Source organism: Nitrospirota bacterium (assembly GCA_040752355.1).
In the GTDB taxonomy this organism is placed as follows: Bacteria; Nitrospirota; Thermodesulfovibrionia; order Thermodesulfovibrionales; family Dissulfurispiraceae; genus JBFMCP01.
On the sequence record JBFMHE010000003.1, the window covers coordinates 57,672 to 115,342 of the forward strand.

Sequence of the window (57,671 nt, forward strand, 5' to 3'; positions counted from 1 at the left end):
AAGGGCGCTTCTCCTGACGAAGGGGCTTGAACCGAAGAGCCACGAGGGAGCCTTGAGGACCTTCGGGCTTCATTTTGTGAAGGAAGGAATCTTTGCCGCAAAAGACTCCCATGTGTTTTCAAAAATGATGAAACTCAGAGAGGAAGCCGATTATAATCCTGCTTATGTTTTTACAAAAGAGGATTTTGCGGAGTTTAAGGATGAGTCACTGGTATTGTCGGATAAAATAAGGGTGTATCTGAGAGAAAGAGGGTACCTTGCATGACAGGGGCTTGCCGGCCTGTCAGCAGGAACATCCCGGCGTCCCAAACGCATAAAGAGCAAACCTGATCCGTTGTCTCATCAATCACCAGCATCCATGAGCCTCTCCTGCTTCAAGGCCTATGACATTCGCGGGCATGTCCCGGACGAACTTAGTGAGGAGCTCGCCTGCCGCATCGGTTTGGCCTATGCCGCAGAGATCGATCCGAGGATTGTTATCGTCGGGCGGGACGTACGCCTGGAAAGCCCCCTGCTGGCAAATGCTCTCGTCAAAGGCCTCAACGATGCCGGCGTGGAGGTAATCGATATCGGTCTGTGCGGTACTGAAGAGGTGTATTTTCAGACCTTCCACCGGCAAGCGGAGGGGGTCGGCGGCGGCATCATGGTCACGGCGAGCCACAACCCTAAAGGGCATAATGGCATGAAGCTGGTGCGCGAAGGCTCACGGCCCATCAGCGGAGACAGCGGCCTGTTTGCGATCCGCGATCGAATCGAGCAAGGACAGCTCCCTGTCTCTGCCGGCCGCGGCGTGACCATCGCGGAAGGCGACAAAACCGCCTATATCGACCACCTGCTCACCTATGTCGACCGCACCGCCCTCACGCCGCTGAAAATCGTCGTTAACCCGGGCAATGGCAGTGCAGGTCCGGTGATGAGGCTCTTGGAGCGCCGGCTCCCCTTCGAGGTCATCTATCTCCACGAAAGGCCTGACGGCAACTTCCCGCACGGCGTGCCCAATCCGCTGCTGCCCGAAAACCGTGAGGTGACCTCCAGGGCGGTGCTTGAGCACGGCGCCGACCTCGGCACCGCCTGGGATGGCGATTTCGACCGATGCTTTCTCTTCGACGGCCAGGGCCGCTTCATCGAGGGCTACTACCTGGTAGGATTGCTTGCGGAGGTCATGCTGGCCAAGCATCCGGGGGCCAGGATCATCCACGACCCGCGCCTCACCTGGAATACCATTGATCAGGTGCGCGCAGCGGGAGGGACGCCGGTCCAATCCAAGACAGGGCATGCCTTCATCAAGGAACGCATGCGCCTCGAAGACGCGGTCTACGGCGGGGAGATGAGCGCGCACCATTACTTCCGCGACTTTGCCTACTGCGACAGCGGCATGGTACCGTGGCTCCTGATCGCCGGACTGATGTCGCGCACAGGCCGCTCCCTGGCCGATCTGGTCGAGGCGCGCATGACGGCCTACCCATGCAGCGGAGAGATAAACCGGAGAATCACCGATCCGTCTGCTGTTCTCGGAGAGGTAGAAAGCAGGTATGGGAAAAGAGCGGTATCCGTGGATCATACAGACGGGCTCAGCATGGAGTTCGGTGAATGGCGGTTTAATCTGAGGCGTTCGAATACCGAGCCGGTGGTCCGGCTCAATGTCGAAGCGCGGGGAGATGCGTCGTTAATGAGAAGGATGACCGATGAGGTGCTTGGGCTCATCGATATGAGGAGCTGACCATGAAGGCGATAATCCTTGCGGGAGGGTCAGGCACAAGACTCTGGCCGCTCTCCAGGAAGAACTATCCGAAGCAGTTTTTGAAATTGAGCGGTGATACATCGCTTCTGCAGCAGACCATAGAGAGACTGAAAGGAGCGGTCCTGCCTGAAGGTATCGTCGTCATGACAAACAGCACCTATAAGTTCCATGTGCTGTCAGACCTCCAGGCCCTCACCCCGGAATTCCCGATTCCGGGTGCTAATATCGTCCTCGAGCCTGCAAGCAGGAATACGGCCCCGGCCATTGTCCTGGGGGTCAAACACTGCATGGAGCGACTCGGATGCCGTGAGGACGAGGTTGTATTTGTTTGCCCGTCGGACCACATAATCAAATCAGTCGATACATTCAGGGAGCATATCAGCCAGGCCGAAAAAATAGCTGCAGAAGGAAAGATTGTCACCTTCGGGATAAAGCCGGAGAGGCCGGAGACAGGATACGGGTATATTAAAACCGTCAATCAGCAATCGGCAATCGGCAATCAGCATTTTCTAAAAGTAGAGAGATTCATAGAGAAGCCGGATATCGAAACAGCAACAAAATACCTTAATGAGGGCGGCTACTACTGGAATTCGGGGATGTTCGCATTCAGTATCGGCGCGATCATAGAGGAGCTCAAAAAGCATGCTCCTTCGGTAATGGAAACGTTCGAGATGCCCCTTGATGCAATGGTTTCGACCTTTGACCAGATGCCCGCTATATCCATAGATTATGCGGTCATGGAAAAATCGGACAGGGTCGTTACACTGCCTCTTGATGTGTACTGGAACGACATCGGCTCATGGGATTCGCTCTATGATGTCCTGGATAAGGATGAAATGGGAAATGTGAAGAAAGGCGATGTCCTGTCGATAGAGACAAGGAACAGCCTGATAATCGGCAACAAGAGAATCGTCTCGACAATAGGACTTGATGATTTCCTCGTAATCGAGACAGACGATGCGCTGCTTGTTGCCAAAAAAGGCGATTCTCAGAAGGTGAAGGATATAGCGAGCAGCTTAAAGGAGCAGGGCAGAATCGAAGCGGAGGAGCATGTCACCACGTACAGGCCATGGGGCAACTACACCGTGCTCGAAGAGGGGCCGAGATACAAGATAAAGAGGATAGTAGTAAAGCCAAAAGAGAAGTTAAGCCTTCAGATGCACTATCACAGGTCCGAACACTGGGTGGTTGTAAAAGGAACAGCCAAAGTGATGATAGGCGGCAAGGAAATAATCATTCATGAAAACGAATCAGCGTATGTCCCCAAGTCGACGCTCCACCGGCTCGAGAACCCGGGCAAAGTGCCCCTGGAGATCATCGAGGTGCAGAATGGCGAGTATGTGGGGGAGGATGATATTGTGAGGATGGAAGATAGCTACGGAAGGGATAAGGAGCAAGGATGAAACGTGCACTTATAACGGGTGTTACGGGACAGGATGGAGCGTACCTCGCGGAGTTCCTTTTAAGTAAAGGATACGAAGTACATGGAATAAAGAGACGGAGCTCTCTTTTCAATACTGATAGAATTGACCATCTCTACAAGGACCCCCATGAAAAAGATGTGCGGTTCAAACTCCATTATGGAGATATGACCGATTCCACCAATCTGATAAGGATTATTCAGGAGGTCCAGCCGGATGAAATATATAATCTTGCTGCCCAGAGTCATGTCAAGGTCTCTTTCGAAACCCCTGAATACACGGCAAATGCCGATGCCCTCGGAGCGCTTCGCTTGCTTGAGGCGATACGCATACTGAACCTCGAGAATAAGACAAGATTCTATCAGGCATCCACCTCCGAACTGTACGGTAAGGTCCAGGAGATGCCCCAAACGGAGCAGACCCCTTTCTATCCACGAAGCCCCTACGCTGTAGCTAAGCTTTACGCTTATTGGATTACGGTTAACTATCGTGAGGCTTATAATATGTATGCCTGCAACGGTATTTTGTTTAATCATGAGTCACCGATACGCGGTGAGACTTTTGTTACTCGTAAAGTTACCCGTGCGCTGGCGCGTATACGTCTCGACCTGCAGGACTGCCTCTATCTGGGCAACCTCGATGCGAAGCGCGACTGGGGACATGCCAGGGACTTTGTGGAGGCGCAGTGGTTGATGCTGCAGCAGGATATGCCTGAAGATTGCGTCATTGCTACCGGTGAGCAGCATTCCGTTCGTGACTTTGTTAATGCAGCAGCAAACGAGCTGGGTATTACTCTTGAGTGGCGTGGCAGCGGTATTGATGAAAATGCCATTATTGTTTCGGTACAACATAATGAGCATTCCTCTCTAAAGCCGGGCAAGACTATTGTTAAGATAGACCCGCGCTACTTCAGGCCCACGGAGGTGGAGACGCTGCTGGGTGATTCGAGTAAAGCAAGAGAAAAGCTCGGCTGGAGACCAAAAGTGACTTTCAATGAGTTGGTTGCTGAAATGGTTCGAGAGGACCTCAGGGCGGCAGAGCGGGATGAGCTTATAAAGCGCCATGGATTCATTTCGTGTGATTATCACGAATAGGAAGTGCTATTAGTGGAACCTGATTCAAAAATATACGTTGCCGGACATCGGGGACTCGTCGGTTTTTCTCTTATGCACCGACTAAGTGGTGCCGGTCACAGCAATATTGTCACGCGGACGCATGCGGAACTGGACCTCAGGGATCAACGTGCGGTGCAGCAGTTCTTCGAGAGAGAAAAGCCCGAATACGTTTTCCTCGCAGCAGCCAAGGTGGGGGGAATCCTCGCAAACAGTACCTATAAAGCAGAATTTATTTATGATAACCTCATGATAGCCTCAAATATCATACATTCAGCTTATGAGTGTGGAGTTAAAAAACTTTTGAATCTAGGCTCCTCGTGCATCTATCCGAAGCTTGCTCCCCAACCGATGAAAGAGGAGCATCTCTTGACAGGGAGCCTAGAACAGACTAACGAACCGTATGCCATTGCAAAAATTGCAGCTATAAAACTCTGCCGGTACTACAACGAACAGTATGGAACAAGTTTCATTTCTGTAATGCCGACAAACTTGTATGGACCAAATGATAACTTTAATCTAGAAACAGCGCATGTGCTTCCTGCGCTTATAAGAAAGTTCCACCTTGCGAAGCTTTTAGCGGAGAAGAGATATGATGAGATCAAAAGAGACCTTCAGAGATTTCCTGTCGGCTTTCAGTCTGCTATCAGCCATGATTTTGAGCTTGTTCTAAATAAGCTAGGCATTTTTGCAGACCGTGTTGTCCTCTGGGGCAGCGGAGAGCCTTATAGGGAATTTTTGTATATAGATGATCTTGCTGATGCCTGTGTGCATTTAATGAAAAAATTCGATTATAAGGATATTGGAGAGTTTGTAAACGTTGGTTCAGGAGAGGATATAAAGATAAAAGAGCTCGTCGGTTTAGCTAAAAGCTTAGTAGGCTTTGAGGGAAGAGTAGAGTTTGATACAACAAAACCGGATGGCACCCCTAGGAAACTGTTAGATGTAAGCAGGATAGAAATGCTGGGATGGAAGCCGAAAGTAAGCTTGTCCACAGGAATACAAACTACCTATAAGTGGTATTTAGAGTCTCTAAAAAAATGAATTTGTTGTTCGGGCTCGAAAGATTTATTAACCCGGCGACAAAACAGTGAGCTTAGGAAGTATGACAGAATATAAGTATGGAGAAGTTAGATGCACGAAGGTTCAATCAAGAGACGCAGTACCAGCTACGGAGGCAAGTAGTACGGCTCCGCGAGCGGGGGATGAAATACAAGGAAATAGCTGAGATAGTCGGCATAACATACAACCATGCTCGAACGATTTACAAGCGATATGAACGTGGAGGACTACAGGCAATCGCCAAGCGTAAACGGGGGCGGCGGTTGGGTGAACATCGGACCTTATCGGCAGGGCAGGAGGCTGCGATACAAGGGATGATACAAGATAAGACACCCGACTCCTATGGTATGCCGTATGCGTTATGGAACAGAGAGGCAATCCAGCAGTTGATAAAGAGGCAGTATGGGATAAAGATGCCGATCCGAACCGTGGGAGATTATTTAAGGCGGTGGGGATTTACTCCTCAGAAGCCGTTAAAGAGGGCCTATGAGCAGGACCCTGGGGCGGTGCAGCGGTGGTTAGATCATGATTATCCGAAGATAGCTGCACGAGCCAAAGCAGAGGGAGCGTCCATGCACTGGTGTGACGAGACGGGTCTCAGAAGTGATGAGAATCGGCGCAGAGGGTATGCGCCCAGAGGGAAGACTCCGGTCGTCCACATAAACGTTAACCGAAAGAGTGTCAGTATGATTTCGGCAATTACCAATCAGGGCAAGGTACGGTTTATGGTGCTTGAGAGCGGCATCACGGTGCCTCTTCTGATTACGTTTTTAGAGCAATTGCTCAAGGATGTAGAGCAGAAGGTATTTGTAATTCTGGATAATCTCAGGGCGCACCATAGCAAAGAAGTAAGGGAATGGGCAGAAAAACATAACAAGAGAATAGCATTGTTCTATCTGCCGCCGTATTCACCGGAGCTGAATCCTGACGAATATCTTAATGGAGATATGAAGGCAGCGGTTCTGTCAGGGACACCTGCACGGAGCAAACGCGAGTTGAAAAGAAAGGTTCTGTCTCATATGCGGAAGCTCCAGAAGCTCCCCGGACGGGTACAGAAATATTTCGATCACCCATGTATAAAATATGCGGCGTAATGCCGACTATTAAATCGCCGGGTTAATAGAAGCACTGATTTCGATGAGAACGCTAAGCGGCTCAAGAGGAAAATCATTTCACTGCCCTGCCACAAACTCAGGACGTAGCCATCAGAGCTTTACAGTATAAACAGTTAAAATTCAAATTTTATTAGACGGGGGCTATTTATGAGAACTGCAGGAGCAGAGAGTGGGAATTCTAATAATGAAATAAGTTTATTTGATTATTGGGGGATGTTGGTAAAAGGAAGAGGCATTATTATCGGGATTGTTCTGATTTCGGTGGTTATAACCGCTTCTCTTGCCTTTTTGGCCCCGACAGTTTATCAAGGAGAAGGCGTATTAAAGGTTTCAACGGATGGTGTTATAACAGCAAAAGCAGTGGGTGATATCATCAACGGGGAAAGAGCGGACGTAATTTTTCCTAAGAATGCAGATTCCGTAGAAAGTCATAGAGCAGGTGAGGGGAAGGGATCTGCCGATAAGTTAATTATTACGATTGAGGGGAAAAAAGCCGACCTCCTCCAGCATTCATTTGTGGAACTTCTTGAATTCGTGAATAATCTTCCTGAAATACAACGATCGATTGAAAGCGAGAAGGAAAAACTTGCTCTGCAATTGAAAGAATTGACAATTTTAGTAAAAGATTCTGAAGGAGCTAACAAGCATTTAGAAAGAGCGAATAAAGAGGGGAGAGCGGTTTTCATAGGGATTACTCCCGTACAACTGAACAAAGCAATTCTCGATGCAAAGGTCGAACGGCTCGTTGTAGAGCACAAGCTCAAAAAGCTCACTGGCATTGAACCGATCGGTAAGCTGATAATTACAAAAAAGCCGAATAAACTGAAAAGAAAAGTAGTACTCGCAGGCATGTCAGGGCTCTTTGTAGGAATATTCATCGTGTCTATTATGCAATATCGAAGAAGACAATCAGGTATTCTAGCGTGACCTCACGTGCCGTCTGGAACGCCAGGTGAGGGTCCGTATAGCGGCTTCTACAAGAAGCGCTACCGTGCATGAAAAAAGCCATTCTCATCCAATCAAGACTGTCGTCAAAGCGGTTTCCGAAAAAAATGTTGCAATTGATCAATGGGGTACCATTAGTCGAGTTTGTCTATCGACGGTGTTGCAGGTCATCGGGCGCCGATGTTGTTTCCGTTATTACATCGGCAGACCCAACCGATGATGAGCTTTCTGAGTACTGCAGCGGGAGGGGAATCGATGTTTTTCGGGGTTCGCTTCATAATGTCCTCAAAAGGTATATTGATGCAGCTGCGTTCTATGAGGCGCCTCTCCTGTCAAGAGTATGCGGGGACTCGCCTTTCGTTGACGTGACGCTTATTGATGCCATGTTCCAAATGATCGAGAATGAGTGCCTCGACTATGTAGCGCCTAATAAGGAAACGTGCATTGCCGGGCTGGATTCCGAGGTCGTTACATTAAGCTCTTTGAAAAGAGTTTTGGAAGGCGATGTTGCTTCTGATGAATTAGAACATGTGACCCTGCACATTAAGAATAATCGCGAGATGTTCAAAGCAAGGTTGTTGGAAGTGAATTTGAGACCGACTTCTTTGTCTAACGTCTCTCTTACAGTAGATTACCCTGAAGATATGACCTTTTGCTGTGCGATTGCCGAAATGCTGGGTGGGCGCTTTGACTTCTCGTCGTCAGAGATACTACAGATAGTGCATAGCAATGGTTTTAGAAATCATTACGGAGGAGGATATGGATTATAAGGCACCGTCTTTTCCAAGGCGAATAGAGATAGAACTGGTAAGTGATTGCAACCTCAGGTGTGTATATTGCCCCCGTCATTATGTAAACGACCTCAAAGGTTATATTAATGTCGAGCCTTTTAAAAAAATTGTCGATGAAGCGAGCGCTTATCCGGAAACGATAATTGTGCTTCACCGAAGAGGGGAAAGTATGCTACATCCCCATTTCACTGATATGCTCGGGTATATTGCGGGAAAGTTTAAGGAAGTGCAGCTGGCAACAAATGCAACAGTTTTGAATGAAGATAAATTTGATGCTTTAACTAATGCCCTTACCTTCATTTCTTTTAGCCTGGACGCTCCTGAGACATATGATAAAATAAGAATCCCTGCAAAATATCATGCTGTCGAAAAGAAGATCTTAAATTTTCTGCGGTTTAATGGGGGTAAAGTAAAAACACAAGCCTCTATGGTTAGGACCGAAACAACTGCTCCTGAGGATGTACAGACTTTCAAAAGAATCTGGGAGGGAAAAGTTGATAGGGTAAGGATTTATGAGGAGCATTCAAAAGGTGGAGTTTTCGGCGCGCTAAAAGCTCCGAGAGAAGGAAGAAAACCGTGTTTTATGCCTATCTATGAGTTATTAATCTATGATGACGGTAAAGTTGGCAGATGCAATCACGACTGGAATGGGCATCCTCTTGGTGATGTTACCGCAAATACAATAGAGGAGGTGTGGAATAGCGAGCCATATGAGAGGCTGAGAAATCAGCATCGGCATCTAACCTTTACCGATCCTGTTTGCGCTGGCTGCGACTCCTGGTACCCTGAGATGGGTTTGCAGGGAACCGGCGAGGTGATAGAGAAATGATACGAAAAGATTTCTTGCCTCTTGCTAGACCATCCATTGCCGAAGACGATATCACGGCTGCTATTGAAGTGCTGCAGTCCGGGTGGTGGACAACGGGCCCGAAGGTTACCGAGTTCGAAAACGCTGTGGCTGAGTACCTTTGCAATGAAGAAAAGCTCTATACGGCTGCACTTAACTCTTGCACCTCCGGGCTCCATCTCTCACTTAACGCCCTCCAGGTCGGGAAAGGAGACGAGGTTATTGTTCCCACATGGACTTTTGCGGCAACGGCGCAAGTTGTCGAATGGGTCGGAGCAAAGCTCGTTTTGTGCGACATCGAAGAAAGCACGCTGAGCATCGACCTTACTAAAGCTGAGCGCCTCATTTCTCCGCGAACAAAGGCTATAATACCCGTACATATTGCTGGATATCCTTGTAATATGCACGCCTTAAAGGAGTTTGCAGATAAACACAAACTCTCCGTCATAGAAGACGCGGCGCATGCCTTCGGCACGCGATATAAGGGGAGGAAAATCGGAGACTTTTCTGATGTGACGGTGTTTAGCTTTTATGCAACAAAGAATCTTGCGATGGGCGAGGGAGGGGTTGTTGTCGCGAAGAACGAAGAGCTTATTGAGAAAATAAGAAAATTAGGGTACTTCGGTATCAACAAAAAAGCATTTCAGCGGTATGATAAATGCGGGAATTGGTTTTACGATATAGAAGAACTGGGATTTAAATATAACCTGGACAGCGTGCATGCGGCAATTGGTATTTCACAGCTTAAACGATTGGATAAGATGAACGAGCGTCGCAGAGAAATTGCTGCACAATACAAAGCACGATTGACGAAGAGGCTATCGTTTTTTGAGGATAGGGACGAACATTATCATACCTACCATCTCTTTATGATAAAGCTCCCTGCAGAGATAGAGCGGAACAGCTTTATTGAAGCTCTCAAGGAGAACAACATTGGCGCCAGCGTCCATTTCATTCCCTTGCATCTGCACAGCTATTACAGAGGCGCATTCAGCGGAAACGATTTTCCTGTTGCAAATGCTGTGTTTAATCGGATAGTATCCATTCCTATGTTTCCCTCCATGACCGATGCTGATGTGGATTACGTGATCGGCCATATAAATGATATCGTAGGAGAATGATTATGAGAGAGAGGAGAAGAGGAGCTTTTGAGTTTATCGAGCAGGTATTAGCGCAGAAAACAGTATCCGTATGGGGAATCGGCTATCTCGGGTTTACTACAATATTGAAGCTGCAATCGAAGGGCTTCAGAGCTAATAACTATAATTTCGATAAGATAACAAGGCGTGATATAAAAGACGGCATTTATCCTTCAGAAATGTTGGAAAGCAGATGGTCGGTAAGGTCGGATGTCCCCCCTCTCGATATCGAAAAGACTAACATCCTGACTGAGCCTGATGAAATGTTTTCCTCAAATGTTCAAATTATCTCTCTTCCTCTTGAAGCAAACAGTGAGGACAGGGCGTTCCAGTCTATTCTAAAGGAATTTATCAAGAACAAGAAGAGATTGGCGGATTCTCTAGTCATTTTTCAATCTGCGTGCATCCCTGGAGAAATAGAGAGCCACTTCATCGAGGAATTATCTAAAGAGTCTGTCGATTGCGCTTTTGCTTCAGCGTTCAGGAGCGATTGGACTGTTGAGGAGTTCTTCAGTGATACAAGCCCTAGGATTCTGGCAGGATATGATGACCGCTCAACAGAGTGGGCGGAGGCTTTCTTCACTCTTTTTGATATCCCCTATGAAGTACTCCCTTCCATAAAGGAAGCTGAAATCTTCGAAAATACAAAGAACTCACTTCGCTACGCACTCTCGGCTTTTTTAAATCAGGTGGCCCTTGCTTATCCAGGCACAAATATCAGGAAGATGGTTGAATTGCTGAGACACAACATAGAGTTGGAAGCCTCGCCCATCAATGTGGGGTCGAGCAATTTTAGGATGTTTAATGCTATCGGTAATATGCTCAAAGGGGCTGAGCGTCCTGAATACTTATCGCTGCTGAAGGAAGCACAAACAGTGAACCTCTCCAATTTATTATATTACGCAGACATCTTAACCCGTAGCGAGATCACATCGGTCACTATCCTCGGCCTATCTGCACAGGGAGACTTAAAGGATATACGGTTTTCTCCTTCATTAATACTGGCGCAGTACTTGCACCAGAGCAATATAAAAGTATTTATAAATGATCCCCATTTTTCTGAAGAAGAACTGAAGCAAATACTGCCTTATGCTGACACGATTTCCATAGCACGAGATCCCATCACGACTGATGTGGTTATTGTCATGGTGGATCATAAAGAGTACAGATACCTTACTCAAAAAGACCTTGATGGGCTGAACATTCCTAAAAGCAAGATAGTTATTGATAACGTGGGCCTGTTCAAGAAATATTCTTTTCCCGAAGGTACCCTTTACCACACCCCCGGTGATGGCAGCCTCAAGGCGCTAGAGAGTTAATCATGTGCGGGATTGCCGGCATAGTAACCTACTCGCGCAGTCATGAGGGGGGAGCAATGGTTAAGGGCATGCTCAGTAAGATGCCCTATCGGGGACCCGATCAGTCGGGAGTGGAAACCCGCGATAATGTCACCTTGGGAATGGCTCGTCTGAGCATTATTGACAGAGAACACCACAAAATTCCCTATGCGGATGCCTTCGGAAAGTACATGATTGTGTATAACGGCGAAATCTATAACCATGACACGCTGAAACACTCCTTGAGATCAAGGTGCCATTTTCAAACAGCTTCAGATGCAGAAACCGTGCTCTACAACTTTATGGAGAAAGGCATCGACTCGCTGCATGATTATAACGGGATGTACGCATTTGCCCTCTATGATTCCGTCAATAAAGAACTATATATCGCAAGAGATAAAACGGGAGAGAAACCCTTATATTACGCTTATACTAAAGACTACTTCGTCTTCGCTAGTGAAATGAAGTGTTTGCTTCAGGTTGTTCCTGCCGAGCTTAACAACGATGCGGTGTCCTATCGCGCCTACGAGTTTACTGTGGGCGCTGAAACACTTTTTAAGAACATTTATTCACTGGGGCCGGGGGAGTATATACGAGTGAAGGATGGCAGGGTTTCAGTCCAAAGCTATTGGAAAGTTTGGGATAAACTGGTAGACGTCAAGACCGATGAGAAGGGAATACTGGATGATCTGGCAGAGCTTCTAGAGGACGCGATTCTTTTAAGGACAAAAAACTGCGCGCATAAGTATTGTGCATTTATCAGCGGCGGCGTGGACAGCTCCCTTGTGGCAAGTATTGCAAAACCTGACTATATCTTTACTGCACATTATGATTACGACGATTTTGACGAACTCGACTATGCGAAGCTATTGGCACGGCACATTCAAAGGGATCTCGTTGTCATTACCCCCACAAAGGAAGATTTTATGAGGACCCGCAACGATATTATCTATCACCTCGACACTCCCTGTACGTGGACCAGTTTTACTCTTTGGATGCTGTTTTCTCGCACAAAGGAAGAAGGGCTGAAGGTGGTAATGACAGGTGACGGTGCTGATGAGATATTCGGGGGGTACCATAGATATCATCTCCTGCATCACGATGAGCAGATTCATAAACTGGAGGCGATGCAGCAATACAGCTATTTAATCAATAGGTATTACGGCAGTCCAGTGGATAGATACTTACGACTGGTCAATAGACACGAGAATCAATATGACGAGAGGATAAACGGGTATCTTCGGGAGTCCTTGAAGTTCTACTACGAAAAAGCAAAGGGGGATGTCATCCATTTCATGGGACTCAATGACTTTTATTCCACGATGCAGGTTTTATTGCAGATGGCCGATCGGTTGAGCATGGCATTCAGCATTGAAAACCGATCGCCCTTTTTGGACTACCGCCTCGTCCAGTATGCGTTTTCTATGCCTTCAAAATACAAGATAAGGAACGGTATAACAAAATGGGCGCTCAAGGAAGTATCTAAAAAGTTCATCCCTAAAGAAATCGCCAGCAGAATCGACAAGCGGGGATTTTCCGCACCTGTTAATAAGTGGTTTGGCTGGGATAAAAATGGAAAATACGATAGGAGAGGTTATAAAGATATCGTATTTGATGATTGGATAAAAAGATTCGGGGTGTCTAAAAATGAGATGTCTATTATGTAATTCTCGCAAAAGTGAGTTTGTTTGCATATACAAGGGGGAGGATATTTATCTCAGGAAACTGAACATCGCCAATTTCGCCCTGAAGTGGTTTAGATGCGCAAAGTGCGGCGTTTACTTTAGTCAGCAATATAAGAATATCGAGAAGGTATATGATAATGAGCTTCTCTACGACGCTCAGTTTGATAAAGAGAGTATAAGGATCAGATACGAGAAGATAATGAGTCTTGATGAGAGAAAATCGGATAATGCGTTGCGAGTAAAGCGCGTAAAGAGCTTTCATTCCGCATACGTGGAGAGCGGCGTGAGGGGGAGAAAACCCTTCAATGTTCTTGATATCGGAGCGGGCATGGGAGTTTTTTTGGCAAAGTTTCTCGATAGCGACTATAAAGGGTATGCATTGGAAGTCAACAGGGTAGCTGCACAGCATATACGTGAGGAGCTGCGGATTCCGGTTTATAGGGATTACGTCCAGAATTTGAAGACGGGCCAAAAGTTTGATTTGATCACCATGAACAAGGTTCTTGAGCATATAAAGCGGCCTATTGATGTTCTGAGGTCGATTCAAACGGTGTTGCATAGGAACGGCATTATTTATCTTGAGCTTCCTGATACGAGAGGTTATGAACTGGACGGCGCAGCGTGCGATGGATTTTCGTCCGGCCACTATATGGTATATAATCCGCAATCGGTGCTGTATCTTCTGGATCAAGCCGGATTCGACATTTTACATTTAAATCGGGTATGTGAGCCAAGTGGTAAAAAGACCATCTATTCGTTTGCAAGGAGAAAACTCTCATGAAATACTGCAAGAGTTGCATTTTGCCTGATACGAGACCTGGTATTGAGCTGAACAGTGAGGGGATCTGCACCGCCTGCATCGGTGCGCGGGAAAAGAAAGAGATTATTGATTGGAAGAAAAGAGAAGCTGATCTGAAGGAAGTTCTTGAGGCATATAAGAGTAAAGGCGGAGGATACGACTGTATTATTCCGGTGAGCGGAGGAAAAGACAGCACATGGCAGGTTTATACGCTCAAGGAAAAATATGGGTTAAAGCCCCTCTGCTTGACATACCGTTGCAAATATCGCACGAAGCTGGGACAGGAAAACCTTGAGAATATGATCGATATCGGGGTTGACCATATGGATTTTACCATCAATCCCTCAGTCGAAAAGAAGTTCATGCTGAAGAGCTTGGAACAGAACGGCTCGGTCTCTCTAGTCGAGCATATGGCGATCTGGGCAATAACGCTCAGGATGGCAGTAAAGCTCGGCATAAAGCTTGTTATATGGGGTGAGAACCCGGGGCTTGAGTACGGCGGAGGAAAAGAAGACAGAGAGAACCCCTATTTGAACTATGATTGGATAAGGAAGTATGGCGTCACGAATGGAACCTTTGCACATGATTGGGCAGACGAGGATCTTACCCTTGAGGAACTCTATCCTTTCACTCTTCCCTCGGAGGAAGAGCTTGCAGCATCGAAAATACAGTCTATTTTTCTCGGATGGTATCTGAAATGGGACCCGCTTGAGGTTGCAAACTTTTCCAGATCCATCGGATTTAAGTGGGCAGAAAAACCAGTATTGGGCTATTATCCCTTTGCGGATTTGGATTGTGACTTCATAGTGACCCATCATTTCTTTAAATGGTATAAATTCGGTATTACGCGATTATGGGATAATCTGGCTATAGAAATAAGAAACAAACGGCTCACCAGAGAGGACGCAATCAAGTATATCAGAGAGAACCAGGAAGCTATTCCTACACGCCAGATCAGGAATCTCTGCACGTTTTTAGAGATACCGGAAGAGAGGTTTTGGGGAATCGTTGAGAGTCACAGAAATCATACAATATGGAAGCAGGATGCATATCGGCAGTGGTACATACCAGAATTTAAAAATGAATTTGGATTTTGGCTGGACAACTATACGCAGAGAGGAGATTGTGATGAGTGAGCTGGCAAATAAGGAGTATTACGATAGAGCATACGAAAAAGGGTATGGCATCATGTTCCCTGAGAGCCCTGTCATCCGCTGGTATGAGCGGGTGCTGAAATATGAATTGGGAATTGATGGCAGTGATGGAAAGGTGATGCTTGACTTTGGCTGTGGCAATGGTACCCACTCATTGTTTTTTAGAAGCAAGGGGTTTGCGGTCTATGGTTCCGATATCGATGAAAGGGCAGTTGAACTGGCGAAGACCAGGATGAGGGATATAGAAAATCACTTTTATACGATGAGGGTGCTTGAGGATATAAGAGATGTCTTCAAAACTAAATTTGATGTAATTTTAGCAAATCAGGTTTTGTATTACCTCGATAGCAGAAATCTCGAAACGACACTGCAGATGTTTGATAGTATGTTAAACAAAAATGGAATAGTTTTCTTTTCCATGGTGAGCACAAAGCATTACCTCAATAATCATGTGGTGGAGACACGGGAGGACGGCTTCAGCCTGGTCAGACTTAAAGGCAGACTGGAAGGCGAGCTGCTTGTAAATTTCACGAAAGACTTGGATCACTTGAAGCAGAAATTCGCCGTTTTTGAGCCGCTTTATCTGGGGCATTATGATTATTGCATGTTGGAGGGCGATTCTCGCCATCATTTTGCATTTACCGGGCGGAAGAGATGAAATTGGACCTGAAAGAGACTCCTCGATGTTTTGAAGTGAAAGGATTCAAAGTAAAGGATTACGGAAAGCTCTATCTCGAAGACGGGGAAATGGTCTCCTTTGTTACAAAAGGCAACAGGGAGTGTGACTTTACTGCGAAAGACTGGGGGTTCTATCTTGGCCCCTCATTAAACAGTCGATTGAAAAGAGAGGGATTTAAAGTGGCTCTCGTCATAAATGAAAGTAATCAACTCTATGTGCATGCTGTAGAGAAAGATAAGATTCCTGAGTACAGGAGTTACTTAAAAACAAATCAGGACTTAAGAATTCTCTGTTGGCTCGATGAATGGATGATTGATTAATGTGTGGGATTTGCGGATTTATAGCAGAGGGCAACCTTTCCTTCGACCATATCCTGCAGGATATGTCAGAATCCATGAAGCATAGAGGCCCCGACGATCAGGGTATTTTTATTGATACCCTCAGGAATAAAACCATAGGACTGGCACACCAGAGGCTAAGCATAATAGATCTGAGCAGAAAATCCCGACAGCCAATGCTGGACGATGCGGGAGAGGTTGCTCTGATTTTTAACGGAGAGATCTATAACTATATCGAGTTGCGTACAGAGCTTCAACGAAAGGGCTACGACTTCATTTCCACCGGTGACAGCGAAGTCATTCTTTGCGCATACAAGGAATGGGGAGTAGGGGCCTTTAAGCGATTCAATGGTATGTGGGCGATTGCCCTGCTTGACAGGAAAAGGCAAAAGCTCATTCTCTCGAGGGATAGATTCGGGAAGAAGCCGCTCTACTACTACAAGAACGGCACGGATTTTATATTTGCGTCAGAGATCAAGGCTCTCTTCCGTTACCCGAAGGTTCCCCGAGAGCCTAATTATGAAAAGGTATACCGATATATAACCAAGAGCTATCGCTATGTGGACATTGACGATTACTCTTTTTTCAAGGGGATAACACAGGTCCCCAAGGGCTCTCTGATGACAGTAGATATGAATCAGAGAAGCTCCATCAGGAAATACTGGAGCCTCAACACAGCGGTAAACGAGAATATTACCGAGGATGATGCTGTGGAAGGATTTCGGGAGCTTTTCATTGATGCGGTTAAAATCAGATTGCGCAGTGATGTAAAGGTCGGCGTCATGTTGAGCGGAGGAATGGATTCCACATCAATAGCTTCTACGGCGGCAAAGTTGTTAAACGGGAATGTGGAGGCTTTTTCGGGAATATCAAAGGAAACTATCTCCAAGTTTGATGAAAGCGAATATATAAATGCGGTTGTGGAAGATACAAAGATTCATCATCATTATGTAAGACCTGATATCCCTAGCTTTTTTGAGACACTGGACGAGATGCTGTCATTTCACGACGAACCGATCTGCACTGATACCTGGTATATGATGTATCTGATAAACAAGAAAATAAAGGAAAGCGGCTTCAAGGTGATTTTAAATGGACATGGAGGCGATGAAATACTCGCTGGATATTATCCCGGATTTTATCAAAATTTCTACGATTTATTCGAAGCGGGTCGAATTCAAGATCTTCTGGATGAAATACAGGCCTTCTCAAGCATTCACGGGAAAAACACTGATGAGATAGGAAAGTACATAGCTTTTATCGCACAGACGAAGCAGGACAAGAGCCTTGAAATGAAGCGTTTTAAGGATTATAGGAATGTTGTCAACGAAGACATAAGAGAGAGATATGAGAAAAAGATCGTATTCCGCTCTCCGTACGCGGATAATCTGAGCAACCGGCTTTATATCGAGCTTTTTTACGATGCCGTTCCCCCTCTGCTGAGGGCCGAGGATCGGACAACTATGACCCATTCAATTGAGTCGCGCCTCCCTTTTCTTGATTACCGGCTGGCGGAGTTCTGCTTCTCCCTCCCCAATTCATTTAAAATTAGAAACGGAACGAATAAATGGATTCTTAGAGAATCTATGAAAGGGATATTGACAGAAAAGGTAAGAGAGCGCAAGGATAAGCTTGGCTTTATTACTCCAGCTGACGAATGGTTCAGAGCAATGAGTAGCGATATCCGTGCTTTATTCAATTCCAACGCTTTCAAAGGTAGGGGACTGTTTGATATCAAGGAGATAAATAAAATGTTCGATGAGCATCTTGGAAATACGGAAAATCATCAGATGCTTATTTGGCAGCTGCTTAATCTTGAACTTTGGTTTAAAAAATATTTTGAGTGAAGGAGAACACTCATGAGGGCGGATTTTAGAGAGCAGCCGAGGGAATTCGTACCGCTCGAGGGGATTAACCTTAAGGATATGGGGAGCATCTTTCTGGAGCATAATGAACAGGTGACGTTTACTACTGCATCAAATAAAAACAATGATATCGTAAGGACAGAATGGGGTTTTTATCTCGGCAATTCGATTAATTGGAGGTTGAGAGAACAGGGATTCAAAACTGCTCTTGTCGTCAGTAGGGCAGGTAATGAGCCACGACTTTATATTAATTTGGTAGAGCAAGAGCGAATGAATGACTTTTTTGATTATTTGAAGCACTATCATTCTGAACTCGTTTGCTGGCTTGACGAATGGTTTTTAACGCACCAATAGCAGATATATTTTTTTGCATTTCAAAAGAGGAAGTGCCCACTCAGGGCGATGTAATAGTCCGGCGGGAGAGGGGACGATATCTTTATTTGAAAGGAAATCATTTTGAAGACAAACAGTACATAGTGCTTCTCAATGGTGATCTTTATGCCAGTGAGTTCAACGGAGCAACCGACATCGAAACACTCATACGGGGATACAAGAAGTGCGGTGACGACTTCCCGCACAAAATTGAAGGTGATTTTTCCTTTATCCTGTATGATAAGGCGAATGATGAGGTAATTGCAGGAAGAGATAAGTTTGGCGTCAAATCTCTTTTCTATTATAAAGATGAAATGATGCTCGCGCTATCGAGCACGACGGCATCACTTTTTGAATGCCTCCCCATCAAAAAAGAGCCTAACCTGAGCAAGAACATACTTTATGTGGGGAGTCATTATAGACATTTTGATGCGATTAGAGAAGACACCTTTTTTGAAAACATAAAGGCGATACGACAGGCCCATATAATTAAATGTAAAAACGGCAACCTGGCTGAACACCCCTATTGGACAATAGAGCTGCTTAATCTGGAGGGGAAAACCCAGCACGAGTTGGGAGAAGAATACCTTTCCCTTCTGACAGAAAGCATTGAGAAGAGATTGTCGAAGAGCAATAACCCTGCCTTCATGGTGAGCTCCGGAATGGACTCCTCCAGCATTGCTGCATTATCATCCCGACTGAGAGGGGAGCGCGTACCCATATTCACGACAGTTTTTCAAGAGACAACTGAATACAATGAGGCGGATGAAGTGGTGCCTGTCGTTACAAAGTTTGGCAAAGAATGGCATAGGGTCAGTGTCGAGCCTGAACGGCTTATACAGGATCTCAATGAGATTCTGAAGCTCGCCAATGAGCCTTTTTATACGGTTACCCAAATGATGCATTACTATTTAACTCGGGAGGTGAAAGCGAGGGGCTTCGATACGTTATTTGGAGGAATCGGAGGGGATGAGGCGAATTGCGGAGAAATTGAGGAGTACCTGTTCTTTTTTGCGGACCTTAAATATGGAAATAATGAGGAACGCTTAAGAAAAGAGATTAACGGCTGGATAAAAAATCACTCCCATCCTCTCTATCCGAAGAGCTATGAAATAGCCCATGATTATTTTGTTAAACACATTAATTTTAATCAGCCCGGCGTGAATTATTTAGATAAGGAGCGATTCGGCAAATATTTGGGAGTTTTTAGGAGAGACTTCTTAGAGGCGCATTTATGTGCGCCAATTCTTGACCATCCTTTTCCAAGCTACTTGCTGAATAAATTATATCAAGATCTTTATTATGAAATAATCCCTTGTGTGCTGAAGGCAGAGGAGTTCAATCTCAAGCGGTTTAAGGTACAGGGGAGAATGCCTTATCTGGACGGAATGGTTATGCAGTACGGCTTCTCCATACCGGTGGAGATGAAATATAGCGCTGGCGCCAATAAGGCAGTTTTACGTGCTGCCATGAAAGGGATACTACCGGATGAGACAATAGAGAATCTTCAGAAGAAGGGATGGAATGCCCCTTTTAATGAGTGGCTCAAAATTCATTTGAAAGAGTCAATAATGAAACTATTGGAGAATCCTTCAAAGCGGCAGCAGGCCATATATAATATTGAAGATATCCGAGCCCTCTTTAGTGAGCATTTAAGAGGAACGGCTAACCATATGATGTTTTTCTGGCAATTCCTGAATTATGAGACATGGTATGGCATCCATTTTGGCGAGGATATCTGATACCTTGCGGGTAAGGACTTAAAAATGAACATGAAAGAGAGCTCGATGCATCCCGGAGCTGTACAGGCAGCGGATCGTGTAACCTACGTCATTGCTGAAATAGGCATTAATTATAACGGATTGCTGGAGAACTGCTACAAAATGATTGATGCTGCCGCTGAGGCCGGCTGCAACGCAGTAAAGTTTCAGTTTTTCAGAGCAAAGGATTTATATCCAAGAAGTGCTGGCGTGCTTGATTGGAAAGATCAGGAGAAAGAGTATTCGTACGATATTTATAAGGCAGTAGAAAGTTTTGAGCTGCCAGAAGAGTGGGTTGCCACGCTGATAACCTATTGCAGGGTCAGAACATTGGACGTCTTGTCGTCAGTATTTGATGCCGAGGGGCTCGACTTCCTGATGCAAAAAGGATTAAAGGGGATTAAGCTCGCCTCATATGTAGTGACGAATCTGCCACTCATAGAGCATTGCGCAAGGACAGGCATGCCTATTATTATGTCGACAGGGGGTGCCACTCTCGCTGAAATATCAGAAGCGGTTGACGTCGTGAGGAAATATCATGGAAATCTGTCACTGCTCCACTGCTCTATACAATATCCAACGCCTCTTGATTGCTGCAATCTGGGAATCCTGAAGACATTGCAGTGCGCATTTCCTGGAATCCCGATTGGGTATTCTGATCATACTGCAGAAGTCTCCCGTGCTCCGGTGCAGGCCGTGTATCTCGGGGCTCAAATCATAGAGAAGCATATAACAATGAGTAAATCCATGGACGGTCCTGATCATTTTTTTGCGCTTGAGCCTCAAGAATTAAAGCGAATGGTAGCTGATATCAGGCAGGCGGAAGCGGACTATCGGAGAGGAAACGTTACTATCGATGAAACCCTTTACGGAAGCAGCGCGAGGATCGTATATCCTCACGAACGGTATCTGAGAGAGTTTGCTTTTATGCGGCTTTTCGCGCGAAGGAATATCAAGAAGGGTGAGATAATAGCTGCTAACGATATAGCTATTCTCAGGCCGGGTAAGAAAAGACTTGGACTGGAACCGAAGTATTTTTACCTCTTTGAGGAGCACAGGGTAACGGCTAAAAAAGATATATCTTTTGAGGATCCTATTACCTGGGATGCTATTCTGGAGTGAGCAAAATTCTCTTCAGAGCAGATGCCAACCCGTCCATTGGGACTGGTGATTTAGTATCTCTGATACATCTTTCGCAGTATTTCGAAAAAAAAGGATGGGAGACGCATTTTATCATCCGGGAGTACAAATCTGGACTTTTGCTTGCAGAGAAATACCGGTTAGGAAATGTCAAGGTCCTTCCGCATTCCATAGCAGCCAGTCAGGAAGTCGAAGCAATAAACCAGTACATCGAACTGAACAATATAAAAGTAATCGTTATGGAGATAACAGAGCGACCTCTTTCTGAATACGAGGGGATAACCGATCAGGCGGTGAGGGCATGTGTGTGTTTCGACGCTCTCATCCCTCGTCATCTGGATCTGGTCGTCAATTGGGATGTCACTGCTCCTACATTATATGAAAAGTCACCCTTCTCTAAAACAAAATTCCTGTTAGGTTCGGAGTACGTGATTCTGCCTATGGAGTTTGATTATGGCAGGATCGAGCAGAGGGTCTATAGAGAGACACGGGACAAACTCTTGATAGCTATGGGGGGAGCTGATGAGCTCAATTTTACCCAGAAGGTCGTCGATGTGCTGATACAAAATGCAATAGCTATGGAGCTTAAGATAATCATTGGATCAGGATATGAATACCGATATGAGCTCGAAAAGAGTCTGGACGCCTCACCATTGCGGTATGAAATTAAACAAAACGTAACCCATATGTTTGATGAATACATGCAGTGCGACATTGCGATTGGTGCGGGAGGATTGACTTCATATGAGCTGGTTGCAACGAGAACGCCAGCTATTCTCATCGCTACGTATGAGCATCAGATTGCGCGATGCATTTATTTCGAAAAGGCTGGATGGGCACTATACCATGGGTTCAGGAAGGTAAGTCCATCGGCCCTGCTGGAAGGATTGCAACAACCTATCTTAAGAGAAAGAGGACCGTATTTCAATGGATGCGAGAAAATTTATGAAGCTGTCGCTTCTTGTAGATAATCCGGACAGCTGGTTCTGGAAATATGTTCCGCACGTCGAAGCCATTCTGAAGAGATTTGCTTCTTCTGTTGCGATTTACAGAAAGGCTTCAGAAATACGCACGGGAGATATTTTGTTTATTTTAAGCTGCGACAGAATCCTTATGAACGACACGTTATCAAAGAATCGACAGAATATTGTCATTCATGCGAGTGATTTGCCTGAGGGAAAAGGATGGTCGCCGCTGACGTGGCAGATAGAAGAAGGGAGAAATATAATACCTTTGACGTTATTTGAGGCAACGGAGCAACTCGACAGCGGTGCTTGGTATATCAAGGATACGGTATGCCTCTCGGGTTATGATCTTATTGATGAGACAAGAGAAAAATTGGCACTAAAGCTGATGGAGATGATAGAAGCATTTTTGCTCGGGTATCCTCTGGAACCTCGGCCACAGCAGGGAGAAGAGACGTTCTTTCCACGACGCACAAAAAAGGATAATGAGCTGGATATAAATCTGCCGTTGGCAGCGCAGTTTAACAAATTGCGTGTTATGGATAATGAGCGTTACCCTGCCTATTTTGTTATCGACGGACATAGATTTATTATCAAAATATATAAGGACAGCGAGCATAAAAATGATTGAACGGGGATGTAGTTAAGTGGAAACGCTTGCCCTTTTAGGAGGAGAGCCAGTCCTTCGTCCTCTCTTGCCGCACTATAATTCCATAGGGCAGGATGAACTGGAAGGGGTTCTGGATATTATAAAGTCCGGAACGCTCTCCGGCTTTTACGGGAGCTGGGGAGATCAGTTTTTGGGCGGACCAGCCGTACGTGCATTTGAGGGAGCATGGTGCGAGCGGTTTGGCGTCAACCATGCAATATCAATGAATTCGGCTACTTCGGGGCTATTTGCCGCTATGGGGGCCATCGGAGTCGCCCCCGGAGATGAGGTTATCGTTCCGCCGTATACGATGTCTGCAACCGCCATGGCGCCTCTGATCTATGGCGGCATCCCTATATTTGTTGATATTGAGCCTGATACGTTTTGTCTTGATCCCCGGAAAGTTCGTGAGGCGATCACTTCAAAAACGAAAGCTATCCTCGCGGTGAATTTGTTCGGACACCCCGCGCCGCTCCATGAACTGATGGAGATTGCCCGAGAGTACGGGCTCATGCTGATAGAGGACAATGCTCAGGGTCCGACGGCAAGAGAGCATGGCCGATATGCCGGCACGATTGGCCATATGGGGATCTTCAGCCTCAATTACCATAAACACATTCATACTGGCGAAGGGGGAATGTGTGTGACAAATGATGATCAACTGGCGCTGAAACTACAGATGATCCGGAATCACGCTGAAAATATAGTCGAGCATGTCCCTGTTGAGAATATCTCAAATCTTATAGGGTTTAATTATCGCATGACGGAATTGAGTGCTGCCGTTGGTATTGCTCAGCTCAAAAATATGGATCTTCATGTTGAGAGGAGAAAGATTATAGCTCAGCGGCTTACTGAAGGCATAGAGGGGATGACCGGCCTGACCCCTCCTAAGGTGAGAATGGGCTGTCATCATGTTTATTACTTGTGGGCCTTGCGTGTTGACGAGGACGTCTTAGGGATTTCGCGACGCATGTTCAGTCGCGCGCTTGCTGCAGAGGGGTTCCCGCATTTTACCGGGTATGTCAGGCCGCTGTATATGTTACCCCTCTTCCAGCAACGTATCGCTTTCGGGTCGCAGGGGTATCCCTTCTCTCTGTCAAATGTTCATTATCGCAAGGGGCTTTGTCCTGTTACCGAGCTGATGCATGAGAAGGAATTGCTCTGTTTTGAAACCTGTTTATATGATATTGATGAGCAAAAGATCGAGCTCCTCGTAAAAGCTCTTCGCAAAGTATACGGCAACCGTACTAAGCTTGCTAACCTGTCAGAGGAGTAGAGGAGGAACTATATGCCGCGCATTATCGCCAGCATTGAAGCACGCATGGGATCATCACGACTTCCGGGTAAAGTACTCTCGGATATATGCGGGCAGCCGGCGCTTACACGACTGGTCCGCCGCCTGAGGAGGTGCCGCACCCTCGATGGAATTGTATTGGCCACTTCAACGAAACCGTGTGACGATGCTCTGGAGACATGGGCCAAGGCGGAAGGAGTGGCCTATCACCGCGGTAGTGAGGATGATGTTCTACAGAGAGTTGTTGAAGCACAGCGTAAAATGAAATCGGATATTGTTGTGGAAGTCACAGGGGATTGCGTGCTCCTTGACCCGGAGCTTATCGATTGGGGCGTTGCCACATTACTGGAAAATGACTGTGATGTCGTTACCAACGTACGCAAGCAATCCTTTCCGATGGGACAGGATATCCAGGTTTATCGCTTGCACGATCTTGAACAGGTTGAACATGATATAACAGATCCGGCAGTACGTGAGCATGTCTCCTTGTATTTTTACGAACATCCTGAAAAGTACAAAGTTATACATTTACTGGCCCCTGCCCGATGGCATGCGCCTCATTTACGATTTCAATTGGATTATCCCGAGGACTATCGCTTCATTAATGACATCTATCGAAGAATGGAGCCTTTGCATGGTGATGCTTTTGGGATCGAGGAAGTTATGATGTTGCTCAAGCAGGAGCCGGAGCTTGCTCTCATCAATGCCCGTTGCGAGGAGAAGTCTGTTCGGTGAGCAACAAGCCGTTACGGACGGTCATTATAGGATTTGGAAAGATCGGTGCAGGATATGCGGACGACCCTGTAATGTCTCGCCATTATCCTATTGCCTCTCACGCCCAGGCATTGGCTGCTCATCCGGCATTCGCCTGGGAGGCAGTAGTTGATCCGTCAAATAGCGCGCTTGACAATGCCCGGAAAAGATGGAGTATCCAGTATGCGGAAAAAGACATTGATAGCCTGGCGCAGCGCTATGCACCTGAAGTAGCGGTTATTGCTACCCCCCCACAGTTTCGGGCAGGGCTTATTGAGAAGCTCCCAACACTTCGAGCGGTTCTCGTTGAAAAGCCGCTTGGGCTCACTACTCAAGAGGGTTCTACGTTTCTGCAGGAGTGTTGCCGTCGCCAGGTCATGGTGCAGGTCAATTTGTGGCGCAGAGCCGACACCGTGTTCCGAATGCTTGCATCAGGAGGGCTGGTCGAACGCATTGGTCGTGCACAGGCCGTTTTTGGCACCTATGGAAACGGTCTTTTGAATAATGGCACTCACATGATCGATTTCATTACCATGCTCTTGGGGGAGGTCAGCTCCGTTCAGGCAGTAAGCGTGAATACCCCACCATACTGTGCAGGGCCGCTCGACGGTGACCCCCAAATCCCCTTTGTTTTATATCTCAAGAACGGGGTTGTCGCAATGCTGCAGCCTCTTCAATTCGAGCACTATCGTGAGAACTCTCTCGACATGTGGGGTGAGCGGGGGAGGCTGCAGATTGCTCAGGAGGGACTGGGAGTTTTTCTCTTCCCCCACTGTACCAATAGGGCGATCCAGGGTGAATTCGAGGTTGCCTGCGATCGGCCACAATTACTGGAAACAACTGTTGGTGCGGCGCTGTACGAAATATACGATAACTTGGCAAATGCTATTTATAACGAAGTTCCGTTGTGGAGCCCAGGAGAATCGGCCTTGAAAGCAGAACGTGCTGTTGAGGCCATCAAAGAGTCGGCATGTCGCAAAGGGGCATTGATTGCACTCGAAAGTGAATGATGAAATCTGATATCCTCATTTTTGTTGAAGACCCTGGAGCGGCAAATTACATCGTCCCGCTGCCGGAAGCGCTTTCAGGAGCGGGCTACACGGTCACCCTTGTCGCAGAGGGCGCAGCAAAAGATTATTTATTGCAGAGAGGTCTTCGCCCCTTTCCTGCCACTTCACCTCTGGGTGCTGAGCATCTGCTGAAAGAGTTTGATCCTCTTCTGGTGATAACCGGTACATCAGAGAACCTCGATTCGGTGGGCCTGCATCTCATCGATTGTGCATGGAAAAATAATATCCAGAGCATCGGTATTGTCGATTCCTACAGCAATGCTGCATATCGCTTTAGGGGAAGGGGCGACACGGCTTTCACCCATGCTCCGGGGTGGCTTTTTGTTCCCGATGGATGGACCAAGGATGCTTTTGTGGCATTGGGGTATCATTCTGATCACATTATGGTGTGCGGACATCCGCACTACGATCATGTCTTGGCCGTCAAGAAGAGACTACGGCAAGAGGGAAAGCAGGCTGTGAAACGACGTGTGTTCCCCCGTAGTCCTGAAGCGCGTCCAGTGGTTGTCTTCTTGGCAGAACTCTCCTCCGGGCTTAATCCGCAGCAGTACCAGCGGTCATCGGATTTTACATTAAGCGGAAGAGGCATGAGTTCCGGCCGTACAGAGATCGTCATGGAAGAGTTTCTTGATGCGGCAAAGATGTTAAATCCTGTCCCCTACAAGGTGCTGCGCCTCCATCCGAAAAATACACTGCAGGATTTTTCAGCGTATCATGGTGAATTTGATCTGGTAAGTAAAGATGAATTGCCGCTTGAAATCGTCTTCGCGGCTGATCTTGTTGTCGGTATGACATCCATGCTCCTGTTTGAAGCCGCTCTGATGGGAATCAAGACGCTTTCTATTGTCCCCCGAGCGGAGGAGATAGAATGGCTGGCGAGTATTCGCGCTGGCATTACCGAATACGTCTCCACACGTGATCGGCTCGGTTCCGTGTTGAATAGATGCTTTGCAAATTGCCATGGGAAGGCTCCTGCTGACGATGAAGGGAAAGTAATTACCAACGCCGTGGGCAATATTATCGGAGCCGTTGAGAAAATTCTGTTGAACGGACGGCAAGCGGATAGGTGCAGGCGATAGGAGTATTTAAACGTGCGTCATCTAAAGCCTGGTGAACAGTAAAAAAGAAAACCACTACAGGAGGGGGCAATGCGGTCGAAGCAAGATTTCGATAACGAAAAGGTAGTAAAAATTTCGAATAAAATTTATAGCGAAACGGCGCTCAAATACGGGCCGGACAGTAATGCGGTGAGGTATGGTGATCAGCAATCGCAATACCTCAGGTTTGCAGAAATCGTCAGGTATATAGATATGGAGGGAAATGGCAAACACGTATTGGATGTCGGCTGCGGCAACGCTGAATTATACAAGTTCCTTAATTTTATGGGCTTTCGCGGGCGGTATACCGGCTACGATATCAATAAGCATCTGCTGAATATCGCAAAAAAGAGATTTAAGAATATAGATGTCTCCTTGGTTGATCTCATGGAGCAAAGGCCGAAAAAACATTTCAATTACGTTGTGGCAAGCGGGCTGTTCGGTTTAAATATCGGACAAAATATGGAGTGGACATTTTCGCTTATCAAGAGAATGTATGACTTATGCACAGAAAAAACAGTTTTTAACATGATTTCCAGTCATGTAAATTTTAAAGAGCACGATATGTTTTATGTCGATCCCGGAGAAGTCTTGAAATTCTGCATAGAGAAGTTATCCAGAAGAGTAGCCTTGGTACACCATAATATTCCCTATAATTTTACTGTAGTCATTTCAAAGGGCGCTGAATGGAAATCAATAGCCTAAATGGCGTAACGACAGCTTACGGAAGGCGATGCAGCTATGTATAGTGTACGTGGCCCTTTGAATGAGGTATTGTGGGATCACTATGTGGACCGGTCACCGCAAGGAACGGTATTTTTGAAGACAGATTTTATCAAATCGCTGAGTATCGGCTATAAGATGCATGTCGTATACAAAGGCGATAAGCCGGTGGCCGGCTGTGTGGTTCTGCTCGATGAGAAGGGCTCTGCGGCGCGCTCTCCCTATTCATTTGTACCCTACCAGGGATTCTTTTTTATTGCCGATGACAATGAGGAGGCAGTGCTAAATCATAAGGCAATCTTCAATCAGTTTAAGATCACGGAATACTTTATTGAATACCTGCTCGATACCTACGGGAGGCTGTCCCAAACTCATTTCGGGCTTGAGGATTACAGGCCTTTCTTATGGTATAATTACCATTCTCCCGAAAAGGGACTTTTTATGCTGAACCTGAGTTATACAACCGTGCTGGATATTCAAAAATATGCGACATTGGAGGAATACTTGCGTTCAACAAGCACGCTGAGGCGACGTGAGCATAACAAGGCACAGAAAGGCGGGGTCGAACTGCGAGAATTAAAGCACGATGACCTTAACGTGCTCTTTGATCTGCATATACAGACATTTAAACGGCAAGGGCTCGACGTGTCGTCTGGTGAGCAATTACTGGTGCGCTCAATCGCCAGTTCGGCACTGAAGAAAGGCTATGGTCGTCTTACCGCAGCGTTCATGAACGGAGTTCCCGTGTCAGCTATATTGTACCTGCTGGACAAAAAAAGGGGCTATTATCTGATCGGGGCCAATGATCCCGCCTTCAGAGATACGTCTGCATCAACGTTGCTGTTTGTTGAAAATATATGGAGATGTAAAATTGATGGCCTGAAGGAAGTAGATTTTGTGGGGTGTAATTCTCCTCAGCGAGGAGATTACAAGCTGAGTTTTAACGGCCGACTGGTGCCCTGCTTTGAAACACACTTCAATATATCGTAGGACTGTCAGTTGCATATAGTACTACCTGATTTTACAGGTGAATGGAAATGATGAGAAAACTGCTTAAAAAACTAGTGTCGCCGTGTAAGCGATATTTGATGCACGATGTCGAGCTTCAAACTGATAGGCTCTTGATGATAGCCGGTAAGAATGCCGCGTCTCAGTTAAGGCAGATCCATGAGGTTAATTCACTAAGCGATGCGGGGTTCAGTGTGTATTCCCAATTTGACGAGGATGGCATCGTGGAATGGTTGCTTCAGCGGGTGCCTATTGCATCAACACGGTTTGTCGAATTTGGCGTAAGTAATTATAAGGAGTCAAATACCCGCTTTCTGCTTAAAAATAGAAACTGGAGAGGGCTTGTTCTCGATTGCGGCAGTGAGAATATAGGGATCATTCATAATGATGAGATTTCATGGAAGCATGAGCTGCTGGCGTACCACGCCTTTGTAACGCCCGAGAATATCAACGATATACTCAAAAAGTCTGACTTTACGGGTGAAATAGGGTTGTTAAGCGTGGATGCCGGAGGCATGGATTACTGGATTTGGAAAGCAATTGAGGTCATTGCTCCCTGTATTGTCATTTGTGAATACAACGCCATTTTCGGTGATTTGCATCCGGTGTCGATTCCCTACGCACATGACTTTGATAGAGCAAAGGCTCACTATTCGGACCTCTATTGGGGAGCGGGGATCGTTGCGTTTGAGAACGTCGCGCGATTGAAAGGCTATACCTTGATCGGCTCAAATGCAGGTGGACACAATGCCTTTTTTATCCGTGATGACCTTTTCGAGCATCTTAACCTGGCTATCGCTGACAAAAGCGCAAAACCCTCTCTCTTCAGGGAGTCCCGCTCACTCACGGGAAATTTTACCTATGTCAGCGGAATCAAGCGCTTTGATATGATCAAGCATTTGACGGTGGTTCGAGTCGATACCGGTGAGAAAGTGGCGCTTGAGACGTTGAGCCCTGTTTATAGTAAAGCGTGGATGAATATATTGGGGGACGTAGCATAAAATGTCGCATGCAATCAGAAAAATATGGTCAATTATTGAGTTGCTGGTCAGTAGTTTGCACAATGCATCTTTAACAGCATTGAAGCAATTCTTCAAAGCCCGCACGCTGACAGAGAATGAAAAGCGTTTCAGTAAGATGAATGCCGTATTCTGGCGGCAATATTCAGGGACAGCACCGCACGCTGGCGATTCGAGGTATATTCTAATATTGCCGGAGGGACAGATTATCAACACACTCAAGAATGCGACGCTTGCCAGAGTCGGCATTGCCGCAGCCCGGGGCATGCGAATGCTTTTCCTGCTGCCTACCAGCAACTTCTCCTTGAAGAGCATATTGAAATCATTTTCACAAAGCGAATTCGTATTCTATTACAGTTGGCGATATTTCCCCTATATGCTGCTGAGCCTTTTCCAGGCACTCAAGGCATATCGCCGGCTGGCCTCACCCGACGACGTTCTGTCCTTTGAGACAGATGGCATTAATTTCGGAGATCTGATTTATGATTCAGTCCTGGCCGGCCAGTGGGCAACCCTTGATACTGTAGATCATCGGGTTTTCAAGCAATGCTGGCAATTTTATTTCTACAGAAGCGTTATAAAAGACATATTAAAGCGATATAACATTGAATGCGCTGTTCTCTCGCATCCATGCGGCGTTAGAGGGGGGACGAATTTCCGATATTTAGTAAGAAATAATATTGAGGTAATCAGGAGTGCCGGGTCGGGTGTGCTGATGTTTCATAAGCTTCGGACGCTTGAGGACGGCTACAGTGAAGTCTTTATCCCGGAGCAGGAACATTTCGATTATATGCTGGAAAACTATGAACGCTTTGCTTTGGGAGCGGAGCAGTTTTTACGAGTGCGATTTAATGATCAAAAAAGAGAGCTGGGAGATATTGAGGAAAACTTGGCGTTCAAAAAGGATAAGCATGTTTATACCGCGCGAGAAGAGTTTTGCAATAAATATAACCTGGACACTACAAAGAAGAACATTTTTGTCATGCTGCATGGTTTTAATGATTTCCCCCATGGGTTTGGCTGGATTATCTATCGAGATTTTTACGAGTGGTTTATGGTAACTCTTGAAATTGCGCGGAAAACCTCATCGGTGAACTGGGTTTTTAAGGAACACCCTTATTCTGCCTATTATCCTACCAGGGACCTGGATCTGAATCTTCTCTTTAAAACCATAAATGACCCGCATATTTGCTTTTTGAACAGAGATGAGGACTTTAATGCGAAAAGCCTGCTTTTTGTAGCTGATACCGTCATTACCTGCATAGGTACCGCGGGAATGGAATATTCTGCAATGGGAAAACCCTGCATACTTGGGGGAAGAACGACCTACAGCGGTTTCGGGTTTACCGTTGAGCCGAAAACCGATCACGAGTATAGACAACTCCTCAGGGCGATAAATGATCTTCCCGGTCTCACTGAGGAACAAATCAAGAAAGCTAAGATGCTTATCTACTACGAGCTGAAAATGGCCTTTGATTATGTTGATCCCTTTTTCCCCGCCTTTAATATTGAGCAGCAGAATGAGTTCACCATCGATAGCATTTTTGAAGAGTCTGTTGCTTATTGGAATAAGGTGAGCCATGATGCGAGGCGTCGGGCGGTCGCAGATATCGTGGAATTCCTGAATAACCCAGAGGCCATTCGCTATATCAATCTGAATAAACATATCTATTTTAAAGGAAAAACTCCTCGCTTTTCGCCGAACCCTTCGTTTTCCAAGCTGTGAATAAATGAGTTGGGAGAAATACTTTTCTTTTAACGCATCGCTGCGCTCCTTTATTAAAAACGGGGGCACATATATGTTCTTTTCTGTCGTTAATCGGGCAATTCCATTCGTATTGCTCCCCGTTTTAACAAAATATCTCAGACCAGACGAGTTCGGTGTTATAGCTGTTTTTACGGTGATCATGTCGGTCGCGACCCCGATTATAGGGCTTTGCAGCAATTCTGTCCTATGGCAAAAATACTTTAAACTCAACAATGAGGAACGAGTGTATTTCATCAATGATTCATATAAAATCATGGCGGGAATGTTTGTGATCGTAACGCTGATCGCAGTGACTGCTTATCCGTGGATCGAGGCATGGATAAGGATACCGCTCTTCTGGGTAGAAGTAGCACTTGTGTGCGGATTAATGAGCATGTCGGCTACCTTGACGAGCACAATCTTCCAGTTGAGAAAACAAGCGGTCAAATTCGGAGTCCTTCAGTCATCGAGTGTCGTGACGAATCTCCTGCTTTCCATTCTTTTTGTGGTGTATTTTAAACTGTCCTGGCAAGGGAGGTTACTGGCGATACTCCTGTCAAGCTTTATTATCTTTGTATATGCCGTCCACGTCAACTATAAAAATAATGACATATCATTGCAAAAAATGAGGCGTTCTCCTCAGCTATTTACTATAATGAGCCTGGGGGGAGCGCTCATTCCAACAACTGTGTCCGGTTGGGCTCTTTCGATGAGCGATAGAATTTTCCTAACGCGGCTTACCTCTCTCGATGCTGTGGGAATATATTCAATTGGCATCATGATCGGCCAGATCGTGGATGTCATTCTGAATTCATTTCATCAATCATATCAGCCCGTATTTTTTGAGGCCGTATCCCAAAATACATTTGAAAAAAGAATCCGCATTGTGCAGGTAATTTACTTGTTCATAATCTTTTCTTTGCTTGTTGCTCTCATCATCTCTTTGCTCTCTCCGTTAATTCTTCGCGTTATGGTTGACAAGAGGTATGCGGAGGCGCAGAGTATCGTGGCCTGGATAGCATTTTCAAACGCCTTTTGGTCTATCGGTGCGCTCTTTTACAATCTCATCCTGTCCGCGGAGAAGAACGGTGTTGCCTCACTTGTGAGCTACGCGACCATTATCATCAATCTGGCTGCTAATTACCTCTTTATAACAGCCTACGGAATGAGAGGTGCGGCAATCGGCAGTATGGTCTCATCAGCATCGTTTATGCTGCTGTTTGCATTTGCCTCATTAAGGTATCATCGTATGCCGTGGCTTGATACAAAAGTACTGAAGTGGAGCCTGTAAGCACGATTATGATTAAGGACATTTTAAAGAAGCTGTTGCCGGTCAAAGTAATTGCTGAGCTAAGAACGGTGCGATCAATTTTATCGGTGTTGCATAATTACTGGTATGATGCTTCACGATGCATTAAGTATTCGCTGCCCCCGCACCTCCCCGAGACCTGCGAGCAGCTGGAGGCGAGAATAATAGCCCATTATCACGTCATCGAGAAAGGCCTGTCATTAAAAGAGCCTCGACTTATGTTCGGGAAAGATATAATCGAATCGTTATTTCTCCTGCTCCGCTGCTATAAAAACAAAGGATATGATCAAAATAGATTCGCCTTCCAGACCGCCGTTTCAGTCCTGTGGGAGTATATACGTTTTCATGAGAAGCATAACTGTGAACTTAAGGAGATGAGGGAGCGATTGCAGGAAGCCTCAGCGAATCTTTGTCAAGGGAGCGGCGGAGCTCTTGCAATGGTGCGAAAGGAAGTGTTGCATAACTGCAGCGTAGACTTTGATAGCTTTGCGAGAAGCAGGTACAGTATCAGAAATTTCAGCGACGAGGATGTTCCCGTTGAATTGATATATCGTGCTGTAGCAATTGCCCAAAAAGCGCCGTCATCATGCAACAGACAGCCAGTAAAGGTATATATTATTAGAGATGAGCGCGTTAAAGCCGAAGTGCTCAATTTGCAGACCGGAAACAGAGGATTCGGATATTTGGCAAAAAATCTCCTCATAGTAACTGCCGATCTGCATGCATTCAACGGGGTTCACGAAAGGAATCAATCCTTTATAGACGGCGGCATGTTTGCCATGTCGCTTCTTTATGCGCTCCATCATGTCGGACTCGCATCATGTGCGCTCAACTGGGGGGTGACCAAAGAGAAGGATGTAATCATAAGGAGAATAGTGGGAATTAGTTCCTCAGAAAACATCGTTTTAATAATTGCAGTAGGTCATTATCCAGAACTGTTCTCTGTTGCCGTATCATCCCGGAAAAACCTGGAAGAAATTGTAATTGTTAGGTGATAGGTGTCTGCTAGGGCCAGCCTGATATGGGGAGAAGAGCGTGCAGGATAATATGATGTGTGGAATAGTGACGTTTCACGACGGAATTAACTTTGGAGCATATTTGCAGACGTATGCACTACACAAGTACCTCTTAACATTGGGGATTGGAAACGAGGTCTTAAATTATAAGGGGCTGCGACATTGGTTTAATGAATATTACATTACACTCCACACAAAAAACCCAATTTTATTTGCTGCTATTTTAAAGAAAATCTCAAAATTCAAAGAAGCTGAAAAAAGAATTAACAAAACGACCTTTCATGTGAGCACAAAGCCATTCACCGAAAGAAGGTATAAGGCCCTCTTCTTCGGGAGTGATGAGATTTGGAATTTCAGACAGCGGCAGGTTGGCTTTAATCCCTTCTATTTCGGTGAGGGATTACATGCAGATAGGTTGATATCTTATGCAGCGAGTTGCGGTAATTTGACAGAAGAGACTGTCGTGCCGGATAAGATTAAGAAGCTATTGTCAAGATTTCATTATGCCTCGGTGCGCGATGAAAGCTCAAAAAAAATAATCGAGCAGTGCATCGGCAAGCAGGTAGAGATTGTAGTAGACCCCACCTTGCTCTATGATTTCGAGAGTGAGGCAATTGATTGCCCTTATAAAGACTATATTCTCATTTACTCGACCCTCTTCGATCGGGAGATGAAGAGTAAATTAAAACAATATGCAAGGGCGAAAGGGAAAAAGCTGATATCGATCGGATACTATAATGATTTTTGCGATATGAATGAGATTTCAATAGGTCCGTTTGAGTTTCTTGGTCTAATTAAGAAGGCGGATATGGTAGTCACCAGCATGTTTCATGGCGTACTTCTTTCAGTCAAATACAACAAAAACGTGAGTATTATTGTTGACCCCTATAGAGTAAATAAACTTTCCACAATACTCAAAATACTTAGTCTTGAGGGAAAGGTTTACCGGCCTGAGCAATGCACGCTTGAACGCTTATTGGAAGAGGAAATTGATTACGCTCATATTAATGCAGTATTGAACGAGGAAAGGGCAAAGTCTGCGGACTTTATAAGAAATGCTCTTGGAATGCAATGAGAGTGATCTATACCTATGACATTTTTTCTTCACAGACTTATGGAGGAATCTCCCGGTATTTTATTGAGCTTATAAAGGGAGTTCGATCACTCGAGAAAGAGGTCGCTGTTTTCGCCGGACTCTACATTAATGAGTACATTTCGTCGTTATCGAATAAATGGGGCATTCGTGTTCCCAATCTGAAGCACACCGGTAGCTTGCGAATGAAAGTAAATGCGCTGCTGCAAGAGTGTATACTGAGCAGAGTCAGCGGCTCTCATACTGTTGTTCACCAGACATATTATTATCCTTTGAATCTAAGAAGAAATACAAAATATGTCGTGACAGTGTATGATATGATACATGAGCTTTATCCTCAATATTTATTAGACGAAGATATTTCAGCACGAAAAAAAGAGTGCTGTGAGAGGGCAGATAAGATCATTGCAATTTCAAATTCTACTAAGGACGATCTGGTAAAACTATTCAAAATCAAACCTGAAAAGATCAGTGTTATTCATCTTGCAAATTCTCTTGCATTAGATGCAACACCTTCAGACGGGTTGAAGCCTCCCTACCCTGGACCTTATCTTTTGTACGTTGGACAGCGCAGTGGATATAAAAATTATGATGGTTTATTGCAGGCCTATGCACAGTCGAAAAAGCTTATTGAAAATTATCATGTGATTTGCTTCGGAGGAGGGGCTTTCAATGACGATGAAATTGAAAAATTCAAAAAACTAAGGGTCAGCGGACGGATGCATCATGTTGGTGGCGATGATACCTGCCTTGCGCACTACTATAAACACGCCTCAGCATTTATTTATCCCTCATTATATGAAGGATTTGGAATTCCTTTGCTGGAAGCAATGGGACAATCATGTCCTGTTATCTGCTCAAACACAGGCTCCATTCCCGAGGTTGTAGGCGACGCAGGTGCTTACTTTGACCCCACCGATATCCCTTCTATTCAGCAGGCCCTGGAGGTCACACTTTTTGATGAGACTACGCTTGCCCGTCTTAAAGAGAAAGGAGCAAAGAGAAAAGCAATGTTCAGCTGGGATACGTGTGCTCGCGAAACACTTTCCTTGTACTATTCGCTGATAGGGTAGAGGATGATGGAGATGAAAATATCGTTGATGAGCGAAGAGAAGCTCTCCTCGATCTTCAGGGGGGAACCCGTACTCATAACAGGCGCCAATGGATTTACCGCTGGTTATCTTGTCCGACGACTGACTGCGTTGGGCGCGATCATTTATGGATTGGACATCCATGCACATCAAGTATCTCAAGACTATATTTATTATAATTGCGACCTTACCTCACTCGATAAGGTTATTTCCTTTGTTGACCGGAGCCGCCCTAAATTTGTATTCCATTTAGCATCTAAATCGTCAGTGGGAAGCTCCTGGGTTGATGAATGGGACACTATTGAGAACAATGTTAAGTCGACGTATAACCTGCTAAAAGCGCTTGAGATAGCTAAAATATCAACAAAGCTTATCCTTATTTCATCGGGAGAGGTGTATGGATATCTGGGCAATAAAAAGGCTGCGGTGACCGACCAGCTCAGGCCCATGAACCCTTATGCTACCTCCAAAGCAATGATGGAGATGGCGGTCCGCAGATTTCAGAACACGGAAATCGCCTGTGTCATTGCCCGCGCATATAACCACACGGGCCCCAAAAGGCCTGAAGTTTTTTTCGAAGCAGGAGTGGCGGCGCAATTTGCCAGAGCAAAAAAGGAAGGAAGAGATTCAGTGCATCTAAAGGTGGGTAACGTAGAAAATATACGCGACTTCTCAGACGTGCGCGATGTGGTTGAAAAGTATCTGTATCTGGCGTGTCAGGGGAGCGCCGGTGAAGTCTACAATGTGTGTAGCGGTGTCGGGAGATCACTGAGAGAAATAATTTCGATGCTGGAAAAGATTTCTCAGATCAAGGCATATATAGATATTGACCCGGCGAGGTTGCGCAAGAACGATATTCCATTCCTTGTCGGAGAGAATAGCATAATGATTGCCGACCGACCCATGGAGGATACTCTCAGAGATCTGTACCAGTATGTACTCGAGAACTACAGGGATGCCGGAGAATAAAGAAATGCGCATCTCGATAATAACACCAACATTAAACAACGGAAACTTTATTAGAGAGTGCATTGAAAGCGTTAGAAGCCAGACAATACCGGTCGAACATATCGTTGTTGACGGAGGCTCAAAAGACTCCACCATAGAGATATTGAAGGAGTACCGTAATATTAAATGGATCAGTGAACCTGATAAAGGTATGTACGATGCCATCAACAAGGGTTTGAAAATGGCAACAGGAGAAATCGTTGGATATTTAAACTCAGATGACAGATATTATTCTGATACCACTTACAAAGTACTGACGGCGTTTAAAAGAAAGCCTACTACGGATTTTTTATATGGAGCCTGTACCTATGTGGATAATGCCGGAAAAAAAAAGTATATCTATACGCCGTTGCCCTATTCAAACGTTTTATTAAGAAACATGAAAGGAATTCCCTGGGCTCAATCGAGCTGCTTCTGGAAAGCGGAGGTCCACCGTCAAATAGGCTGCTTTAATCCTGCTCTGCGATACTGCGGCGACTATGACTTCTTCTCTCGACTTATTTCAAATAAGTTGAGCGGGTACAGGGTCAAGAGCCCGTTGAGCTACTTTATGTTGCATGAAAATGCATTAAGCGTGAAAGCTCGAGCGGAGATGCAAGAGGAGTTCGAGAATATCTGCTCACGGTATGGGCTCAAAAGGAATCCTTTCCTTGGCTTTATCGGGCAAAGGTACTTTAACCTGATCAACCTAGATGTATATTGTGTAAGAATTCGTGAGCATTTCAGGTCGTAGGTAAAATAAAGAACATATGGTGAGTACCGTCGCTACTGAGAACAAGCCCCTTTTCGGAGTTGATTACAAATATGTGCTCTTCCACCCCATCACTGCATATATTGTAGGTTTTCTGGCGTTTCACTTGATTCCTCCCTTTTTTTCTGATGGGGGACATAATTGGTTTATCATTTTTCTCGATCTTGCCGGGGTGCTGTTTTTCAGTGTCGGCGTTGTGAATGGTGTTATGTTCAAGAGAATGTCGTTGGGCGCGACTTTTAAGATAAAGGCAATGAGAGAGGAGTTTACATTGCTGCTTCTTGCTTTTGCAGTAATTCTTTATCCTTTCAGAATTTATCGAGTCTTCCAGGAAGGCATCTATGCTTTGTTGCATTCCTATTCATGGAAATACTTGAGCAAATTTACGACAATGTATGAACTGCTGCAGGCTCCCTATATCCTGCTTTTGTGGTGCGGCGTTTTTATTGTCAGGAAAAGATATATTTTTGTTCTTCTTTTTTTTGAGTTTCTACTGCAAGTAGCTTCACTCAGTAAGACGGGAGTCTTGTTTTTTGCCATTTATGGTATAGCGGCATATGCATTTCTCAATGCCCTTACGATGAGGAGGATAAGGCAATTTGCAATCATAATAGGTGTCTTGCTGTTGGTCTCGATTATCACTGGTCAATACATACATGACGTGCGTAGCTATGCGTTCACGAGGAATTTTGACACAGCAGGGGAGGTTGAATTTAAAGTCTCATTGACTGATTCGCTTAAGCGCTTCGTAGACAGGATGAATACCCATGGAAACTATCGATTTGTAGCGGGCAATGAGGAGTACCTTGCAGAGAAGGATTTTAAGGCCCTGAAAAGTATCGCGCCCAAGCTGCTCGGGTTTGACAGAGAGTACGAGGTTAACCCGATAACACTGAGCTATGAAGCGGGGATAGCCGTTGGTTTAATAGCGCCGAGTGTTTTCAAAACGGCGACGGAATTCCCAAGAAGTATTTTCTTATATAGTTTTGGCGGCTTGTCCGCTGTTGTGTTGTTTTCGATTCTCTCTGGAGCTGTTTTCGGCTTTCTTTTCGATATTTTTTACAAAAGCAATAACCTTATGTTTATAATATTCTTCTTTCTTCTATCTCTCGGCTTTCTGGTGAAAGCTACCGGACAATTTGTTGCGACTACCGTGTTCCAATTGTTATTTGGCCTTATTACCTTTTCAATTCCGATTATACTATTTTTTGTAATGAGATTTTTTGTGCGATGGATGAGAGGTGTAGCCGCGTTTGCCTTTTAGTGCATTCTTTCTGAATGGCCAAGGCGTGGGTAATGGCCAGATAGTAAGAGGTACCTTAACTGTCTGCACTAATGAATAGACACCTCAGTGAACGCCTCCATAAAAGCAATTGCATATGATAACGATAGTAGGCAAACTGTGGCGAGAGGATTCTGAAATTGTGCGGCATTGTTGGTATTGTAAATTTTCGTAACGAAGTGGTTGACCCTTCGGTGGTCGGAGCCTCAGCGAATATGCTTGTTAAACGCGGGCCCGACGGCTTTGGTGTATGGGCCCGCGGAAATGCCGGGTTGGGACATAGACGGTTATCTATCCTCGATGTAACGTCTACGGGGGCGCAACCAATGACCTCTGAGGATGGACGATTTGTTATTACCTACAATGGTGAAATATACAACTTCAGGGAACTTCGTAAGGAGATAGGAGCCAATATAAAAAGCTGGCGTGGTACCAGTGACACTGAGGTAGCTCTTGCGGCATACACGCTCTGGGGTCCTGATTGTGTTAAGCTATTTCATGGGATGTTTGCTTTTGCAATTTGGGATAGGAAAGAGGAAGTCCTTTTTGCTGCCCGTGATCGCATGGGCGTAAAGCCGTTCTATTATCTCTCCTCAGACGAATGCTTTGCATTTGCATCACGGCCACGAGCTCTGTTCGGACTGCATGCGGGGATTACGCGAGAGCTCGATATAACGGCCCTCCGCCTTTACTTGGAAAGTGGGTACATCCCTGCCCCTTACTCAATCTATCGTGCTATCAAAAAACTACCTCCTTCCTCGTATATGCTAGTCAGTAAAAAGGAAGCACGTCTTCAACGGTACTGGGATTTCCGCTCTATCGAGCCTGAGCTCTCCTGGTCAGAGCGAAGCGAGGCGGAGTTGCTGGACGAGCTTGATCACATTGTCTCGCGTAACGTGCATTCACGGATGGTCAGTGACGTGCCGTTAGGTGCATTTCTTTCAGGGGGGATTGACAGCTCGCTCGTGGTTGCGCTTATGGCTAAGCACTCGCCGCGACCCGTTAAAACATTTACTATCGGCTTTCCTGATAAGATTTACGATGAAAGTGGATATGCTGAGGCGGTGGCGCGCCATCTGGGAACGGAACACTATTGTGAATACTTACAAGTGGATGACCTTTTAAAGCTTGTGCCTACATTTTGTGAGGAGTTCGACGAGCCTTTTTTTGATTACTCGGCATTCCCTACAATGGCGGTATCCCGGCTGGCACGAGAGCACGTTGCCGTGAGTTTATCTGGAGATGGTGGCGATGAACTCTTCGGTGGATATCACTACTATCAGATCATACAAAAGCTCCATCCTCTTTTTCGCCTTCCTGCAGCAAGCAGGAAGTTTTTGGCAGGACTTGCTGGTATGCTTCCCCAACATCAATTTAGGTTGCTCTCGGGAGCCTTACGACAACCTAGTATCCTTGCAGCATTTGCTTTTTCCAGGAGCATTGCTAAGGACTTCCCGACGTTGCTGCTTCCAGAAGCCCTTGAGGGAACAACAACTATTTATGAGCTTTTCGGGAAGGCCTCTGCATCGCTTCCTTCTGGCTTGCACCCGAGCGAGCAGTGCATGAGACTCGATGCGATATACACGCTGCCTGACGACTACCTCCAAAAGGTTGATGTGGCAAGTATGACGTTTTCACTGGAATCGAGGGAGCCTTTGTTGGATCAGGACCTTGTTGAGTGGGCAATGAAACTGCCTCTATCATGGAAAACAAGAGGACACACTAATAAGTATCTATTGCGAAAACTAGCATATCGGTATATACCAGCTAAGCTTCTTGATCGTCCCAAGCAGGGATTTAGTGTACCGATTGACAAATGGTTAAGGGGGGCAATGAAGGATTGGGCGATGGAGTGTATCTGCGATCCATCGCTTTTTAGAAAGGTCCCCCTGAGTCAGCCTAAAGTGCTTGAGTTGTTTGAATTGCACTGCAATGGCGCGAGGAATGCACATCCTCTATTGTGGGCTGTCCTTATGCTCTTAAAGTTCATTTCAATATCTGAAGGTAGTAGAGCGGATAATTCATGAAGGTTGTTATCAATGCTCTCTCTGCTCGACTCGGTGGAGGGCAGACCTACCTGAGCAATCTGTTAAGGTTCTTACCTATTGATGACAGAGATGAAATACTGATCTTTGCAACTCCCTCTCTTAAGCTGCCTGCGGAGCGTGCCAATATCAAAAGAGTCAGTACGAGCTGGCCAGTTGAAAATCCGTTTTCTCGTACGATCTGGGAAAGTGTATACTTGCCGAAACTGCTGCTCGAACTTAAAGCCGATGTTTTATTCTGTCCCGGAGGAGTCGTAAACAGTCGTCCCACAACAAGGTGCAAAATCGTAACAATGTTTCGCAATATGATTCCTTTCGATTTATCCCAAAGGAAAAGATACCCGCTCGGGTATATGAGAGTGCGCAATTGGATTCTGCAGCGCTCCATGCTACAGAGCATGAAGAGAGCTGATCTGGTAATTTTTATTTCTAAATTTGCAAGGAAAGTAATTGAAGAGCATGCTCCTGGGTGTATTAAAAAGGCTGTTATTATTCCGCATGGTATCAATTCAGAATTCAGAGTTGATGATAATTGCCCTTTGCCGAGGCCATCGTGGCTACCTAAAGAGGATTATTTCTTGTACGTCTCCACACTGGACTTCTACAAAGCACAGCTTGAGGTTGTCCGAGGCTATGCAAAACTTAAGCAGCATCGTAAAATCAGGGAGAAGCTTATTCTGGCAGGATCAGAGAACCCTCTCTATGGAAGAAAGGTGAGGAATGAAATTGCACAATTGGGCTTACAAAATGATGTTCTGATTACGGGAGCTATTCCTTACAATGAGCTTCCAAGTGTATACCAACATGCTTTTATAAATATTTTCGCATCTGAATCGGAGAACTGCCCCAATATTTTATTAGAAGCGCTTGCTGCTCGCCGCCCTCTCATCGTTTCGAATCGACCGCCCATGCCGGAGTTTGGAGGAGAGGCAGTGCTTTACTTTGATCCCACCTCATTCAATGATCTAGCTCATAAGCTTGCCTTTGTGCTCGATAATCCGGCGTGCATCAATGAGCTTTCGTTTAAGGCTGAGAAACGTGCTCTCCTCTATGATTGGAACATAACAGCACAATGTACGTGGGATGCCATCAAGGGAGTTGCATAAGCAAGGAAAAATCTGCTAAATGAGAATTCTAATTGTAACGCAATACTTCTGGCCGGAAAGCTTTAGAATTAACGATTTGGCACTAGGCTTAGAGGAAAGGGGGTATAAGGTAACGGTTTTGACAGGTAAACCCAATTACCCAAGCGGGTCTTTCTTCCCTGGGTATAGCTTTTTCAAAAGAAATAAAGAGGAATACGAAGGCATCAAGATACTACGGGTACCGCTTGTTTCGAGAGGCAACGGAGGAAAGCTTCGTCTAATGTTAAACTACGTATCGTTTGTACTTTCTGCTATGCTACTTGCGCCATTCCGCTGCCGTGATTCCTATGATATTATATTTGTCTATGAACCCTCACCGATTACGGTAGGGTTGCCTGCGCTCCTACTAAAGGCGATCAAAGGAACCCCGATAATGTTCTGGGTCCAGGACCTCTGGCCCGAAAGCCTTTCTGCGACAAATGCCATTCGGTCTCAAAGGGTTATAAAAATTATCGAACAACTTGTCCGCTTTATCTACCGCGGGTGTGACCGAATTCTGATACAATCAAAAGCTTTTTTTGAATCTATTGTAAAACTTGGTGCTGAACGGGATCGAATTCTATATTTTCCCAACAGCGCTGAGGAACTCTACCGACCAGTAGTTGTCGAGGAGGATGCCCCCGAACTTATGAAAATGCCGCAAGGATTTCGGGTTATGTTCGCAGGTAATATCGGGACTGCACAGGATTTTCCCACAATTATTGCAGCTGCCGAGCTGTTAAAGGAGTATAAGGATATCCACTGGATAATTCTGGGCAACGGACGGATGTACTCGTGGGTTAATGAGATGGTTAAAGCACGAAAACTTACTGATACCGTTCATCTCCTCGGTTGGCATCCGGTTGAGTCTATGCCGCGCTACTTTTCCATTGCCGATGCCATGCTAGTGACGCTCAAAAGAGAGGTGATTTTCTCGCTGACAATACCCTCAAAATTACAGTCATATCTTGCATGCAGTAAGCCAGTGATCGCAGCACTTGAAGGAGAAGGGGCAAGAGTGATCACTGAGGCAGGAGCTGGCCTTACAGTACCGCCGGAAGATCCCAAGGCGCTCTCGCAGGCAGTACTTGACATGTATCGTATGTCTTATGAAGAACTAATGACAATGGGAGCAAGCGGGCGACAATACTATGAAAAGCATTTTGAGCGTGCAATGCTGCTTGATCGACTAGTGGAATGCATGCAAGCGTTGAGGAAGGAACCATATCCATGCGAACCTTAATTTTAGGCGGTGATGGCATGCTGGGACACCAGCTTTTTAGTCATGTTCGCATTCGGCATGATGTTCGAGTTACCTTGCGGCAGGAGTTGGGAACCTATCAGAGGTTCAAACTTTTTACTGAGGACCATACGTATGCAGGAGTCGATGTGCGAAATATGGATCGACTTATGGAGGTAGTTGGTGATTTCCATCCTGAAGTTATCGTCAATGCAGTTGGTATTGTAAAGCAGCGAGAAGAAGCTAAAGAGTATCTCCCTAGCATTGAGATAAATTCTCTCCTGCCGCATAGACTTGCTATGCTCTGCAAGGCCATCGGGGCACGGCTGCTTCATGTGAGTACTGATTGTGTTTACTCGGGTAAAAGAGGAAATTATAAGGAAGGTGATCTCGCTGACACAGAAGATTTGTATGGGAAAAGCAAATGGTTAGGCGAAGTGAGTGGCACAAATTGTATAACGCTCAGAACATCGATAATCGGCAGAGAGCTCTCTCGTAAAGCAGGCTTGTTTGAATGGTTTCTTGCCCAGCAAGGCTTAGTGAAAGGGTATAGAAATGCCATTTTTTCCGGCTTTACGACAATTGAGCTGAGTCGCATAATTGAGAAAATAATGGTTGAGCATCCCGAAGCGTCGGGAATCTATCATGTCTCGAGCGAACCGATTAGCAAGTTCGATCTCTTAGTACTGATTAAAAAGGCGTTGAAGCTTTCTGTTGAAATAGCCCCCCAGGACGAATTTAAATGTGATCGCAGTTTGGATTCCACCAAATTTCGTAGTGAATTCATGTATTCTCCTCCCTCATGGGAGGACATGATTTATGAGTTAGCCACTGTTTACAAAGGAGTTTCATTATGATACTAGAAGACAAAACCATCTTAGTTACCGGTGGTACTGGGTCAATGGGTCAGATCTTTGTCCGCAGGGCATTAACAGGAGAGTTGGGCACCCCCCGAAAAATAATTGTGCTCTCAAGAGATGAGGCGAAACAGCATGAAATGCGAATGTCATACCTTCATAAGCTGGTAGCTACCGATGAGGTAATCTATCGCAACTTCATGAATGTCCTTGAGTTCCGCATCGGGGATGTGCGCAACTATGCTGATATCTGCGCTGCCATAAAGGATGCTGATATTGTGGTAAACGCGGCTGCGCTCAAACAGGTGCCAACGTGTGAGTATTTTCCTAGCCAGGCGGTTTTAACCAACTGCATGGGAGCGATCAACATAACACGCGCCATAGAGGAGAATGATTATCCTGTTACTACCGTCATCGCTATAAGTACCGATAAAGCATGCAAGCCGGTAAATGTTATGGGCATGACGAAATCTCTCCAGGAAAGAATTTTTACAGCAGCAAACATTTTGAACAAGAAAACACGTTTTATATGCGTGAGATATGGTAATGTACTTGCATCGCGGGGATCGGTAATTCCCCTATTCCATGAGCAAATAAAGAGCGGCGGACCGGTAACGGTTACGGTTCCTGAAATGACCAGATTCCTCTTAAGTCTTGATCAGGCAGTGGATACGGTGTTTGCGGCGTTGCGAGAGGCAAAAAGAGGGGAAACGTACGTGCCCAATGCTCCGGCAGCGGCCGTGCTTAATATAGCTAAAGCGCTCATCGGCAATCGTGGTATTGAAGTCAGAATTACCGGAATTCGACCGGGGGAGAAAATGCATGAGATCATGGTGTCTGAAGAAGAGGCTAATCACTGTGTCAAGCGCGGTGATTACTATGCTATCAAGCCGATGCTTCCAGAACTGAGAGAGAGCGACGACCAGGAGCCGAATGTGTTAACTAAGGAGTTTAGCTCTGCGGATACCGTTCTCGACTTCGAGGGTACGGTCGGGTTATTGAAAAAACACTATTTGATGCCGGAGGATTCCAGCCCCTCTCAAGGCAGAGAATTGTTAAGATAGTGGTGGAGCTACTCATAAAGAATTGAATAAGGGAGAAACTCTTTAAATGAAGCTTATAACGTTATTGGGCACTCGTCCCGAGATCATAAAATTATCCATGGTGATACGTGAGATGGACTGTCATGCGAATCACATACTGATCCATACAGGGCAGAACTATGATTACGAGCTTAATGAGATATTCTTCAAACAGTTAGAGCTCAGGAAGCCAGATTATTTTCTGAATGTTGCTGCAGAAACTATTGCACAAACTATAGGGAATGTGATCGCAAAGTCAGATGATGTTATGGAGAAGGAACAGCCGGATGCGCTTCTTCTCCTTGGCGATACGAACAGTTGTTTGGCAGCAATAGCGGCAAAGAGAAGGAAAATCCCCATCTTTCATATGGAGGCGGGGAACCGATGTTTTGACCAGCGAGTGCCTGAGGAAATAAATCGGAAAATTGTAGATCACATAAGCGATATCAATATGACCTATACGGAGCACGCACGACGCTACCTCCTTGCTGAAGGGATACGACCTGAGACGGTTATTAAAACCGGTTCACCGATGAAAGAGGTGCTCACGTATCATATGCCCAAGATACTCGAATCAGATATCCTGAGCCATCTCCAGGTGGAGCCCGGAGCATATTTCGTCGTAAGCGTTCATCGTGAAGAGAATGTGGATAATCAGGCGAACTTCAATGAGCTTATGGGATCCCTGCAAGCGATTGCTCAGAAATATCAAAAGCCCATTATTGTCTCAACGCATCCCCGCACGAGGAAGAAGCTCGAGCACATGGGGATGCTCGAGCTGGATACACGTATTCGTTTTTTCAAACCGATGGGATTTCTTGACTATATAAAGCTCCAGATGAACGCTTTTTGTACTGTTTCAGACAGCGGTACGATCACCGAAGAAGCTTCGATCCTCAACTTTCCGGCCGTAATGATTCGCCAAGCACATGAACGACCCGAGGGCATGGATGAAGGTGTTCTCATTATGTGCGGCCTTAAGCCGGAGAGCGTCATAGAAGCAATAAGAATTGTGACTGCTCAGCATTTGATGACCGGACGTGCGTTCACTATGGTACGGGATTACGACACCGAATGTGTTTCTAAAAAAGTTTTACGCATTATTATGAGCTATACTGACTATATCAACCGCACGGTGTGGTTTAGGTAAATCCTTTGGTGCTGATGCTGTGTCTACACTTCTGATAACGGGAGCAACGGGCTTTATAGGTGAGGCACTTTGCAAGAGAGTGACCGCTGAGGGAGCACGGGTACGAGCGACTATTCGTACCGGATTACAAAAGGAGCGGGTTCTTGGAGGCATTGGTGCTCTCCATATAGAATCAATCGGCCCTGATACTGACTGGACGCATGCTCTTGACAAGGTAGATGTAATTGTTCATCTCGCCGCACGCGTCCATGTGATGCAAGAGAAGGCCGAGGATTCTCTTCAGGAGTACAGGAGAGTTAATGTAGAGGGTACGCAGCAGCTTGCCCGAGCAGCGATAAACGCTGGGGTCAAACGCTTCGTCTATATAAGCTCAGTGAAGGTAAATGGAGAACATACGAACGATATTCCTTTTACGGAAAGAGATAAACCGAATCCCCAGGACCCCTATTCTATCTCGAAGCTTGAAGCCGAACAATCGCTTCGCGCAATAGCACAGAAAGCCGGGCTTGAGGTTGTGATACTCAGACCTCCTCTTGTTTACGGTCCAGGCGTCAGAGCCAACTTTCTGCAGCTAATGAAATTAGTCTACTCTGGTGTTCCTCTCCCTCTTGGCGGCATCGGAAATGCAAGGAGCCTAATCTATCTAGGTAATCTGGTTGATGCAATAATGAATTGTATCCAGCATCCCGGAGCGGCCAACAAAACCTTTTTAGTGAGCGACGGAGAGGATTTGTCCACGCCGGAGTTGATCAGGCGGTTGGCGTCAGCTTTGAATAAACCCGCCCGCCTTGTGCCTGTCCCTCCCTCGCTGCTGCGGTTAGCCGGAGCCGTCACGCGTAAGTCCGCTGAGGTGGAACGGTTGACGGGCTCTTTAGTGATCGATAGCTCGAAAATCCGCCGCGAATTGAACTGGACGCCTCCGTTCACCGTAGACGAGGGGTTGAAGCGTACGGCAGAATGGTACGTAGAAGCTAAAAGGAAGGTGGGAGCTTGACGGACGGCTCATAATGTAGCTACAATAGCCATATAGCCTGGAGGTGACCTATGACCGTAGTCGGCGTGCGTGATTTGAAAAATAAATTGACTCAATATCTCGACATGGTAAAAAAAGGCGGGCAGGTGATTGTCACCGACCGAGGGAAGCCCATTGCGATTATTCATGACCTTACCGGCATTGAAGTAAATGCCGGGCAGGATGAAATTCTTGCTTCACTTGCCTCAACCGGCAAGGTTCGCCTTCCTGTCAGAACCGGTAGCGTTAAGAGGTTCGATGGTGTCTCGATTAAAGGCAAAAGTATCACCGATACTATTCTAGAAGATCGCAGATGATCTATTTCGATACAAGCGCTCTCGCCAAAAAGTATCTTAAGAAAGAGAAGGGGCGGAGTAAGGTCCTTGAACTGCTCGAATCGAACCCGCAGCGCCTTGTATCGTCGGCCTTGACGCAACTCGAGGTCGTATCAGCTCTTACCAGAAGACAAAAGGATATCGCCGGTTTCGAGAAGGCTATCGAGGCGTTTAGCGATGATTGGGAAACCTTTGTTATATGGTCTATCGACAGCGATATTATCGATGATGCAATCGGTCTGGTCGAACGTTACAGGCTCAAGGCCGCAGACGCAATCCATCTTGCGACAGCACGAAATGTGCGGCGCCACACAAAGGACCAGCTTCTTGTGGTGAGCAGTGACCATGAGCTTCTGGCAGCGGCGAAGCAGGAGGGATTGCTTGTTATGGACCCTGAGGCCGCTTGAATCCTCATCTCTCAACTTCTTAACTGCCATGTTCCCAAGCTCTCAGGTTCTTAACTGCTGTGCAATGAGAGGTTTGACTTCTAAAATGGTAATACTTAGAATATAGGTAATACCATTTTGGAGGTAAGAGAATGCCTGCGATAACAAAAAAGGGGCAAGTGACGATACCCAAGCCTTTCAGGAAAAAGCTTCAGATCAAGGAAGGAGACCACCTTATTTTCGAGATAAAGGACGAAATGCTGATTGTGAGAAAGAAGGAACGGAGGTCCATACTTAATCTCGGCGGTATTGCAAAAGGCAGGAAGATCGGTATCGGAGATGAAAGGGAGTATACAAAGAAATCGGTCTCGAAGAAGGTTGCCAAAGAGGGCTTGAGGGATGGATGACCCCATCTTTATCGACACGAATGTATTCATGAGGTTCTTTGTCAGGGATATAGAGTCTTTTTATCAGAAGGCAAAGGGGCTTTTTGAAAGGGCAGAGAAGGGAGAGGTACGGCTTGAAACAAGCGACCTGGTTATTGCTGAAATTGTTTGGGTACTTGAGTCATACTATGGCTTCTCAAGGACCGAGATAAAAGAGGTAGTCGATACGATCCTTGAAACAAAAAATATCAGAGTGGCTAACCACGCCAGAGTCAAGGAGGCAGCCGGCCTTTATGTGTCGGGGAGGATGGATTTTATTGATGCCTACAACATTGCTTATATAAGAGCAAAGGAGTACAAGAGAGTTGCTACTTTTGATGTAAAGCATTTCAAGAGTATCGAAGGGATTGCGCTTATTTGGTGATCCCCTCACGTCCTGGCTTCCCTCCTTTCATGCAATCAGCAATAGGTATGAAGCGTTTGTTCGATTTCTCCCTGGCATTGGCGCTGCTGCTGCTCCTCAGTGCGCCCATGATACTTATAGCCGTGCTGATACGGCTGACCTCCCGCGGGCCGGTCTTGTATTGGTCCGACAGGATCGGGATTGACAATAGGATTTTCAGAATGCCAAAATTTCGTACGATGAGCGTTGATACCCCTCCTGTCGCAACCCATCTCTTAAAGGAGCCCGATCAGTTTCTCACTCGGATAGGAAAATTTCTGAGGAGGACGAGCCTGGATGAATTGCCCCAGCTTTTCAGCATCCTTCAAGGAGACATGAGCTTTGTCGGACCGAGGCCAGCCCTTTTCAATCAGGACGACTTGATAGCGCTCAGAACCGAGAGGGGAGTCCATAGGCTTATCCCGGGGCTGACCGGTTGGGCGCAGGTCAACGGCAGGGATGAGCTTCCGATCCCGGTAAAAGTAGGATATGATGAATACTATCTAAGGCATCATTCTTTTTTATTGGATCTCAAGATATTATGGATGACGTTTTTTAAAGTCGCCCGCAGCGAGGGCGTGCAGCATTAAACAGGATGAACAGGGGGGAACCAATGAATAGCTCAGTAAAAGGCCTGCTCCGTCCTACCCATTTCAGAAGATTTCTCTTCTTCCTCCTCGCCGATATCCTGGTCATCATCGCCTCTCTCTATCTCTCCTTCCTGCTCAGGTTCGATTTTACACTCGATTCCACGTATCGGCAAATGTTTTACCGGGCGCTGCTCTTTTTTGTCACCGTCAAAGTGGCCGCCTTCGCACTCTTCAGGATGTACCGCATGACATGGCGCTATGTGGGGATCAATGACCTGTGCAATATCGTCACCGCCCTTGTCGTCTCCAATTCCGTGCTCATGGGCTTGCTCATCGTTCCGTTCCCTGCGGCATTCCATTCTCTGGCATTCACCCATCTCAGCAGTTTTCCGAGGAGCATTTTTCTTATCGATGGGGTTATCTCACTCCTTCTCCTCTCGGCGCTGCGCATTTCGAAAAGGCTTTATCTCGAGGTGATCAATAAGAGAAGACTGTCGGGTGAGGGGAAGAGGACGGTTATCGTCGGAGCGGGGAATACGGGCGAGATGATCCTCAGGGATATGGTCAAACAGAAATTCTCGGAATTCTACCCGGTGGCGCTGCTCGACGATGATACGAGGAAGGTCGGCGCCTATCTGCACGGGGTCAAGGTGTCCGGTGCAACAAGGGAACTGAAAAAGACGGTTGCGGCATACAATGCGGAGGCGGTGATCATCGCTATTCCCTCCCTCGATCACAAGACGCTGAAAGGCATCTATAACGCTGCCAAGGAAGCAGAAGTCGATACCATCAAGATCGTCCCGCGCATTTACGATTTCCATAGGCCGGATATCAACCTGAAGAGCCTCGAGGAGATCCGGATCGAGGACCTTATCGGCCGGCAGGCGGTGGAGGTCGATTTTGATGCAATAGAAGGGTTCCTGAAGGATAAGGTCATTCTCGTCACCGGCGCAGGGGGATCGATCGGCTCGGAAATAACTACGCAGGTCTGCGCCTTCCATCCCCGGAAGGTGATTCTCTTCGATATCGACGAGACGGAGCTGCACACCATGCACCTCCGGCTCCAGAAGGGCTTCCCCTACCTGGTGGAGAGGGTGCATTTCATTACAGGAGACATAAGGGACGGCAGGAGAGTCAGGGAGGTCATGGAGGCCTTTGCTCCCGAGATCGTCTTTCACGCGGCGGCCTACAAGCATGTGCCGATGATGGAGTTCAACCCCAAGGAAGCGGTAAAGGTGAACATGTTCGGCACTTATAATCTCGCAAAGGCGTCGGTCGATCACGGCGTTGAAAGATTCATAATGGTCTCGACCGACAAAGCGGTGAGACCCACGAGCATTATGGGCGCCACAAAGAGGATGGCAGAGTATATCTGCAGGGCGTTCAACAGCAGCCAGCCATCAGCCGTCAGCTCTCAGCTCTCAGCAATCAGCGATCAGCAGCCGGCAAGCGGCGATCAGCAGGCGAAGACCGAGTTCGTATCAGTGCGCTTCGGCAATGTCCTCGGGAGCCGGGGGAGCGTCCTGCCCCTCTTTCTCGAGCAGCTGAAGCACGGCGGCCCCCTCACTATAACGCATAAAGAGATGAAGCGGTATTTCATGACCATACCCGAGGCGGTCTCCCTGGTGCTCCAGGCGTCCGTGATCGGCAAAGGGGGTGAGGTGCTCGTCCTCGATATGGGAGAGCCTATACGGATCGTGGACCTGGCCGAAGAGCTGATACGCATTCACGGGCTGGAGCCCTACAAAGACGTGGACCTCGAGTTTGTCGGCCTGAGGCCCGGAGAGAAGCTCTTCGAAGAGATACTCACCGCTGAGGAAGGTACCACCGCGAGCAGGCACGAGAAGATATTCGTGGCGAACAACAGGGAGAAGTATTCGCAGGCCGAGATGCAGGAGATCCTGGGAGAGTTCGGGACCGCAATCCAGGGTGCCCTGAGAGGGGAGGAGAAAAAGATCAGGGACCTGCTCCGGCGCTACGTCAGGCATTTTGACAGCGAGACGAGCGGACCGCCCGCCCCCTCGGCCCGCAAGGAAGAGCTCCGTGCCGATTGACATAACTGCCCTCATTATGATAATTTTTCTGATAGCCTTTTTGACAGGCAGGTCTTTGCTGTTCTCTCTAAAAGACCCCGGAAGCAACGGAAGAAGGCTGTACAGCGTATCACGCGGGTGTAGCTCAGCTGGTAGAGCACAACCTTGCCAAGGTTGGGGTCGCGGGTTCGAATCCCGTCGCCCGCTCCATTAAGACACGTTATAGCGTTGTGCGTTCAGCGTCGTGCGTTAAAAGCTCAAATAGACTTATTCTATTAAGGGATTAGCACGCTATAACGCAGAGCGCTGTACGCTGCACGCATAAATCGGCGACGTACCCAAGTGGCAAGGGAGAGGTCTGCAAAACCTTTATTCAGCGGTTCGAATCCGCTCGTCGCCTTTCAAAAAAACCAGCCGTCAGCTCTCAGCAATCAGCCTTCAGCAAACGGAAAACAGCTTTCAGCTCTCAGCAAACGGCGTAAAAACTTAAGAGTGATCCTCTGTCTTCTCTTTGTCAGGCTTCTGATTTCGGAGGGGCGATAGCAGGAGAGTCAGGTAGCTTGTTGTCTCGGTCTCTGTTTTGGTACTTGCTGAGAGCTGACGGCTGATTGCTGAGAGCTAATACTTCATCATCTCCAGGTAGTCCCTGAGATCCGTCTCGTCCGCCCCTTTCGCCGTAATGAGCCTCTCCCTGACATCGTCGATAAACTTTTCCCGGTCGCCCCGGTAGGCGGTGTCGGTCTCGATCGCCCGCGCAAGAAGCGCTGCGGCATCGCCGTACCTGCCCTGCCGGTTATAGGAGAGCGCCAGCCAGTAGTAGGGGAGCGCGAAGGAAGGGGCCCGCTTGATCGAGTCCTTGAATGCATCTGCCGCGCGGTCGTACCGCCCCTGCCGGTAGTACGAGACGCCGAGATTATAGAAGGCCCTCTCGGGAGTCTGGTAGAGGGGGTTGGAAAGCGCTCTGGTGAAGGCTTCGATCGCCTTGTCCCAGTTATTCTCGCGGATATAAGTGATGCCGAGATTGTTGTACGCCTCGGAATAGGAGTCGTCGGCCGATACCGCCCGGAGGAAGAGCTGCTGCGCCTGCCGGTACTCGTCGAGCTGCAGATAGACGATGCCGAGGCTGTTCAATATCTCCTTGTTGTCCGGGTCGATCTGCAGGGCCTTCTGGAACTCGACGAAGGCCATCTGGAGGCTCCCCTCGTTAAGGTAGGAGATCCCCATCTTGTGGTGGAAGTCGGCTTCCCTCTGCTCCTCGGGCGGCAGTGTTGCACACCCTGAGGCAAGGAGCAGGACCACGAGAGCAGCGGCGATGGCATTGCTCAAACGCATGCCTCCAGTTTATATCATTCCCCGGTCTCCAGGCAACATCATGAGCCTGCCCTTTCACCGTCATCCTGCCCGGCCTCTTTTCTGCTGCCATTCATCTTTCGGGCTACCAGGTCGAGGAGCTCTTCCGCCTTTGTCAGCGCCTCACGCGCAGTGAGATTCCTGAGATCGAGCTCGAAGCCGTCGGGCAGGAACCGGAGCGGCGTATCCTTGGTCGACGAGGAGAGGGCGAAGAGGATTTTCAGGAGCCGGTCGAAAAAGTCGGCGGGGATATCGTAAATGCCTTCGGTATCGAGGACGAAGAGGAAGCGGTACCGCCCCTCGAAATCCGTCACCCTATCTATGAAGAGGCGTTTGGCGAGGAGCTTCATCCTCATGACCGCGATGAGATTCTCGACCTCCTCTGGAAGCCTGCCGAAGCGGTCGAGCAGCTCATCCCTGATCTCTCCCAGCATCTCAGGGGCAGCGGCGGCGGATATCCTCTTGTAGACGCTCAACCTGAGGGTTATATCGGTTATATACTCTTCCGGAATGAAGGCGGAGAGGCGCAGTCTCATCTGCGGTTCGAGCTCTTCCCTTATTTTCTCCCCCTTGAGCTCCGCCACTGCCTTCTCGAGCATCTCCATGTACAGGTCGAAGCCGACCCCCTGTATGTAGCCCGACTGCTCGGGCCCGAGCAGGTTCCCCGCCCCCCGTATCTCGAGGTCCTTCAGCGCGAGCCGGAAGCCTGCGCCGAGATAGCTCATCTCCTGTATCGCCTGGAGCCGCTTCCGCGCGTCATCGGTGAGGATATCCTCCCCGGGGATGAGGAAATACGCATAGGCCTGCACCGAGCCCCGGCCGACCCTCCCCCTGAGCTGGTAGAGATCGGCGAGCCCGAAGGTATCCGCCCGGTCCACGATGATCGTATTGGCGATCGGGATATCGATGCCCGATCCGATGATCGCCGTGCTGACGAGAACCGTGATCTCCCGGTTGAGAAAGCGGAGCATCACCGTTTCGAGCTCCGACTCATCCATCTGCCCGTGGGCGATGGCGATGCTGGCCTCGGGCGCCAGCTTCTTTATGAACGAGGCTACCTTCTCGATGCCGTGGATCCTGTTGTGCACGAAGAAGACCTGTCCCTCCCTGCCGAGCTCCCGCTCGATCGCCTCTTTGATCGTCTTGTCGTTGAAGGCAGTGACCACGCTCCGCACCGCGAGACGCTCTTCGGGAGGCGTCTCTATCGTGGTCACCGACCGTATACCCGAAAGCGACATCTGGAGGGTCCGCGGTATCGGCGTTGCCGTCAACGTGAGGATATCCACGCCTTTTTTCAGCTCCTTGAGCCGCTCCTTCTGCGCCACGCCGAAACGGTGCTCTTCATCCACGATCAGGAGCCCGAGATCGTGGAACTGAATGCGCTTATTGAGCAGCATATGGGTGCCGATGACGATGTCCGTTTCGCCCCGTGCAAGGGCCTTCACCGAATCGTTCAGCTCGCTCCTGCTCCTGAACCTGCTGAGCGAGTCGATCTTCACCGGGAACCCCGAAAACCGCGTCTTGAACGTCCGGTAGTGCTGCTCGGCGAGCAGGGTGGTCGGCACGAGCACGGCGACCTGCGTGCCGTCGTACACCGCCCTGAAGGCCGCCCGTACGGCGACTTCGGTCTTACCGTAGCCCACGTCGCCGCAGATGAGCATATCCATGGGCACATCGGTGTGCATAAGCTTTTTGATCTCCTCTATCGCTTTTGCCTGGTCCGGCGTCTCTTCATAGGGAAAGAAGTCGTCGAACTCGCGGTGGAGGGCGGTATCCTCGCTGAAGGAGAAGCCCCGCGACACGGTCCGCTCGGCATAGAGCCTGAGCAGCTTGTCCGCCATCTCCCTGACCCGCTCCCTGACGCGCTGCTTGGTCTTGAGCCACCGCTTCCCCCCCAGCCGGTCGACAGCCGGGAGATGCCCCTCTCCGGCGCTGTACTTCTGGAGCTTCCCGATACTGTGGAAAGGAATGTAGAGCCGGTCGCCGCTCGCATACTCCAGGACGACAAGGTCCTCTTCGTAGCTGTCGGTCTGCTGGCGCTGGAGGCCGGCGAACTTCCCGATGCCGTGGTCCTTGTGCACGACGAAGTCGCCGGGCTTGAGGTCATCGATGCTGAAGAGCAGCCGCGAGGCCTTCGACTTCCTGAGCGGGCGGTAGGCGGGCCGTTCGCCGAAGATCTCCCTGTCCGTCAGCAGGAGCACCTCGCCGAGGCGGAGCGCGGACGAAAGCCTGCCTGTGGCGATGCAGAGCGCGCCGTCGTATGCACCCAGAGCACCGGTACGCACCACGGGGGCTATGACATCGCCCTCGTGGAGTATCTCTTTCAGCCGCTCTGCCTGGGCCTCTGAAGGCAGAACGACGACCGTCCTCGCCGCTGCCCGCGCCAGCGCCTGCGGGATGTCTTCGATGCCCTTCCGCTCTTCCGGCAGGATCCCCATCCCTTTCACCGTGAGCTCTCCCGCATCGATCCCTTCGCCGGCAAAGGGCATATGCGAAACCCTGATATACCCGGCGCCATCGCGCTCAGATGCCGGAGCGCTCTCCCTGTCCCCGTCCCCACGCCTGCCCGCCTCGACCCTGCCCGCCTCGACAATGAATACCTCTCCGGTATTCCGGCTATGCAGGGCTTCGATAAGATCGACCGAGAGGTCGCCCTCTTCGGCAGGGAGAAGCTGCTGCTCCTCGACCTCTCTCAGGGAGCGCTGGGTCTCGATATCGAAGGTCTTGATCAGGTCTATCTCGTCCCCGAAGAACTCTACCCGCAGAGGCGCATTCTCGGTCGTCGGATAGATATCGAAGAGCCACTCGCGCTGGCTGAACTCTCCCTTTTCGACCACCACGCTCACCTTCCGGTAGCCGAGCCGTATGAGCGTATCGCCCAGGGTATCCCGCTCTATGGAAAGCCCCTTCCTGAGTACGAACGGGCCGGTCCCGAGCTCGGGAAGAGAGAGGCCTGTCCGGCAGGCCTCGGGAGAGGTGATGATCCGGTAGTCCCTGCCCTCTCCCTTGCCGAAGGCTTCCCTGAGCACCCGTACCCGCTCCCCGACAGAAGACGGGTCGAGAGGGGGCGGCAGATACGCTATCTCGGCACGATGGGCAGACCCTTCCCGGAGGGTTTCGAGAAAGCGGAGGTCGCTATGCAGCATCCTGGCCGACTCGGGAGACGACTCGACGACGATGAAAGGGCCCTCGACAGAGAGGAGGAGCAGGGCGAGGTGAGGCGTCGAGATGTTGTAGATCCTCCGCTCACGGTGCGCAGCGAGGCGCTCCAGAAGCTCCTCAGCGTGGCTTTTTAAAAGAGAATATACCGTGGACATCATGTTGTACTTTCCTGTCAAATGCTCTCCGGGGGAAAATGCACTTCCTCTATTTTACCCCGTTATCACCGCCGATTTCTCCCTTGCCGCTCATTCCTTCTCAGCGTTTTTGACTTAAGTCATAGCCCGGCACGGCGAAATAGGCGATGATTGTCTTAGCTCGAACAATTCGTACGCCGGAGCGGGAGGTGCATGAGCATGAAGCTGCAACACTTCTTCTCGAAAATGAAGGGCGGGGCGGTATGCCCGCCGGGGGCGTGCCCCCAGGAGATCGCCTGGGCCTTCATAGGGTCGGTTATCGGCATCGGCATCTGCGGGTATATCTCGTCGCAGTTCCTCGAGCCGCGGGAGCTGACGCTTATCATAGGCTCATTCGGCGCCTCCGCAGTGCTCGTCTATGCCGCTATCAAGAGCCCCCTCGCCCAGCCGAGGAACCTCGTCGGCGGCCATATCCTATCAGCGCTCGCAGGGGTGGCGTGCTACAAGCTTTTCGGCGGAACGGTCTGGGTGGCTGCTGCGCTCGCCGTCTCTGCCGCCATAGCGGCGATGCTCGCGACCAGGACCCTCCATCCCCCCGGAGGGGCGACGGCGCTCATCGCCGTTATCGGCGGCGAAAAGATACATAGCCTCGGCTTCCTTTATGCCCTCGTCCCCGCAGGCGCCGGCGCGCTCATCCTCCTGATCGTCGCCCTCATCGTCAACAACCTGGCACGAGACCGGAAGTATCCCGAATACTGGGTGTAGAAGCGGGAGGGCCTGGTGAGCCCTCCCGGCCCCTCCCGGGAAGGAAGAGTTAACGAGCGGCTGTTTTCTGCGGTGGCGCTGCCGGAGCGGGAGCGGCTGCGCCGAGGATCTCGACCTCGCCGCTGCCGAAGTGGTACATCGCGGTAACGACCTTGAGCTCGCCCTTCTCGATGAGATGCTTCAGCACCGGGCTCTTCCTGAGCATGTAGTTCTGCGAGAGCAGGACGTTTTCCCTGATCGCGTTATTCAGCATATCCTCTCTGCTGCCGCCCTTCATCTGGGCCTTCTTCACCGCCGGCATTATCTTCCTGACGATCGCGCCGATGTTGCCTTCCGGCTTTCCTTTTGCATCGAGCGTGGCGGCGACGGCGCCGCACTTCTCATGGCCGAGGATCACGAGG

54 protein-coding genes and 2 tRNA genes (2 of these 56 cut by a window edge) are annotated in these 57,671 nt (G+C 47.7%); 53 read left to right on the top strand and 3 right to left on the bottom strand.

Features of this window, described 5'->3' with window-relative positions; genetic code table 11:
• From AB1805_03220 to AB1805_03475, 52 genes are all read left to right on the top strand, one after another.
• Positions 1-265: the 3' portion of a HEPN domain-containing protein gene (locus AB1805_03220; protein ID MEW5744439.1), read on the top strand. It extends 143 nt beyond the left edge of the window; only the last 265 of its 408 coding nucleotides appear in the window; its start codon lies off the left edge, out of view; its stop codon occupies positions 263-265.
• Positions 266-358: 93 nt separating this feature from the next.
• A complete protein-coding gene (locus tag AB1805_03225; GenBank protein ID MEW5744440.1) occupies positions 359-1,720 on the top strand; it encodes a phosphomannomutase in 1,362 nt (453 codons plus the stop codon).
• Positions 1,721-1,722: 2 nt separating this feature from the next.
• On the top strand, positions 1,723-3,144 hold the full coding sequence (locus AB1805_03230) for a mannose-1-phosphate guanylyltransferase/mannose-6-phosphate isomerase (protein MEW5744441.1): 1,422 nt from the start codon (positions 1,723-1,725) through the stop codon (positions 3,142-3,144).
• A complete protein-coding gene (gmd, locus tag AB1805_03235) occupies positions 3,141-4,256 on the top strand; it encodes a GDP-mannose 4,6-dehydratase (protein MEW5744442.1) in 1,116 nt (371 codons plus the stop codon). The genes AB1805_03230 and gmd overlap by 4 nt, the downstream gene beginning before the upstream one ends.
• A gap of 12 nt (positions 4,257-4,268) precedes the next feature.
• The gene (locus AB1805_03240; GenBank protein MEW5744443.1) at positions 4,269-5,318 is read left to right on the top strand and encodes a GDP-L-fucose synthase; all 1,050 of its coding nucleotides are present in this window, start codon (positions 4,269-4,271) and stop codon (positions 5,316-5,318) included.
• Between the two features lie 77 nt (positions 5,319-5,395).
• Entirely contained in the window at positions 5,396-6,430 is a 1,035-nt protein-coding gene (locus tag AB1805_03245) for an IS630 family transposase (protein MEW5744444.1), read from the top strand.
• 168 nt (positions 6,431-6,598) lie between these two features.
• On the top strand, positions 6,599-7,378 hold the full coding sequence (locus tag AB1805_03250) for a Wzz/FepE/Etk N-terminal domain-containing protein (GenBank protein MEW5744445.1): 780 nt from the start codon (positions 6,599-6,601) through the stop codon (positions 7,376-7,378).
• 68 nt (positions 7,379-7,446) lie between these two features.
• A complete protein-coding gene (locus tag AB1805_03255; protein ID MEW5744446.1) occupies positions 7,447-8,166 on the top strand; it encodes a hypothetical protein in 720 nt (239 codons plus the stop codon).
• Positions 8,156-9,016, top strand: coding sequence for a radical SAM protein (locus tag AB1805_03260; GenBank protein ID MEW5744447.1), 861 nt, complete (start codon positions 8,156-8,158; stop codon positions 9,014-9,016). Before AB1805_03255 ends, AB1805_03260 begins: the two co-directional genes overlap by 11 nt.
• Positions 9,013-10,155 carry a DegT/DnrJ/EryC1/StrS family aminotransferase gene (locus AB1805_03265; protein ID MEW5744448.1) on the top strand — a complete coding sequence of 381 codons (1,143 nt, stop codon included), beginning with the start codon at positions 9,013-9,015 and terminating at the stop codon, positions 10,153-10,155. Before AB1805_03260 ends, AB1805_03265 begins: the two co-directional genes overlap by 4 nt.
• A 2-nt stretch (positions 10,156-10,157) precedes the next feature.
• Positions 10,158-11,492: a UDP binding domain-containing protein gene (locus tag AB1805_03270; GenBank protein ID MEW5744449.1), complete on the top strand. Its 1,335-nt coding sequence runs from the start codon at positions 10,158-10,160 to the stop codon at positions 11,490-11,492.
• Positions 11,493-11,494: 2 nt separating this feature from the next.
• Entirely contained in the window at positions 11,495-13,177 is a 1,683-nt protein-coding gene (asnB, locus tag AB1805_03275) for an asparagine synthase (glutamine-hydrolyzing) (GenBank protein ID MEW5744450.1), read from the top strand.
• A complete protein-coding gene (locus AB1805_03280) occupies positions 13,158-13,976 on the top strand; it encodes a class I SAM-dependent methyltransferase (protein ID MEW5744451.1) in 819 nt (272 codons plus the stop codon). The genes asnB (AB1805_03275) and AB1805_03280 overlap by 20 nt, the downstream gene beginning before the upstream one ends.
• Complete coding sequence (locus tag AB1805_03285) at positions 13,973-15,130, top strand: N-acetyl sugar amidotransferase (GenBank protein ID MEW5744452.1); 1,158 nt, start codon at positions 13,973-13,975, stop codon at positions 15,128-15,130. The genes AB1805_03280 and AB1805_03285 overlap by 4 nt, the downstream gene beginning before the upstream one ends.
• Complete coding sequence (locus AB1805_03290; protein ID MEW5744453.1) at positions 15,123-15,806, top strand: class I SAM-dependent methyltransferase; 684 nt, start codon at positions 15,123-15,125, stop codon at positions 15,804-15,806. The genes AB1805_03285 and AB1805_03290 overlap by 8 nt, the downstream gene beginning before the upstream one ends.
• A 2-nt stretch (positions 15,807-15,808) precedes the next feature.
• The gene (locus tag AB1805_03295; protein MEW5744454.1) at positions 15,809-16,147 is read left to right on the top strand and encodes a hypothetical protein; all 339 of its coding nucleotides are present in this window, start codon (positions 15,809-15,811) and stop codon (positions 16,145-16,147) included.
• Complete coding sequence (gene asnB, locus AB1805_03300) at positions 16,147-18,012, top strand: asparagine synthase (glutamine-hydrolyzing) (protein ID MEW5744455.1); 1,866 nt, start codon at positions 16,147-16,149, stop codon at positions 18,010-18,012. Before AB1805_03295 ends, asnB (AB1805_03300) begins: the two co-directional genes overlap by 1 nt.
• A gap of 12 nt (positions 18,013-18,024) precedes the next feature.
• Positions 18,025-18,384 (top strand): hypothetical protein, encoded by a 360-nt coding sequence (locus AB1805_03305; protein ID MEW5744456.1) that lies wholly within the window; start codon positions 18,025-18,027, stop codon positions 18,382-18,384.
• A 32-nt stretch (positions 18,385-18,416) separates the two neighbouring features.
• The gene (locus tag AB1805_03310) at positions 18,417-20,144 is read left to right on the top strand and encodes an asparagine synthase-related protein (GenBank protein ID MEW5744457.1); all 1,728 of its coding nucleotides are present in this window, start codon (positions 18,417-18,419) and stop codon (positions 20,142-20,144) included.
• A gap of 24 nt (positions 20,145-20,168) precedes the next feature.
• Entirely contained in the window at positions 20,169-21,284 is a 1,116-nt protein-coding gene (locus AB1805_03315; protein ID MEW5744458.1) for an N-acetylneuraminate synthase family protein, read from the top strand.
• The gene (locus AB1805_03320; protein ID MEW5744459.1) at positions 21,281-22,273 is read left to right on the top strand and encodes a glycosyltransferase; all 993 of its coding nucleotides are present in this window, start codon (positions 21,281-21,283) and stop codon (positions 22,271-22,273) included. Before AB1805_03315 ends, AB1805_03320 begins: the two co-directional genes overlap by 4 nt.
• Positions 22,230-22,898, top strand: a complete 669-nt coding sequence (locus AB1805_03325; protein ID MEW5744460.1) for a formyltransferase family protein — start codon at positions 22,230-22,232, stop codon at positions 22,896-22,898. The genes AB1805_03320 and AB1805_03325 overlap by 44 nt, the downstream gene beginning before the upstream one ends.
• Before the next feature lie 16 nt (positions 22,899-22,914).
• The gene (locus tag AB1805_03330) at positions 22,915-24,192 is read left to right on the top strand and encodes a DegT/DnrJ/EryC1/StrS family aminotransferase (protein ID MEW5744461.1); all 1,278 of its coding nucleotides are present in this window, start codon (positions 22,915-22,917) and stop codon (positions 24,190-24,192) included.
• 12 nt (positions 24,193-24,204) lie between these two features.
• Positions 24,205-24,945 (top strand): glycosyltransferase family protein, encoded by a 741-nt coding sequence (locus AB1805_03335; GenBank protein MEW5744462.1) that lies wholly within the window; start codon positions 24,205-24,207, stop codon positions 24,943-24,945.
• Positions 24,942-25,973 (top strand): Gfo/Idh/MocA family oxidoreductase, encoded by a 1,032-nt coding sequence (locus AB1805_03340; GenBank protein MEW5744463.1) that lies wholly within the window; start codon positions 24,942-24,944, stop codon positions 25,971-25,973. The genes AB1805_03335 and AB1805_03340 overlap by 4 nt, the downstream gene beginning before the upstream one ends.
• Complete coding sequence (locus AB1805_03345) at positions 25,970-27,112, top strand: hypothetical protein (GenBank protein MEW5744464.1); 1,143 nt, start codon at positions 25,970-25,972, stop codon at positions 27,110-27,112. The genes AB1805_03340 and AB1805_03345 overlap by 4 nt, the downstream gene beginning before the upstream one ends.
• 69 nt (positions 27,113-27,181) lie before the next feature.
• Positions 27,182-27,835 carry a class I SAM-dependent methyltransferase gene (locus tag AB1805_03350; GenBank protein MEW5744465.1) on the top strand — a complete coding sequence of 218 codons (654 nt, stop codon included), beginning with the start codon at positions 27,182-27,184 and terminating at the stop codon, positions 27,833-27,835.
• Positions 27,836-27,919: 84 nt separating this feature from the next.
• Positions 27,920-28,843, top strand: a complete 924-nt coding sequence (locus tag AB1805_03355; protein MEW5744466.1) for a GNAT family N-acetyltransferase — start codon at positions 27,920-27,922, stop codon at positions 28,841-28,843.
• 47 nt (positions 28,844-28,890) lie between these two features.
• Positions 28,891-29,862 (top strand): hypothetical protein, encoded by a 972-nt coding sequence (locus AB1805_03360; protein ID MEW5744467.1) that lies wholly within the window; start codon positions 28,891-28,893, stop codon positions 29,860-29,862.
• 1 nt (position 29,863) lies between these two features.
• Positions 29,864-31,606 carry a hypothetical protein gene (locus tag AB1805_03365; GenBank protein ID MEW5744468.1) on the top strand — a complete coding sequence of 581 codons (1,743 nt, stop codon included), beginning with the start codon at positions 29,864-29,866 and terminating at the stop codon, positions 31,604-31,606.
• 4 nt (positions 31,607-31,610) lie between these two features.
• A complete protein-coding gene (locus AB1805_03370) occupies positions 31,611-32,918 on the top strand; it encodes an oligosaccharide flippase family protein (protein MEW5744469.1) in 1,308 nt (435 codons plus the stop codon).
• 8 nt (positions 32,919-32,926) lie between these two features.
• Positions 32,927-33,931 carry a nitroreductase family protein gene (locus tag AB1805_03375; protein MEW5744470.1) on the top strand — a complete coding sequence of 335 codons (1,005 nt, stop codon included), beginning with the start codon at positions 32,927-32,929 and terminating at the stop codon, positions 33,929-33,931.
• A 40-nt stretch (positions 33,932-33,971) separates the two neighbouring features.
• Positions 33,972-35,027, top strand: a complete 1,056-nt coding sequence (locus tag AB1805_03380) for a polysaccharide pyruvyl transferase family protein (GenBank protein MEW5744471.1) — start codon at positions 33,972-33,974, stop codon at positions 35,025-35,027.
• 2 nt (positions 35,028-35,029) lie between these two features.
• The gene (locus AB1805_03385) at positions 35,030-36,118 is read left to right on the top strand and encodes a glycosyltransferase family 1 protein (GenBank protein MEW5744472.1); all 1,089 of its coding nucleotides are present in this window, start codon (positions 35,030-35,032) and stop codon (positions 36,116-36,118) included.
• A gap of 12 nt (positions 36,119-36,130) precedes the next feature.
• The gene (locus AB1805_03390) at positions 36,131-37,105 is read left to right on the top strand and encodes an NAD-dependent epimerase/dehydratase family protein (protein MEW5744473.1); all 975 of its coding nucleotides are present in this window, start codon (positions 36,131-36,133) and stop codon (positions 37,103-37,105) included.
• Between the two features lie 4 nt (positions 37,106-37,109).
• Positions 37,110-37,877, top strand: coding sequence for a glycosyltransferase family 2 protein (locus tag AB1805_03395; protein ID MEW5744474.1), 768 nt, complete (start codon positions 37,110-37,112; stop codon positions 37,875-37,877).
• Positions 37,878-37,893: 16 nt separating this feature from the next.
• Entirely contained in the window at positions 37,894-39,159 is a 1,266-nt protein-coding gene (locus AB1805_03400; protein ID MEW5744475.1) for a hypothetical protein, read from the top strand.
• Positions 39,160-39,317: 158 nt separating this feature from the next.
• The gene (asnB, locus tag AB1805_03405) at positions 39,318-41,204 is read left to right on the top strand and encodes an asparagine synthase (glutamine-hydrolyzing) (GenBank protein MEW5744476.1); all 1,887 of its coding nucleotides are present in this window, start codon (positions 39,318-39,320) and stop codon (positions 41,202-41,204) included.
• Positions 41,201-42,328, top strand: a complete 1,128-nt coding sequence (locus AB1805_03410; GenBank protein MEW5744477.1) for a glycosyltransferase family 1 protein — start codon at positions 41,201-41,203, stop codon at positions 42,326-42,328. The genes asnB (AB1805_03405) and AB1805_03410 overlap by 4 nt, the downstream gene beginning before the upstream one ends.
• A gap of 19 nt (positions 42,329-42,347) precedes the next feature.
• On the top strand, positions 42,348-43,589 hold the full coding sequence (locus AB1805_03415) for a glycosyltransferase family 4 protein (protein ID MEW5744478.1): 1,242 nt from the start codon (positions 42,348-42,350) through the stop codon (positions 43,587-43,589).
• A complete protein-coding gene (locus AB1805_03420; GenBank protein MEW5744479.1) occupies positions 43,577-44,443 on the top strand; it encodes an SDR family oxidoreductase in 867 nt (288 codons plus the stop codon). Before AB1805_03415 ends, AB1805_03420 begins: the two co-directional genes overlap by 13 nt.
• Complete coding sequence (locus AB1805_03425) at positions 44,440-45,507, top strand: polysaccharide biosynthesis protein (protein ID MEW5744480.1); 1,068 nt, start codon at positions 44,440-44,442, stop codon at positions 45,505-45,507. Before AB1805_03420 ends, AB1805_03425 begins: the two co-directional genes overlap by 4 nt.
• 46 nt (positions 45,508-45,553) lie before the next feature.
• Positions 45,554-46,675 carry a UDP-N-acetylglucosamine 2-epimerase (non-hydrolyzing) gene (gene wecB / locus AB1805_03430; protein MEW5744481.1) on the top strand — a complete coding sequence of 374 codons (1,122 nt, stop codon included), beginning with the start codon at positions 45,554-45,556 and terminating at the stop codon, positions 46,673-46,675.
• Between the two features lie 19 nt (positions 46,676-46,694).
• Positions 46,695-47,669, top strand: coding sequence for an SDR family oxidoreductase (locus AB1805_03435; protein ID MEW5744482.1), 975 nt, complete (start codon positions 46,695-46,697; stop codon positions 47,667-47,669).
• A 50-nt stretch (positions 47,670-47,719) separates the two neighbouring features.
• Positions 47,720-48,004, top strand: a complete 285-nt coding sequence (locus AB1805_03440; protein ID MEW5744483.1) for a type II toxin-antitoxin system prevent-host-death family antitoxin — start codon at positions 47,720-47,722, stop codon at positions 48,002-48,004.
• Positions 48,001-48,429: a type II toxin-antitoxin system VapC family toxin gene (locus AB1805_03445; protein ID MEW5744484.1), complete on the top strand. Its 429-nt coding sequence runs from the start codon at positions 48,001-48,003 to the stop codon at positions 48,427-48,429. Before AB1805_03440 ends, AB1805_03445 begins: the two co-directional genes overlap by 4 nt.
• A gap of 131 nt (positions 48,430-48,560) precedes the next feature.
• Positions 48,561-48,815 carry an AbrB/MazE/SpoVT family DNA-binding domain-containing protein gene (locus AB1805_03450; GenBank protein ID MEW5744485.1) on the top strand — a complete coding sequence of 85 codons (255 nt, stop codon included), beginning with the start codon at positions 48,561-48,563 and terminating at the stop codon, positions 48,813-48,815.
• Positions 48,808-49,218: a PIN domain-containing protein gene (locus tag AB1805_03455; protein ID MEW5744486.1), complete on the top strand. Its 411-nt coding sequence runs from the start codon at positions 48,808-48,810 to the stop codon at positions 49,216-49,218. The genes AB1805_03450 and AB1805_03455 overlap by 8 nt, the downstream gene beginning before the upstream one ends.
• Positions 49,219-49,265: 47 nt before the next feature.
• Positions 49,266-49,826, top strand: coding sequence for a sugar transferase (locus AB1805_03460; protein MEW5744487.1), 561 nt, complete (start codon positions 49,266-49,268; stop codon positions 49,824-49,826).
• A 23-nt stretch (positions 49,827-49,849) separates the two neighbouring features.
• Positions 49,850-51,880: a nucleoside-diphosphate sugar epimerase/dehydratase gene (locus AB1805_03465; GenBank protein ID MEW5744488.1), complete on the top strand. Its 2,031-nt coding sequence runs from the start codon at positions 49,850-49,852 to the stop codon at positions 51,878-51,880.
• Between the two features lie 113 nt (positions 51,881-51,993).
• Positions 51,994-52,069 (top strand) — tRNA-Gly (locus tag AB1805_03470).
• Positions 52,070-52,187: 118 nt separating this feature from the next.
• A tRNA-Cys gene (locus tag AB1805_03475) sits at positions 52,188-52,259 on the top strand.
• Positions 52,260-52,477: 218 nt separating this feature from the next.
• On the opposite strand, the gene AB1805_03480 is transcribed toward AB1805_03475, so the two are convergent.
• Both AB1805_03480 and mfd read right to left on the bottom strand, forming a co-directional pair.
• Positions 52,478-53,191 carry a tetratricopeptide repeat protein gene (locus AB1805_03480; protein MEW5744489.1) on the bottom strand — a complete coding sequence of 238 codons (714 nt, stop codon included), beginning with the start codon at positions 53,189-53,191 and terminating at the stop codon, positions 52,478-52,480.
• A 38-nt stretch (positions 53,192-53,229) separates the two neighbouring features.
• The gene (gene mfd, locus AB1805_03485) at positions 53,230-56,529 is read right to left on the bottom strand and encodes a transcription-repair coupling factor (protein MEW5744490.1); all 3,300 of its coding nucleotides are present in this window, start codon (positions 56,527-56,529) and stop codon (positions 53,230-53,232) included.
• A gap of 195 nt (positions 56,530-56,724) precedes the next feature.
• Between mfd and AB1805_03490 the strand changes: the two genes are divergently transcribed.
• On the top strand, positions 56,725-57,270 hold the full coding sequence (locus AB1805_03490; protein ID MEW5744491.1) for an HPP family protein: 546 nt from the start codon (positions 56,725-56,727) through the stop codon (positions 57,268-57,270).
• 49 nt (positions 57,271-57,319) lie between these two features.
• Here AB1805_03490 and AB1805_03495 read toward each other — a convergent pair whose 3' ends face one another.
• On the bottom strand, positions 57,320-57,671 hold the 3' end of the coding sequence (locus AB1805_03495; protein MEW5744492.1) for a carbonic anhydrase. It continues 356 nt past the right edge of the window; only the last 352 of its 708 coding nucleotides appear in the window; its start codon lies beyond the right edge, outside the window; the stop codon is at positions 57,320-57,322.

Excerpts from the sequence above, each read along its gene's own strand:
- AB1805_03335 (MEW5744462.1), top strand. The coding sequence starts at position 24,205 with ATGCCGCGCATTATCGCCAGCATTGAAGCACGCATGGGATCATCACGA.
- AB1805_03455 (MEW5744486.1), top strand. The coding sequence starts at position 48,808 with ATGGATGACCCCATCTTTATCGACACGAATGTATTCATGAGGTTCTTT.
- AB1805_03325 (MEW5744460.1), top strand. The coding sequence starts at position 22,230 with ATGGATGCGAGAAAATTTATGAAGCTGTCGCTTCTTGTAGATAATCCG.
- AB1805_03420 (MEW5744479.1), top strand. The coding sequence starts at position 43,577 with ATGCGAACCTTAATTTTAGGCGGTGATGGCATGCTGGGACACCAGCTT.
- AB1805_03285 (MEW5744452.1), top strand. The coding sequence starts at position 13,973 with ATGAAATACTGCAAGAGTTGCATTTTGCCTGATACGAGACCTGGTATT.
- AB1805_03460 (MEW5744487.1), top strand. The coding sequence starts at position 49,266 with ATGAAGCGTTTGTTCGATTTCTCCCTGGCATTGGCGCTGCTGCTGCTC.
- AB1805_03315 (MEW5744458.1), top strand. The coding sequence starts at position 20,169 with ATGAACATGAAAGAGAGCTCGATGCATCCCGGAGCTGTACAGGCAGCG.
- asnB (MEW5744455.1), top strand. The coding sequence starts at position 16,147 with ATGTGTGGGATTTGCGGATTTATAGCAGAGGGCAACCTTTCCTTCGAC.
- AB1805_03280 (MEW5744451.1), top strand. The coding sequence starts at position 13,158 with ATGAGATGTCTATTATGTAATTCTCGCAAAAGTGAGTTTGTTTGCATA.
- AB1805_03390 (MEW5744473.1), top strand. The coding sequence starts at position 36,131 with ATGAAAATATCGTTGATGAGCGAAGAGAAGCTCTCCTCGATCTTCAGG.
- AB1805_03400 (MEW5744475.1), top strand. The coding sequence starts at position 37,894 with ATGGTGAGTACCGTCGCTACTGAGAACAAGCCCCTTTTCGGAGTTGAT.
- AB1805_03230 (MEW5744441.1), top strand. The coding sequence starts at position 1,723 with ATGAAGGCGATAATCCTTGCGGGAGGGTCAGGCACAAGACTCTGGCCG.
- AB1805_03245 (MEW5744444.1), top strand. The coding sequence starts at position 5,396 with ATGGAGAAGTTAGATGCACGAAGGTTCAATCAAGAGACGCAGTACCAG.
- AB1805_03255 (MEW5744446.1), top strand. The coding sequence starts at position 7,447 with ATGAAAAAAGCCATTCTCATCCAATCAAGACTGTCGTCAAAGCGGTTT.
- AB1805_03480 (MEW5744489.1), bottom strand. The coding sequence starts at position 53,191 with ATGCGTTTGAGCAATGCCATCGCCGCTGCTCTCGTGGTCCTGCTCCTT.
- gmd (MEW5744442.1), top strand. The coding sequence starts at position 3,141 with ATGAAACGTGCACTTATAACGGGTGTTACGGGACAGGATGGAGCGTAC.
- AB1805_03395 (MEW5744474.1), top strand. The coding sequence starts at position 37,110 with ATGCGCATCTCGATAATAACACCAACATTAAACAACGGAAACTTTATT.
- AB1805_03375 (MEW5744470.1), top strand. The coding sequence starts at position 32,927 with ATGATTAAGGACATTTTAAAGAAGCTGTTGCCGGTCAAAGTAATTGCT.
- asnB (MEW5744450.1), top strand. The coding sequence starts at position 11,495 with ATGTGCGGGATTGCCGGCATAGTAACCTACTCGCGCAGTCATGAGGGG.
- AB1805_03465 (MEW5744488.1), top strand. The coding sequence starts at position 49,850 with ATGAATAGCTCAGTAAAAGGCCTGCTCCGTCCTACCCATTTCAGAAGA.
- AB1805_03415 (MEW5744478.1), top strand. The coding sequence starts at position 42,348 with ATGAGAATTCTAATTGTAACGCAATACTTCTGGCCGGAAAGCTTTAGA.
- AB1805_03490 (MEW5744491.1), top strand. The coding sequence starts at position 56,725 with ATGAAGCTGCAACACTTCTTCTCGAAAATGAAGGGCGGGGCGGTATGC.
- AB1805_03445 (MEW5744484.1), top strand. The coding sequence starts at position 48,001 with ATGATCTATTTCGATACAAGCGCTCTCGCCAAAAAGTATCTTAAGAAA.
- AB1805_03425 (MEW5744480.1), top strand. The coding sequence starts at position 44,440 with ATGATACTAGAAGACAAAACCATCTTAGTTACCGGTGGTACTGGGTCA.
- AB1805_03260 (MEW5744447.1), top strand. The coding sequence starts at position 8,156 with ATGGATTATAAGGCACCGTCTTTTCCAAGGCGAATAGAGATAGAACTG.
- AB1805_03360 (MEW5744467.1), top strand. The coding sequence starts at position 28,891 with ATGATGAGAAAACTGCTTAAAAAACTAGTGTCGCCGTGTAAGCGATAT.
- wecB (MEW5744481.1), top strand. The coding sequence starts at position 45,554 with ATGAAGCTTATAACGTTATTGGGCACTCGTCCCGAGATCATAAAATTA.
- AB1805_03250 (MEW5744445.1), top strand. The coding sequence starts at position 6,599 with ATGAGAACTGCAGGAGCAGAGAGTGGGAATTCTAATAATGAAATAAGT.
- AB1805_03290 (MEW5744453.1), top strand. The coding sequence starts at position 15,123 with ATGAGTGAGCTGGCAAATAAGGAGTATTACGATAGAGCATACGAAAAA.
- AB1805_03270 (MEW5744449.1), top strand. The coding sequence starts at position 10,158 with ATGAGAGAGAGGAGAAGAGGAGCTTTTGAGTTTATCGAGCAGGTATTA.
- AB1805_03345 (MEW5744464.1), top strand. The coding sequence starts at position 25,970 with ATGATGAAATCTGATATCCTCATTTTTGTTGAAGACCCTGGAGCGGCA.
- AB1805_03440 (MEW5744483.1), top strand. The coding sequence starts at position 47,720 with ATGACCGTAGTCGGCGTGCGTGATTTGAAAAATAAATTGACTCAATAT.
- AB1805_03365 (MEW5744468.1), top strand. The coding sequence starts at position 29,864 with ATGTCGCATGCAATCAGAAAAATATGGTCAATTATTGAGTTGCTGGTC.
- mfd (MEW5744490.1), bottom strand. The coding sequence starts at position 56,529 with ATGATGTCCACGGTATATTCTCTTTTAAAAAGCCACGCTGAGGAGCTT.
- AB1805_03370 (MEW5744469.1), top strand. The coding sequence starts at position 31,611 with ATGAGTTGGGAGAAATACTTTTCTTTTAACGCATCGCTGCGCTCCTTT.
- AB1805_03265 (MEW5744448.1), top strand. The coding sequence starts at position 9,013 with ATGATACGAAAAGATTTCTTGCCTCTTGCTAGACCATCCATTGCCGAA.
- AB1805_03450 (MEW5744485.1), top strand. The coding sequence starts at position 48,561 with ATGCCTGCGATAACAAAAAAGGGGCAAGTGACGATACCCAAGCCTTTC.
- AB1805_03225 (MEW5744440.1), top strand. The coding sequence starts at position 359 with ATGAGCCTCTCCTGCTTCAAGGCCTATGACATTCGCGGGCATGTCCCG.
- AB1805_03350 (MEW5744465.1), top strand. The coding sequence starts at position 27,182 with ATGCGGTCGAAGCAAGATTTCGATAACGAAAAGGTAGTAAAAATTTCG.
- AB1805_03410 (MEW5744477.1), top strand. The coding sequence starts at position 41,201 with ATGAAGGTTGTTATCAATGCTCTCTCTGCTCGACTCGGTGGAGGGCAG.
- AB1805_03305 (MEW5744456.1), top strand. The coding sequence starts at position 18,025 with ATGAGGGCGGATTTTAGAGAGCAGCCGAGGGAATTCGTACCGCTCGAG.